The organism is Terrimonas alba, from assembly GCF_042434975.1.
GTDB classification, from domain to species: Bacteria; Bacteroidota; Bacteroidia; order Chitinophagales; family Chitinophagaceae; genus Terrimonas_B; species Terrimonas_B alba.
Map to the genome: position 1 here is coordinate 1 of NZ_JBHMQM010000011.1, position 56,833 is coordinate 56,833.

59 protein-coding genes and 2 tRNA genes (1 of these 61 cut by a window edge) are annotated in these 56,833 nt (G+C 41.3%); 33 read left to right on the plus strand and 28 right to left on the minus strand.

Annotated features, from left to right (window positions below):
* Positions 1-111 precede the first annotated feature (111 nt).
* The 4 genes from ACFEL9_RS25320 (at position 112) to ACFEL9_RS25335 (ending at position 3,270) form a co-directional block, all read left to right on the plus strand.
* On the plus strand, positions 112-570 hold the full coding sequence (locus ACFEL9_RS25320; protein WP_385895980.1) for an SRPBCC domain-containing protein: 459 nt from the start codon (positions 112-114) through the stop codon (positions 568-570).
* A 189-nt stretch (positions 571-759) separates the two neighbouring features.
* A complete protein-coding gene (locus ACFEL9_RS25325; protein ID WP_385895982.1) occupies positions 760-1,512 on the plus strand; it encodes a hypothetical protein in 753 nt (250 codons plus the stop codon).
* A gap of 486 nt (positions 1,513-1,998) precedes the next feature.
* A complete protein-coding gene (locus ACFEL9_RS25330) occupies positions 1,999-2,388 on the plus strand; it encodes a VOC family protein (protein ID WP_385895985.1) in 390 nt (129 codons plus the stop codon).
* Positions 2,389-2,715: 327 nt separating this feature from the next.
* Positions 2,716-3,270 carry a dihydrofolate reductase family protein gene (locus ACFEL9_RS25335; RefSeq protein WP_385895987.1) on the plus strand — a complete coding sequence of 185 codons (555 nt, stop codon included), beginning with the start codon at positions 2,716-2,718 and terminating at the stop codon, positions 3,268-3,270.
* Positions 3,271-3,387: 117 nt separating this feature from the next.
* Here ACFEL9_RS25335 and ACFEL9_RS26195 read toward each other — a convergent pair whose 3' ends face one another.
* Positions 3,388-3,699, minus strand: a complete 312-nt coding sequence (locus ACFEL9_RS26195) for a hypothetical protein (protein WP_446753372.1) — start codon at positions 3,697-3,699, stop codon at positions 3,388-3,390.
* On the opposite strand from ACFEL9_RS26195, the gene ACFEL9_RS25340 reads away from it, so the two are divergent.
* Together ACFEL9_RS25340 and arr are read left to right on the plus strand one after the other, a co-directional pair.
* A complete protein-coding gene (locus ACFEL9_RS25340) occupies positions 3,644-3,784 on the plus strand; it encodes a helix-turn-helix domain-containing protein (protein ID WP_446753371.1) in 141 nt (46 codons plus the stop codon). The genes ACFEL9_RS26195 and ACFEL9_RS25340 overlap by 56 nt on opposite strands.
* 304 nt (positions 3,785-4,088) lie before the next feature.
* Positions 4,089-4,505: an NAD(+)--rifampin ADP-ribosyltransferase gene (gene arr, locus ACFEL9_RS25345; protein WP_385896146.1), complete on the plus strand. Its 417-nt coding sequence runs from the start codon at positions 4,089-4,091 to the stop codon at positions 4,503-4,505.
* 304 nt (positions 4,506-4,809) lie between these two features.
* On the opposite strand, the gene ACFEL9_RS25350 is transcribed toward arr, so the two are convergent.
* The 3 genes from ACFEL9_RS25350 to ACFEL9_RS25360 all read right to left on the minus strand — a co-directional run bounded on the left by ACFEL9_RS25350 (position 4,810) and on the right by ACFEL9_RS25360 (position 7,625).
* A complete protein-coding gene (locus tag ACFEL9_RS25350) occupies positions 4,810-5,625 on the minus strand; it encodes a helix-turn-helix domain-containing protein (RefSeq protein ID WP_385895992.1) in 816 nt (271 codons plus the stop codon).
* A 5-nt stretch (positions 5,626-5,630) separates the two neighbouring features.
* A complete protein-coding gene (locus tag ACFEL9_RS25355; protein ID WP_385895995.1) occupies positions 5,631-6,452 on the minus strand; it encodes an oxidoreductase in 822 nt (273 codons plus the stop codon).
* Between the two features lie 360 nt (positions 6,453-6,812).
* Positions 6,813-7,625 carry a class I SAM-dependent methyltransferase gene (locus ACFEL9_RS25360; protein ID WP_385895997.1) on the minus strand — a complete coding sequence of 271 codons (813 nt, stop codon included), beginning with the start codon at positions 7,623-7,625 and terminating at the stop codon, positions 6,813-6,815.
* A gap of 164 nt (positions 7,626-7,789) precedes the next feature.
* Here ACFEL9_RS25360 and ACFEL9_RS25365 point away from each other — a divergent pair, with 164 nt between their 5' ends.
* Positions 7,790-8,290 (plus strand): DUF1801 domain-containing protein, encoded by a 501-nt coding sequence (locus tag ACFEL9_RS25365; protein WP_385896000.1) that lies wholly within the window; start codon positions 7,790-7,792, stop codon positions 8,288-8,290.
* Between the two features lie 179 nt (positions 8,291-8,469).
* Here ACFEL9_RS25365 and ACFEL9_RS25370 read toward each other — a convergent pair whose 3' ends face one another.
* The gene (locus ACFEL9_RS25370; protein ID WP_385896003.1) at positions 8,470-10,680 is read right to left on the minus strand and encodes an HAD family hydrolase; all 2,211 of its coding nucleotides are present in this window, start codon (positions 10,678-10,680) and stop codon (positions 8,470-8,472) included.
* A 300-nt stretch (positions 10,681-10,980) separates the two neighbouring features.
* On the opposite strand from ACFEL9_RS25370, the gene ACFEL9_RS25375 reads away from it, so the two are divergent.
* On the plus strand, positions 10,981-12,453 hold the full coding sequence (locus ACFEL9_RS25375; protein WP_385896006.1) for a glycoside hydrolase family protein: 1,473 nt from the start codon (positions 10,981-10,983) through the stop codon (positions 12,451-12,453).
* A 6-nt stretch (positions 12,454-12,459) separates the two neighbouring features.
* Here the strand turns inward: ACFEL9_RS25375 and ACFEL9_RS25380 are convergent, their stop codons facing one another.
* The 6 genes from ACFEL9_RS25380 to ACFEL9_RS25405 form a co-directional block, all read right to left on the minus strand.
* Complete coding sequence (locus tag ACFEL9_RS25380) at positions 12,460-13,608, minus strand: methionine aminotransferase (protein WP_385896009.1); 1,149 nt, start codon at positions 13,606-13,608, stop codon at positions 12,460-12,462.
* A gap of 28 nt (positions 13,609-13,636) precedes the next feature.
* Entirely contained in the window at positions 13,637-13,990 is a 354-nt protein-coding gene (locus ACFEL9_RS25385) for an MmcQ/YjbR family DNA-binding protein (RefSeq protein ID WP_385896012.1), read from the minus strand.
* Positions 13,991-14,004: 14 nt separating this feature from the next.
* Entirely contained in the window at positions 14,005-14,388 is a 384-nt protein-coding gene (locus tag ACFEL9_RS25390) for a RidA family protein (protein ID WP_385896015.1), read from the minus strand.
* A gap of 97 nt (positions 14,389-14,485) precedes the next feature.
* Positions 14,486-15,208, minus strand: coding sequence for a ribonuclease H-like domain-containing protein (locus tag ACFEL9_RS25395; protein ID WP_385896018.1), 723 nt, complete (start codon positions 15,206-15,208; stop codon positions 14,486-14,488).
* 68 nt (positions 15,209-15,276) lie between these two features.
* Complete coding sequence (locus tag ACFEL9_RS25400) at positions 15,277-16,359, minus strand: mannose-1-phosphate guanylyltransferase (RefSeq protein ID WP_385896020.1); 1,083 nt, start codon at positions 16,357-16,359, stop codon at positions 15,277-15,279.
* A 38-nt stretch (positions 16,360-16,397) separates the two neighbouring features.
* Positions 16,398-17,360 carry a KpsF/GutQ family sugar-phosphate isomerase gene (locus ACFEL9_RS25405; RefSeq protein ID WP_385896023.1) on the minus strand — a complete coding sequence of 321 codons (963 nt, stop codon included), beginning with the start codon at positions 17,358-17,360 and terminating at the stop codon, positions 16,398-16,400.
* Between the two features lie 304 nt (positions 17,361-17,664).
* On the opposite strand from ACFEL9_RS25405, the gene recQ reads away from it, so the two are divergent.
* The 4 genes from recQ (at position 17,665) to ACFEL9_RS25425 (ending at position 20,452) form a co-directional block, all read left to right on the plus strand.
* Positions 17,665-19,929 (plus strand): DNA helicase RecQ, encoded by a 2,265-nt coding sequence (recQ, locus tag ACFEL9_RS25410; protein WP_385896026.1) that lies wholly within the window; start codon positions 17,665-17,667, stop codon positions 19,927-19,929.
* Between the two features lie 79 nt (positions 19,930-20,008).
* Positions 20,009-20,081, plus strand: a tRNA-Phe gene (locus ACFEL9_RS25415).
* 39 nt (positions 20,082-20,120) lie between these two features.
* Positions 20,121-20,414, plus strand: a complete 294-nt coding sequence (locus tag ACFEL9_RS25420) for a GIY-YIG nuclease family protein (protein ID WP_385896149.1) — start codon at positions 20,121-20,123, stop codon at positions 20,412-20,414.
* Positions 20,381-20,452: transfer RNA gene (locus ACFEL9_RS25425), tRNA-Phe, on the plus strand. The genes ACFEL9_RS25420 and ACFEL9_RS25425 overlap by 34 nt, the downstream gene beginning before the upstream one ends.
* Positions 20,453-20,516: 64 nt before the next feature.
* Here ACFEL9_RS25425 and ACFEL9_RS25430 read toward each other — a convergent pair.
* The 3 genes from ACFEL9_RS25430 to ACFEL9_RS25440 form a co-directional block, all read right to left on the minus strand.
* Complete coding sequence (locus ACFEL9_RS25430) at positions 20,517-20,801, minus strand: DJ-1/PfpI family protein (RefSeq protein WP_385896029.1); 285 nt, start codon at positions 20,799-20,801, stop codon at positions 20,517-20,519.
* Positions 20,767-21,081, minus strand: a complete 315-nt coding sequence (locus ACFEL9_RS25435) for a DJ-1/PfpI family protein (RefSeq protein WP_385896032.1) — start codon at positions 21,079-21,081, stop codon at positions 20,767-20,769. Before ACFEL9_RS25435 ends, ACFEL9_RS25430 begins: the two co-directional genes overlap by 35 nt.
* Positions 21,082-21,162: 81 nt before the next feature.
* Positions 21,163-21,540, minus strand: coding sequence for a hypothetical protein (locus ACFEL9_RS25440; RefSeq protein ID WP_385896035.1), 378 nt, complete (start codon positions 21,538-21,540; stop codon positions 21,163-21,165).
* Positions 21,541-21,746: 206 nt separating this feature from the next.
* Between ACFEL9_RS25440 and ACFEL9_RS25445 the strand changes: the two genes are divergently transcribed.
* From ACFEL9_RS25445 to ACFEL9_RS25470, 6 genes are all read left to right on the plus strand, one after another.
* Positions 21,747-22,094 (plus strand): single-stranded DNA-binding protein, encoded by a 348-nt coding sequence (locus ACFEL9_RS25445; protein WP_385896036.1) that lies wholly within the window; start codon positions 21,747-21,749, stop codon positions 22,092-22,094.
* Between the two features lie 117 nt (positions 22,095-22,211).
* On the plus strand, positions 22,212-22,589 hold the full coding sequence (locus ACFEL9_RS25450) for a GxxExxY protein (RefSeq protein ID WP_385896038.1): 378 nt from the start codon (positions 22,212-22,214) through the stop codon (positions 22,587-22,589).
* A gap of 62 nt (positions 22,590-22,651) precedes the next feature.
* Entirely contained in the window at positions 22,652-25,189 is a 2,538-nt protein-coding gene (locus ACFEL9_RS25455; protein WP_385896041.1) for a helix-turn-helix domain-containing protein, read from the plus strand.
* Positions 25,190-25,362: 173 nt separating this feature from the next.
* Positions 25,363-25,872, plus strand: coding sequence for an SET domain-containing protein (locus tag ACFEL9_RS25460; protein WP_385896044.1), 510 nt, complete (start codon positions 25,363-25,365; stop codon positions 25,870-25,872).
* On the plus strand, positions 25,841-26,992 hold the full coding sequence (locus ACFEL9_RS25465; RefSeq protein WP_385896045.1) for a D-alanine--D-alanine ligase family protein: 1,152 nt from the start codon (positions 25,841-25,843) through the stop codon (positions 26,990-26,992). Before ACFEL9_RS25460 ends, ACFEL9_RS25465 begins: the two co-directional genes overlap by 32 nt.
* Positions 26,993-27,001: 9 nt before the next feature.
* Positions 27,002-28,441 carry an SET domain-containing protein-lysine N-methyltransferase gene (locus tag ACFEL9_RS25470; protein WP_385896048.1) on the plus strand — a complete coding sequence of 480 codons (1,440 nt, stop codon included), beginning with the start codon at positions 27,002-27,004 and terminating at the stop codon, positions 28,439-28,441.
* A gap of 60 nt (positions 28,442-28,501) precedes the next feature.
* Here ACFEL9_RS25470 and ACFEL9_RS25475 read toward each other — a convergent pair whose 3' ends face one another.
* From ACFEL9_RS25475 to ybeY, 4 genes are all read right to left on the minus strand, one after another.
* Positions 28,502-29,323 (minus strand): energy transducer TonB, encoded by an 822-nt coding sequence (locus ACFEL9_RS25475; protein WP_385896049.1) that lies wholly within the window; start codon positions 29,321-29,323, stop codon positions 28,502-28,504.
* A 147-nt stretch (positions 29,324-29,470) separates the two neighbouring features.
* A complete protein-coding gene (mnmG, locus tag ACFEL9_RS25480) occupies positions 29,471-31,333 on the minus strand; it encodes a tRNA uridine-5-carboxymethylaminomethyl(34) synthesis enzyme MnmG (RefSeq protein ID WP_385896052.1) in 1,863 nt (620 codons plus the stop codon).
* A 29-nt stretch (positions 31,334-31,362) separates the two neighbouring features.
* Entirely contained in the window at positions 31,363-31,983 is a 621-nt protein-coding gene (locus ACFEL9_RS25485) for a hypothetical protein (RefSeq protein WP_385896054.1), read from the minus strand.
* Positions 31,984-32,098: 115 nt separating this feature from the next.
* Complete coding sequence (gene ybeY, locus ACFEL9_RS25490; protein ID WP_385896057.1) at positions 32,099-32,539, minus strand: rRNA maturation RNase YbeY; 441 nt, start codon at positions 32,537-32,539, stop codon at positions 32,099-32,101.
* A gap of 63 nt (positions 32,540-32,602) precedes the next feature.
* On the opposite strand from ybeY, the gene ACFEL9_RS25495 reads away from it, so the two are divergent.
* Positions 32,603-32,833 carry a FeoA family protein gene (locus ACFEL9_RS25495; protein WP_385896060.1) on the plus strand — a complete coding sequence of 77 codons (231 nt, stop codon included), beginning with the start codon at positions 32,603-32,605 and terminating at the stop codon, positions 32,831-32,833.
* 15 nt (positions 32,834-32,848) lie between these two features.
* Positions 32,849-33,421, plus strand: a complete 573-nt coding sequence (gene nadD / locus ACFEL9_RS25500) for a nicotinate (nicotinamide) nucleotide adenylyltransferase (RefSeq protein ID WP_385896062.1) — start codon at positions 32,849-32,851, stop codon at positions 33,419-33,421.
* A gap of 17 nt (positions 33,422-33,438) precedes the next feature.
* On the opposite strand, the gene ACFEL9_RS25505 is transcribed toward nadD, so the two are convergent.
* The gene (locus ACFEL9_RS25505) at positions 33,439-34,680 is read right to left on the minus strand and encodes a chromate transporter (protein ID WP_385896064.1); all 1,242 of its coding nucleotides are present in this window, start codon (positions 34,678-34,680) and stop codon (positions 33,439-33,441) included.
* A gap of 115 nt (positions 34,681-34,795) precedes the next feature.
* Here ACFEL9_RS25505 and ACFEL9_RS25510 point away from each other — a divergent pair, with 115 nt between their 5' ends.
* Together ACFEL9_RS25510 and ACFEL9_RS25515 are read left to right on the plus strand one after the other, a co-directional pair.
* Complete coding sequence (locus ACFEL9_RS25510; RefSeq protein ID WP_385896067.1) at positions 34,796-36,088, plus strand: amidohydrolase; 1,293 nt, start codon at positions 34,796-34,798, stop codon at positions 36,086-36,088.
* Between the two features lie 96 nt (positions 36,089-36,184).
* Entirely contained in the window at positions 36,185-37,042 is an 858-nt protein-coding gene (locus ACFEL9_RS25515) for a serine hydrolase (protein ID WP_385896069.1), read from the plus strand.
* 13 nt (positions 37,043-37,055) lie between these two features.
* Here ACFEL9_RS25515 and feoB read toward each other — a convergent pair whose 3' ends face one another.
* Entirely contained in the window at positions 37,056-39,167 is a 2,112-nt protein-coding gene (feoB, locus tag ACFEL9_RS25520; RefSeq protein WP_385896072.1) for a ferrous iron transport protein B, read from the minus strand.
* Positions 39,168-39,337: 170 nt separating this feature from the next.
* Here feoB and ACFEL9_RS25525 point away from each other — a divergent pair, with 170 nt between their 5' ends.
* The 6 genes from ACFEL9_RS25525 (at position 39,338) to ACFEL9_RS25550 (ending at position 43,361) form a co-directional block, all read left to right on the plus strand.
* Positions 39,338-40,990, plus strand: a complete 1,653-nt coding sequence (locus tag ACFEL9_RS25525; RefSeq protein ID WP_385896075.1) for a M20/M25/M40 family metallo-hydrolase — start codon at positions 39,338-39,340, stop codon at positions 40,988-40,990.
* Between the two features lie 16 nt (positions 40,991-41,006).
* Entirely contained in the window at positions 41,007-41,243 is a 237-nt protein-coding gene (locus tag ACFEL9_RS25530) for a hypothetical protein (protein ID WP_385896077.1), read from the plus strand.
* 160 nt (positions 41,244-41,403) lie between these two features.
* Positions 41,404-41,577, plus strand: coding sequence for a type II toxin-antitoxin system RelE/ParE family toxin (locus tag ACFEL9_RS25535; protein WP_385896151.1), 174 nt, complete (start codon positions 41,404-41,406; stop codon positions 41,575-41,577).
* An 18-nt stretch (positions 41,578-41,595) separates the two neighbouring features.
* The gene (locus ACFEL9_RS25540; protein ID WP_385896080.1) at positions 41,596-42,045 is read left to right on the plus strand and encodes an IPExxxVDY family protein; all 450 of its coding nucleotides are present in this window, start codon (positions 41,596-41,598) and stop codon (positions 42,043-42,045) included.
* 37 nt (positions 42,046-42,082) lie between these two features.
* Entirely contained in the window at positions 42,083-42,319 is a 237-nt protein-coding gene (locus ACFEL9_RS25545; RefSeq protein ID WP_385896083.1) for a 4a-hydroxytetrahydrobiopterin dehydratase, read from the plus strand.
* 91 nt (positions 42,320-42,410) lie between these two features.
* Positions 42,411-43,361, plus strand: coding sequence for an NmrA/HSCARG family protein (locus ACFEL9_RS25550; RefSeq protein ID WP_385896085.1), 951 nt, complete (start codon positions 42,411-42,413; stop codon positions 43,359-43,361).
* A 105-nt stretch (positions 43,362-43,466) separates the two neighbouring features.
* Here the strand turns inward: ACFEL9_RS25550 and ACFEL9_RS25555 are convergent, their stop codons facing one another.
* The 5 genes from ACFEL9_RS25555 to rho form a co-directional block, all read right to left on the minus strand.
* On the minus strand, positions 43,467-43,931 hold the full coding sequence (locus ACFEL9_RS25555) for a hypothetical protein (protein WP_385896086.1): 465 nt from the start codon (positions 43,929-43,931) through the stop codon (positions 43,467-43,469).
* Between the two features lie 196 nt (positions 43,932-44,127).
* Positions 44,128-44,934 (minus strand): cyclase family protein, encoded by an 807-nt coding sequence (locus ACFEL9_RS25560; protein WP_385896089.1) that lies wholly within the window; start codon positions 44,932-44,934, stop codon positions 44,128-44,130.
* Between the two features lie 93 nt (positions 44,935-45,027).
* Positions 45,028-46,302, minus strand: coding sequence for a hypothetical protein (locus ACFEL9_RS25565; protein ID WP_385896091.1), 1,275 nt, complete (start codon positions 46,300-46,302; stop codon positions 45,028-45,030).
* 144 nt (positions 46,303-46,446) lie between these two features.
* Positions 46,447-46,704, minus strand: a complete 258-nt coding sequence (locus tag ACFEL9_RS25570; protein ID WP_385896094.1) for a hypothetical protein — start codon at positions 46,702-46,704, stop codon at positions 46,447-46,449.
* 23 nt (positions 46,705-46,727) lie between these two features.
* Positions 46,728-48,374, minus strand: coding sequence for a transcription termination factor Rho (gene rho / locus ACFEL9_RS25575; RefSeq protein WP_385896096.1), 1,647 nt, complete (start codon positions 48,372-48,374; stop codon positions 46,728-46,730).
* A gap of 359 nt (positions 48,375-48,733) precedes the next feature.
* Between rho and asnS the strand changes: the two genes are divergently transcribed.
* A complete protein-coding gene (gene asnS, locus ACFEL9_RS25580) occupies positions 48,734-50,173 on the plus strand; it encodes an asparagine--tRNA ligase (protein WP_385896097.1) in 1,440 nt (479 codons plus the stop codon).
* 124 nt (positions 50,174-50,297) lie between these two features.
* Here asnS and ACFEL9_RS25585 read toward each other — a convergent pair whose 3' ends face one another.
* Entirely contained in the window at positions 50,298-51,125 is an 828-nt protein-coding gene (locus tag ACFEL9_RS25585) for a universal stress protein (RefSeq protein WP_385896100.1), read from the minus strand.
* Positions 51,126-51,286: 161 nt separating this feature from the next.
* Here ACFEL9_RS25585 and ACFEL9_RS25590 point away from each other — a divergent pair, with 161 nt between their 5' ends.
* The 4 genes from ACFEL9_RS25590 (at position 51,287) to ACFEL9_RS25605 (ending at position 55,199) form a co-directional block, all read left to right on the plus strand.
* The gene (locus ACFEL9_RS25590; protein WP_385896103.1) at positions 51,287-51,829 is read left to right on the plus strand and encodes an ExbD/TolR family protein; all 543 of its coding nucleotides are present in this window, start codon (positions 51,287-51,289) and stop codon (positions 51,827-51,829) included.
* Between the two features lie 249 nt (positions 51,830-52,078).
* On the plus strand, positions 52,079-52,561 hold the full coding sequence (locus ACFEL9_RS25595; protein ID WP_385896106.1) for a nuclear transport factor 2 family protein: 483 nt from the start codon (positions 52,079-52,081) through the stop codon (positions 52,559-52,561).
* A 52-nt stretch (positions 52,562-52,613) separates the two neighbouring features.
* Complete coding sequence (locus ACFEL9_RS25600) at positions 52,614-52,940, plus strand: PadR family transcriptional regulator (protein WP_276504169.1); 327 nt, start codon at positions 52,614-52,616, stop codon at positions 52,938-52,940.
* A 45-nt stretch (positions 52,941-52,985) separates the two neighbouring features.
* Positions 52,986-55,199 carry a PspC domain-containing protein gene (locus ACFEL9_RS25605; RefSeq protein ID WP_385896110.1) on the plus strand — a complete coding sequence of 738 codons (2,214 nt, stop codon included), beginning with the start codon at positions 52,986-52,988 and terminating at the stop codon, positions 55,197-55,199.
* A 176-nt stretch (positions 55,200-55,375) separates the two neighbouring features.
* On the opposite strand, the gene ACFEL9_RS25610 is transcribed toward ACFEL9_RS25605, so the two are convergent.
* Both ACFEL9_RS25610 and ACFEL9_RS25615 read right to left on the minus strand, forming a co-directional pair.
* Positions 55,376-56,323, minus strand: a complete 948-nt coding sequence (locus tag ACFEL9_RS25610) for a M48 family metalloprotease (protein ID WP_385896113.1) — start codon at positions 56,321-56,323, stop codon at positions 55,376-55,378.
* Positions 56,324-56,418: 95 nt separating this feature from the next.
* Positions 56,419-56,833 carry the end of a mechanosensitive ion channel family protein gene (locus ACFEL9_RS25615; protein WP_385896116.1) on the minus strand. It continues 671 nt past the right edge of the window, so the window shows 415 of its 1,086 coding nt (coding positions 672-1,086); the start codon falls outside the window, past its right edge — the gene reads right to left on this strand; it ends in the stop codon at positions 56,419-56,421.

Sequence of the window (56,833 nt, forward strand, 5' to 3'; positions counted from 1 at the left end):
CAAATGCCCTGCCGAACGCAAAGCTGTGGCCGTTATAGGCGATGTTAATCGACTGCTAAGTATGACGGAAAATAACAACTCGAAAGATCAATTTAAACAAATATTAATATTATGAAAAGGTTACAATTCAAAGTAAGCATCAATGCACCTGTAACTAAGATATATGATTTTATGCTTGGCATTAACAGTAAATCAACTTATGAACAATGGACTTCTTTGTTTAACCCGACATCTACTTATGAAGGAAGTTGGGACAAGGGAAATAAAATTCTATTTATTGGAGTAGATGAGAAAGGAGAAAAGGGAGGTATGGTTTCCAAGGTAGCTGAAAACATTCCCAACCGATTTGTTTCAATTCAACATTATGGTCTTTTAAAAGCTGACAAGGAAATTACAGAAGGACCAGAAGTGGAAAAATGGGCAAACGGATTTGAAAACTATACCTTCGAAGAAAACAATGGGACTACAACCGTTACTGTTGACTTAGACACCACTGAAGATTTTTTAGGTTATATGAACCAGACCTACCCAAAAGCACTCGACAAGTTGAAAGAACTTTGTGAAAAATAACAATTTCAAGAATATCTTAAAAATACAAAGAAATAAACACAGCCTATAACATCGGTCCTTTGGCAATATGGCGGCTGAAGTGCTTCTATGAAACATTTGGCAAGGTTCAACAGTAGGAATTCTTTTGTGCTAAAAATCCGCCACATCGCCAAGCCGAAAACCGTTAACGGTAATGCAAACCTTGCAGTTATGGTGTACAATATTTTAAACGGCGACTCCCTTGCTTACAGCTTTCCAGACGCAAAAATTGAAGGGGAGATTATTGTTGTTAGAGAAGGTCTTATTGACGGAGAATTATCAGGCGATAACCTGGATGACTTTTGGCAATCAAGAGCCAGATACATGAGAATAACAGAAACCGAATACAATAATTCTGTTGTAAAAGAATTTGAAAAAATAACGAATGCGCCTGATAATTCAGAGTTTAATCTTTGGTTTGAGTATGACTTGTTCTGTCAAGTAAATATGTGGTTCGTTATTTCAATTATCAATAGTTTGCTAATAAAGAAAAAAGTTTTTGCTGTTTATACTTCGTATTTAGACAAAACCAGCAAACAATTTTGGAATGGCTTTGGACCAGCAAATTCAGATGAACTTAAAGTTTGTTATGCAGATAGAATCCCTTTAAGTGAAGCCGACATAAATTTCGGGGAAGAGTTGTGGAAAGCATACAAAAACGGTAACCTTGAGGAGTTGACAAATCTCTCAAAGCATCAATCTTCAGCTTTTCCGTATCTGCAAGAAGTAGTAAAGGCGCATGTCGACCGCTTTCCAAAAGATGGGACGAAAGGAAGACCTGAGAAAGTTATTGAAGAGATCATAAAAAATATTTCTACTGATTTTCATAAAGTGTTCGAAGAATTTTGGAACCGCGAAAGCATTTATGGCTTTGGTGACATTCAATTAAAAAGTCTGTATGATAAAGTAATGCACTACCGCTAACAACTAAGAGTTCGTCGGGCACGAAGTGCCAACGATGAACTCTTAGTTGTACGAAACCTGCTGGTAGGCACTGTCTGTAATTATGGGGATTGGTATGAGGGAAAGATGATGCTGGAGAGAATGGAAATAATTTTATACAGTCTTTTATGCTTAATTCCAGACAGGGCTGTTTTTGTTTCCGGCCGTTACCTTATTTATCAATGTTTTTTTCAACAGTTTTTTTGAGAATGCAAATAGCGCTGCCATACCGCATTTTGCATTAAAAAATCATACAATGCATTCTAATAAATCAGTTGCCAGTTGTTGCCAGTAAACAGGTGGCGGTTTGTTTTTAAACTGCATGATGGTTTGCATGGTATCTTTTTTACTACAATGGCATTGCCTGGGATTAAAGGGCCCAGGTTTGGCCTTGGGTTTTATATAAGCGGGTTCCTACCGCTGCTTGCAATCAGGTGGGACAATTTTCAAAAAGATAAAATTTAAGCAATGACAAATCTCACTTCTATATGGCCTTCTTTTATTATTGAAAACCTGAAAATTTCGGTTTCATTCTATGTAGATAAACTTGGATTTGAAGTCCGGTTTATTGGCCCGGATGACGATCCCTATTGGGCTGTTGTTGGTCGGGACAATGTTTCTATCATGCTTAAGGCCGTCTCTGCTGATGTAAAACCCATCCCTAATTATGGGCGCCATGAGTGGGCACCGTGGGACGCATATATTTCTACTGCGGATCCGGACAAGTTGTTTGATGAATATAATTCTAATGATGTATCATTTAGCAAACCTATACATGACAACAGTGATAATTTAAGGGGTTTTGAAATAAAAGATGCTGACGGATATGTCTTGTTTTTCGGACGCCCCAATTCATAGCAATCAAGTTTCTGTTGTATTTTATTTACATGTTTGACAAAATGCTGTTCATGTCAGACAATGACGTAACGTTGATTATTTGCAAATAACATTAAATAAAAGGCACTGCAACAACATGGGGCTTTTCTGCTATGCTGGCTGACCGAATAAAGCCGGGCAACAGACCATAACATTCAACTGCATTAACTTTACTCAGCTTCGGTCCGGGCTGGCAAACCACGAAATATCAGCACAGCAGAAAGCCCTGGCCGTTACGCATAATGCTTTGGCGACAGTGCAAACGCTGGCCAGCCGGCAGAAGTGGACAATTAATTTAAACAGAATTGCATGAGAAAGCTAATTGCAGCAATCAATATGACACTTGACGGGTTTTGCGACCATACGGCAATGATTGCAGACGATGAATTACATCAACATTACAATGAGCTATTAAGAAATGCAGACACCCTTATATATGGCAGGATAACATATCAACTTATGGAAAGTTATTGGCCAACTGTAGTAAAAAATCCTACCGGTAACAAACCAACGGATGAATTTGCAGTATTAATAGACAACATTTCCAAGATTGTTTTTTCCCGCACACTGAAAAATGTTGATTGGAAAAATGCAAAGTTGGTAACGGGAGGTATTAAAGAAGAAGTTTTAAAACTCAAGCAACAGGAAGGCAAAAACATTTTTGTTGGCAGCCCTGGTTTAATAGTAGCCTCAATGCAACTTGACTTAATTGATGAATATCAACTCTGTGTTCACCCGGTTATAGCAGGAAACGGTTTACCATTATTTAAAAACATAAACGACAGGAAAATACTTAAACTCATAAAGACAAAAACCTTTAGCTCTGGCCAAATAACGCTTTACTATGAGCCGACAAAAAAATGACTGATAATATGACTCATAACTTGCAACGAAGAGTAGCACTTACGCATAACAGGGTATGCCAAAAGCGGGGCTGACAATACTATTGGGCTGACGGAAAGTAATTCAACATCTGTAATTCTATAAACCGGCAATGGCGTGGGCAGATGCTATTCCTCTTGCCATTAAAAACGTTGAGAATGCTCCATTTTTGACAGAAGAAACAAAAACAGGGTATGTTTTATAATAACGCGGCAAAATTCTATAATATAAAATAGCAATTGGATCAGGCGCATTTAGATCTGCTACGCCAACATGGGCTCCTATGCCAATAATAGTAAACTTAGATGTTATGATGGCAAAGCGAAAGATGTCGCTAAATGAGCTTTCCGAAAAAGTGGGTTTAACGCTGTCTAACCTGTCCATTTTAAAAACACGAAAAGCAAGAGCCATCCGTTTTAGTACACTGGAAGCAATATGCGAAGCGTTGAATTGCCAGCCGGGCGACATTTTAGAATATGTAAACGAAAAAAAATGAAACAAAGAATAGAAATATCTGCCGAAAAAAATTGGTTGGAAAACGACTAGCAATGAGGTTTGCAGACAAACCGGGACAATAGCCCGAACCGGTAACAAGCAGTTTGGCATTATAGCGGCCGGACGTTAAAAGCCCATCAGCTATCCTACTTTTAAACTTTATTACTAAATTCAACGACGAATTGCTATTGCCGCCACATACCTAATCGGTTAGTGATTTTTGTAACGGACAACCCAAAAGACACGAAAAGACTTTCACAAATAATATAACGACAGTGAAAACAAACAGAAGTGAAGACAAGTCAATAGCGTCTACCTACACCCTGGGTTCGCAGACGTTCTATCATGGCACAAAGGTCAATCTGAAGCGGGGAGACCTGATTGAACCTGGCTTTAATTCAAACTACGGTAAGAGGAAACAAGCATCTTATGTCTATCTAACCGCCACCCTGGATGCCGCTGTTTGGGGAGCTGAACTTGCCTTGGGCGAAGGACCCGGCAGAATTTACATAGTAGAGCCAACAGGCCCGATTGAAGATGATCCCAATTTGACGGACAAGAAATACCCCGGAAATCCAACAAAGTCATACCGTTCCCGGAATCCGCTTCGGGTTTCTGGTGAGGTCACAGACTGGCAGGGACACTCCCCGGAACAGCTCAAGGCCATGAAGGAGCACCTTGAGCGACTTAAGCAACTCGGTATTGAGGCAATCGGGGATTGAGCAAAAATGTGAGAATGAATTTGATACTTCAAAACTCTTTCGGATTGTTGTTGTAAGTAGCAATCTTTTCCGGTAATGATTTTCTTGTATTGTTATATCCACAACAAATATAAACTGCCGATTAAAACTCCTATAGCAGCTCCTCTTAAAAGAGTTGAAGTGTCGGATATTCCCGAGGCAATTAATGTGGATATAAAAAAAAATGGACCAATAGCTGCACTATTAAATAATCTGTGTTTTGCTTCGGTATGGTAGCACCAACTTATAGTGACTGTAAATTCATTATTCTTCTTTTGTTGTTGGTTTACTGAGAATGCAGGGCTGATGGATTTAAACCGTATGCCTGTTTGAAAGCATTGGAAAAATGAGACAGGTTTTCAAATCCTACATCAAGGTAAGCATTGGACGGTTTTATGCCTTTGTCTTTGATCAGGTGATATGCTTCCTGCAACCGTTTTTGTTTCAACCATTGCCCCGGTGTTGTCCGAAATATTTTCCCGAAGTCCCGTTTGAACCCTGCCCTACTTCTGCCTGTAAGTTTTGCTAACGTGTCTATGGAGACGTTGAACATATAGTTCTGTTGCATAAAGGCTTCCAGATCAATTTTGTGAGGCTCACTAAAATCAAAAAGCACATCCTTTACTTTAGGGCTAACCGTAAGCAGCAATTCTATGGCTTCCTTTGTTTTTAATTCCGTCAGCGAAGGCGTTAATCTATCAGGTGTTTCAAAGTAAGGTTGCAGTGAACCAAAGTATGCTTTTACAAACGGGTCAGGCGGTATTTCAAAAAAACCTGCCTCTATGTGTTTACCTGATGGCTCAATGATGTATTCTGTACTATACCTTCTTAGTATGTCCTGATTAAGGAAAATACTGATAGACCTGAACTCACCGTCTTGTGGCGGTACTTTGGTTGCTTTTACAAGTTGATTTCGTTTTATCAGAGAAAAAGATCCTGCCTTTGCTATTCTTGTCCCTTCGCTGGTGGTAAAATGCAACTCACCTGATAGTACATAGCCTAAGACATGTACGTCTACAAACTGTTCTGTCTGTCGCTGCATTTTACTGCCACAGGAGTAAAGTATATTGTCTATTGGTATACTTTGATAACCTTTTTGCATGACTCTTACTTTATGCTTAGCTGGCTGTGCAGCACTTCATCCAATTCACGGTCTGACATGGTTTTCCGCATAGATAGTATTTCTTCTGCCATAAACCCTGCTGCATACCGGGTTTCCGGCTGTTCCGCTGTGATTGCCTTTTGAATGAGTTCAGCGATCACTTTTGGTTCAATACCCGAAGTCGCATCTACTGACGTAAGCATCTTTGCAAAGTTCTGTGCCATTTCTTTGTAACGGCCATTGCCTGATACCTTCAATAAATTGTTAGCTGCAATACCACCCCATTCTGTTTTGATGCCACCCGGCTCTATCACAATAACATCTACACCAAACTGCCTTACTTCATTACGCAAGCTATCACTTAATGCTTCCAATGCAAATTTGCTGGCATGATACCATGGCCCCAATGCTGAAGCAATTTTACCACCAATGGACGAGATGTTTACGATTTTCCCATAGCCGTGTTCAATCATCGAAGGAAGAACTAATTGCGACACCCTTGCTGCGCCAAACACATTTACTTCCATCTGGTATTTAGCGTCTTTTATTGGCACTTCTTCCAATGCTCCGTAAGAACCAAAGCCGGCATTGTTAACCAGCACATCAATCCTTCCTTCTGCTTTTAGAATACTGTTAACGCCCTCAACCATAGAGCGTTCGTTAGTAACATCCATTGATAAAACCTTGACGCCTAAAGCCTGTATGTCGTCCATTTTATCAACTCTACGGGCTGCACCGTAAACAATATTTCCCGCTTGCAATAACTGCTTTGCTGTCTCTTTACCGATACCAGCAGATGCACCGGTTATTAAAACTACTTTACTCATTTTGTATTGATTTAATAAAGCAAAGATCACCTGTATAAGAACTTGCAGGTTTGTTGCAGGGCTCAATTTTGCTTTGGTGTGGGGCTCAGGAAGTCTAACCAACAAGAAGGCGGTATTCAACTATTTTCAGTATAGCTAATCCTGGCTGAAACTGCAACCAACAATGCATGAGAAAAGCAGGCCAGCTGTTGTTCGCTGCTCCGGCGCAGTTATCGACGGGGCTTTTTCCGTCAGCTTCTGAATTTTTAATGAACAATGTATTTTTAATCAGCATTTGTTTCGCAGATGAAAAACAAATACCCAGCCTCGCCAATGCTTCGACGTTTGCAATAAGGAGAGTTCCGCAGTTTAAATTTATATTCACCTTACAACCATCACCCGCAAAAAGGTAGCCGGGATCGAAGTTGAATTATTGTCACCGCTTTGATTTTGACTGACAAACAAATCTTCTAATTCACGCTGCAGATCCGCAGCCTTTCCATTTTTTTCTGCGGCTTCAAAGGCGTTCATGGTAGGACCGTAATAGTTTTTGAACCGGCTCACCAGTTCTTTCGGTCCAAAAGGAGCAATAAATGTAAATGTGTCCCTGGTAAAAGAGATGTTTTCTTTCGGTACGCCGGCAGCAGTGAAGCGTTCTATTACGTTGCTTTCGACACCCCATAGCATCGGGCTGATAAAACCTTCCGGTGGCGGTGGCGTATAAGCCGAGCTGATCTTTAATATTTGCGCTACGAGAGTGGGGTCTCCCGGTATCCAGTTGCCCATCACTATTCTTCCACCGGGTTTGGTAACCCGTACCATTTCCCGGGCTACATCAAATGGTTTTGGTGCGAACATCGCACCAAAAATGCTAACCACCAGGTCAAAGGACTGATCCTTTAGTTCATGCAAGTTGGTAGCGTCGCCTTCCTGGATAGTACAATTGGTGATGCCTTCCGCTTTTACTCTTTTGTTGCCAGCTTCAACGAGATTAGTGGCAATATCCACACCTAAGACATTCGCTCCCAATTTTGCTTCGGGTATCGCGGTAGTCCCGTCCCCGCAGCCAAGATCAAGAACATTAAGACCTTTGGTAATGCCTAATTTGGCGACCAGCGCTTCACCGCTTTCCCGCATGGTTTCAGCGATTCGGGTGAAATCACCTTTTTCCCATAATGCTTTGTTTGGATTCATGGTGTTTGATTTTAAGATATCCAAATTAGCATTAAAAACTAGTTATTGGTTTACCGGTTTGTGGTAAACCACAACTATTCCCAATTGGGGTTATGACCAGTGGTCATTGCGTAAGTATGGAAAGTTGGGTTAATAATATGGTATTGTTGAATTACTACTGAAAAATGTATTTCCAACTTATTACCTTTAAAGTGACTGAGTTAACGGATGAAAGAAAATTTGCTGCTTTATTTAATCGGAAGCATATGGCGAAAGCAAAATTAAAAACAGTGGAGAACGACGCCAGCGTAACTGAGTTTATAAAAAAGGTAGAAGATCCGCAAAAACAAGAAGATTGTTTTAAACTCGTAAAGATCATGCAGGAATTGGCAGGCTTCGAAGCCAGAATGTGGGGACCCGCCATCATTGGCTTTGGCTCCCAGCATTACCGATATGAAAGCGGCCGGGAAGGTGACATGCCGCTGGTTGCTTTCTCGCCACGCAAAAAACAAATTGTTCTTTATCTAGGTTCAACCTTCGACGACCGGGAAGAGCTGCTAAAGCAATTGGGCAAACATAGCACCGCTAAAGTCTGCATTTATATCAAAAAGCTAAGCAATATTGATGTGGAGGTTTTAAAAAAAATGATCACCAATTCTCTCCAACAAAATGAACCCGGCTGTTAATCAAAAATGTTTATTATGAAAATTTCAGCTATTGTAAAAAGCAGGCGTCGCCGGTGAAACGGGTTTTAATTTTCAGTACAAGGCACGGGTGACGGCGGATGCATCACCACAACAAATCAATGAACTGATCCGGCATACAGATACAGTTGCAGCGTTTCAAAATACGCTACGCAAAGGAGTCAGTATTCAACTGGCCGATGCCGAATAATGACAGGGTCTTTTATGGTCGCCCGGGTATGATGTAAAATTCCTTCCAATACTCCCCTGGCCAGCGGTTCTTTACTAAAATAAATGGACTTATTTTTTCGCAGATCCTCCAGCTCCTTGCTGTAATTGGCCACTACGATAGCTTTTGATTTTCCGGCCAGCATATCACGATCATTGCCACTGTTGCCGGCGGTAATAAAATGTTCCAGCGGTACTTTCCATTTATAACTTAAATAACGTACGGCATGTCCCTTGCTGGCACGGAAAGGAAGCAGGTCGAGATGTTTGTTTTCCGTTAATAGAATTTTTGCCCGCAATTTATGATCATCTAAAAATTTATAGAGGTTGGCCATATCATCTTCATTAAACGTATCGTCCACATAGTAGCTGAGCTTAAAGCGCCATTGTGCTGCCGGCTCCTGCAGGCGGATATTCGGAAACTTTGTCAGCGCCTGCTGCAGTTCATTTCGTTTCCATTGATAATCGATATGACTTTCCCAGCCATTATCGGGAATAAATTTATCGGTATAATAAATTTCCGAACCGGCGGAACAGATAAGAATATCCGGTGCCGGCAGATCATAATTGACAAAGGCCTGAGCAGTTAATTCTTTGTTGCGTCCGCTGGCTACGCCGAATACGATTTCTTCTTTATGCTGATTGACCCATTGCGCAAATTCTTTTAATCCTTCCGTCTCGTTGCCATCTACCAGGGTGCCATCCAGATCGGAGATGAGAAACAGGTTGGCACGGGTAAGTTTTTTTCCGTAAGCTGTCTTGTTGACAAAAGCAGGAGCGTCTTTTCGTTGAAAAAGTTTATCGATAATGTTCATGTATTTGTCGCAATGAGCCGGCCATGAATAGTCGCGGTTGGTAGCGACGATACCATTGGATGAAAAATTTTCCCATAGCGCCTGGTCGGAAATAATTTTTTTCAGCGCATCGGCAATGGCTTCCGGACTTTCCACATCTACCAATAATCCATTTTGACAATGCTCCAGGATTTCTTTGGGGCCACCTGTTGGTGAAGCCACTACCGGCAAGCCGCAAGCGGCCGCTTCCACTATGGTGAGGCCAAAATTTTCACCCGGCGTAGCATTGACAAACACGCCTTTTTTTCGGGCCGCTACCCGGTAAATTTCCGGCACTTCCAATTTGGGATCATTTTTTTTCGGGATGGCCATTTTTCCATACAGGTCATATTTATCCATCACCAGTAAAAGGTTGGTCAAAATATCCTGCTCGTCTGCGGGCATTTGTGTAATATCTCTTCGCACCCCGGCAAAGATGGCGAGGTTGGCCATCGCCTGTAATTCTTTATCCTGGCCATACGACTGAATGATGTTTTCAAAATTTTTTCGTTTATCCGCACGGCCAATAGACAGAATAAGTGGTTTGGCCGGGTTAAACAAAAACCGTTCGATATCGGAGTTAACACGATACAATGCCTGCTCCTGTTCAATCGTCATTTTAAACGACGGCATGTCGAAACGATAGAAGGGGTAAAAGATATCAGTATTGACCCCCGGCGGCAGCACTTCAAAGCGGGCCGCATTTTTATTGGCATACAAACCATATTGTGTGTCTATTTCGTGGCGGGTGCTGACGATGATAACATCCGCTGTTTTGAGTAAACTTTCTTCTTCAGCAATGCGACGATCCATATTGAACTTCTCGTTGATCTTTTCAGCGGATAATCCTTCTTTTAATAAAATGGATTGTTTGTTTCTGCCGAGTGAATGACCCGTAGCAATAAAAGGGATGCCAAACACTTCACTGATCTGTCCGGCTAAATAATTTCCATCGGCATAGTGGCCATGTACGACATCCGGAAAATCATCTTCTTTTTCAATAAAGCGAATGGTTTTGTCAATGAATTCATCGAGGTGATCCCATAATGTTTCTTTGGCACGGTATGCATTGCCGCCACAAACCATACGAACGATCCGGGCTTTATCATTGACCATCTCAATTTCTTTTTCATAGGCGGAGGAAACCCGTTTATCCAAAATTCTGCGGGTGAAGAGATCGACCTTTCTCACCTGGGGGTGTTGAGAAAGATTTTCCAATAGCTCCAGCACATATTTCACCTGTCCGCCGGTGTCCCTGTCCCTGCCAATCTCCGGATCATTAAAACGGATTAATCCATGCGGACTGAATAACTGAATGTAGTATTGCTGCATTGGTACTATTTTTTATTTCTACATTTTTGTTAATGCGTAACGCGAAAACCATTCCGCTCTTTTAAGACAGCCTGAATGGTTGGTGGATTGTATGTGTTAAGTTTAAAGACTGATCTGACAAGCAGACAGATTTTCGGCACACATTTCGTCTAACTATTTTCACCGTGTGAATGAATAGTGAATGGTGGTTGCAGCTCACTTTGTTTTCATCATTCGTATAGCGAAGTGAATGCACAAAATTAGCCAATTAAGCCCAAGTGAGCATTTTGTAATTTTAATCAACTATATAAACAAGTAAGCATGTATTCTGGTTCAGGTTTTAGCGATTGGGAAATAGGCGACATTACCGTCATTATACATAAGGGTGTTTATCATTTGTTTCACCTTATCATTCCTAATCATGATTATATCGCTCATGCTGTGTCGAGAGATGGCATGTCATGGCGACGAGTGAATAATGCATTATTTGTGGGTCATCCCGGAGAATGGGACGATGATATGTTGTGGACGATGCATGTGTGCGAAGTGAATGGCAAGTTTGAAATGTATTATACCGGCCTGCAACGAAAAGACCGTGGTGTTGTATCAAGAATAGGTTTTGCAGAATCGGAAAACCTGCTGGATTGGAAGAAGAACACAAAAAATATTTTTCCCATAGAGCCGAAAGGCATTTATTATGAAACAGCCAGCAGCAATCCCCGAACATGGTTAAGCTTCCGTGATCCTTTCAGGTTTGAACATAAAGGTGAAGTGTACCTGCTGATGGATGCGAGAAATATCCAGGGTCCGGTGTCAAGAAGAGGTTGTGTGGGATTGGTAAAGATCAGTAATGATATTGTGGAATTAATGCCTCCGCTGTTGTCACCATTTGTGTATGATGATATTGAATGTCCCTGTGTGTTTGAGTTGAATGGTAAATTTTATTTATTGGGATCGATCCGGGAAGATATAAAGGTGAGGTATTGGTTTGCACCTGATTTTTTTGGCGAATACCATTCATTTCATGCTGATGTATTGTTGCCTCAGGGAAATTATGCAGCCCGCACCGTGCAGGATGGTGATTTTATACTGGTATTTAATTTTTTCTATGCAGGTAAAATAGATGCGCTGCGGGTGTTGCCGCCGCCCAAGCAATTGGATACCGATGAAAAAGGAAGACTGTTGTTGAAAAGTTATTATCGCTGGGAGCAGATGGTTTTTAAAACCATACAGCAGGATGATTTGGTGAAGCCTGTTCAGTTATTTTCAAATGCTACGGCATTCTCTTATATCGAATCGGGCAAATGGACATGCGGGGCGAAAAGTGGGTATGAAATTTTTTGTGTTGAAAAGCCGTCGGCCAGTTTTATCTGGGAAGGATTACTGGCGGTGGAAGGAATGGGCAAGCTGGGCCTGGTGAGTGATATGGACAAAGACGGTAATGGTTATTTTATTTCTTTTAATGTCTACAATGGACAGGTACAGATAAGGGCCTGGGGTTTTAATCCATTGAACACACGGCAAAATTTTATTTTCAATGATATTCAATCCGGGTTTTTTACGACGAATGAAAAAAATACCATTCGTTTCCGGCTAATCCGGTATGGCAGCTATATCGAACTCTGCATTGATGATATTGTGAAACTGACATTGATGGATTATACCTATTCAGGAAATTACATCGGCCTTTATTCTGCCTCTTCCGTCATCTCCTTACAACAGTCAAAGATTAAACTATTACCCAATCCCGAAGAGGAATATGCGAGCCAGGAAGAAGCGCAAAAAATTGAATAAAAGAGATTACAGTTTTGCCAGCTTTGTTACGGCATTTTCAAGCGTTTCTTCTTTTTTGGCAAAACAAAAGCGGATGACCTTATTATCGGTTGCGGCCCGGTAGAAGGCGGAAACAGGAATGGTTGCCACTCCCAATTCTTTTGTCATACGAATAGCGAAATCGCTGTCTTTTTCATCGCTGATGCGATCATATTTGGCGCAGATAAAATAGCTGCCTTTGCTATCGAGCAATTCAAATTTTGTATCCTGCATCAGCCGGATAAAGTAATCCCGTTTCGATTGCATGAAAGCGGACAAGGACAGATACGATTCTTTGTTTTTTAAATAAGTGGCCAACGCCACTTGTGAAGGTGAGTGGCAGGAAAAACAATTAAACTGGTGCACTTTGCGGAACTCTTTCATCAACTCTGCCGAGGTAACGCAATAACCCAGTTTCCACCCGGTGCAATGATAAACTTTGCCGAATGAAAAGCACACAAAGCTTCTTTCCAAAAGGTCAGGATAGCGAAGAATGCTTTGATGCGGTATATCATCAAATATTAAATGCTCATACACTTCATCACTGAGAATAATGATATCGGTATTTGCAACTACTGATCGTAGCTGCAAAATGTCTTCATAGCTTAACACAGCGCCGGTGGGATTGTGGGGGCTGTTGAGCATGATCATTCTTGTTTTGGGTGAAATTTTTTTTCTTACTTCCTGCCAATCGATCTTGTATTCCGGAAATTTCAGATTGATCAATACCGGCACAGCACCATTAATCTCTACATTCGGAATATAGCTGTCATAGGCCGGTTCGAAAATGATCACTTCATCACCAGGTTGTAACACCGTTGTCAGGGCTGTGTAAATGGCATAGGTGCCACCCGGTGTGATGGTGATCTGTGTTGAAGGGTTGATGTTATTGTGATATAAATGATAAATTTTTTCAGCGATTGTTTCCCGCAGCGGCGTATAGCCCTGCATGGGTACATACTGGTTGAAGCCATTGTACATGGCCTGGTTCACCAGTGACATCAGCTCTTCATTCATCGGGTAGTCTGGAAATCCCTGGCCAAGGTTCACGGCATTATATTCCGACGCAAGCCCACTCATCACGGTGAAGATGGTGGTACCTACTGCGGGCAGTTTGCTTTTAATTTTTACACTCATAATTAAGACAGGAGGTAAAATTAACTGTTTACAAGTTCAATTCTTCCCTTGTCTTTTTTGGCAGACTATTGATGACCAGGTCATAGGAGTGATCGATCCATTCTTTTAATTGTTTTGTTGAAACTGAGCCGTCAACGACGATTGTATTCCAGTGTTTTTTATTCATGTGATAACCCGGCAATACACAAGGAAACTCTTCTCTCAATTCTATTGCCTTATCGGGGTCGCATTTTACATTGAAGCTTAGTTGTTCTGCGTTCAGGCCTGTTAACAGAAAAACTTTGTCCCCTACTTTATACACCAGTGTATCCGGGCCAAAGGGTAAGGTTTCTTCCGCTGCTTTTTTTGAAAGACAATAGTCTCTTAGCTGTTCAATATCCATAACCAGGTATTCTCTTATGAAATAATCGCTGTGGCTTCAATTTCTATCAGATAATCTGGTTCGATGAGTGCACTTACCTCTACCATTGTATTGCATGGTTTGATTTGCTTAAAAAATTCGCTGTGGGCCCTTCCGTATTCCTGCCATTTGGAGATATCGGTTACAAACATTCTCACTCTTACCACATCTTTCATAGATGCCCCGGCTTGCTGTAATACTTTTTCAATTCGCTGGTAGATAAATTTTGTTTGTGTATAGGGATCGTTTTTTCCAACTACGCCTCCATCTTCGCCTGACGCCACTGTTCCTGTGACTTCAACGATATTGCCAACTTTTACTGCCCGGCTGTAGCCAACGATGTCTTCCCATTTGGAACCGGAGGAATAATTTATTCTCATAGAACCATGATTTGAAGGATCAGAAAGAATTTTTAGGAAACATAAAATTGCTTGGTAAAGATTGGTCTGTGACCAATGATGTTTTTCGCATACAGCGTTAATTTTTTATTTCAACATTTTCCTGCTTTATCAATGATTCACCCATCATTCGCAAAAGTATTTGAGCTACGGTGACCACATCTTTCTGACAATAGGTGACAATGCGGGACAGGTTTTTTTCTTTCCAATACACTTCCCAAACCATGCTACCATCGATATCATCTTTTGGGGTGGGAACGTTGAGTGTATGTGCCAGCAAATTCAGCGAGGTGTAGTTTTTAAAATCGCCAAATTTCCAAAGGTCCATGGTATCAAGATGATTGACTTCCCAGGGTTTTTTGCCCGACACATTCAGGATAGGGGGAATCGGAATGTTGTTAATGATCATTCTCCTGCAGAGGTAGGGAAAGTCAAATTCTTTGCTGTTGTGGCCACAGAGATAACGTTGTTCCGTTGCAGACCATTTCTTCAACATCTCTGCAAACTCATGTAGTACGAGTTGCTCATTATCTCCGGAAAATGATTTTAAAACGATTTTTTTCTGCTCACCTGTTCCCTGTATAAAACCGCAGCTGACACAAATGATTTTTCCAAACTCAGCATAGATTCCGGCCCGCGGATATACTGACTCAAACGATTCATCCTCTTTATTGCGGATAAGATAACCTGCTTTTATATCCCAAAGCAATTTCCAACTTTCCGGCAACTCATGATAAGAGGAGAATTGCGGAACCGTTTCAATGTCCAGGAAAAGGATGTTATGAAGGGGATAAGGCTGCATAGAAATGTTTGTACATAAAAATAAAAAACCCCGACGAATCGGGGTGAATAATTAAAGCTTATTTGTATTTAAAGGAATTTCTCTCCCTTGTTCCTTTTGACTTCGGCTACGTATTCCTTGATTTCCTGTTCTTTTTCTTTTTTGCAAATGAGCAGGACATCCTTTGTATCTACCACAATGTAGTTTTCCAAACCCTGGAGTAACACCAGTTTGTTATTGGGTGCATTTACCACGCAATTTTTAGCGTCAATAACCATGACGTTTGAGCCGGTCACTGCATTATTGAAATAATCTTTTTCTGAATTTTCCCAGGCGCTGTTCCAGGTACCCAGGTCACTCCAGGAAAAAGATGCCGGAATTACGAACACGTTGTCCGCTTTTTCCATGATGCCAAAATCAATTGATATATTGGTACACTGCGGATAGATAGCTTCGATAACCTTTGCTTCTTCATCAGTATTCAGCTTGCTTTTTTCGGCAGCAAATACCTCGTACATCTCGGGAAGAAACTTTTCGAATGCTGCAATGATGTTTTTTACTTTCCAGGTAAAAATGCCGGCATTCCACAAAAAGTCTCCGCTGGCGAGAAATGTTTTGGCCAGCTCCAGGTTGGGTTTTTCGGTAAATGTTTTTACCTCGTACACACCGGGCGCTACTTCGGGTATTTCATGTTGAATATAACCGTAACCTGTATTGGGCGAGGAGGGTTTGATACCGATCGTCACCAATGCGTTAATGCTATCAACAAAATTGAAGGCCTTGTTGGCGGTTTCGGCAAAGGCTTCAGTGTCGAGAATAAGATTATCCGCAGGTGCTGCCATCATTAATGCGTCAGGGTCTTTTTCCGATAGTTTGAAAGCAATATAGGCAATGCAGGGAGCTGTATTTTTCCGGGAAGGCTCTGCTAATATATTTTCTACCGGTAAAGTTGGCAACTGTTCCTTCACTGTATCTACATATTCACGGGACGTAACGATGTAGATATTTTCTTCAGGGACAACTTTTTTATAGCGATCAAAGGTTTGTTGGATCAATGTTTTTCCGACACCTAAGATATCGAGGAACTGTTTGGGATGCGAGGTGCGGCTCTTGGGCCAGAAACGACTTCCGATACCACCGGCCATTATGGCAACATAATGATGTTTATTCATTGGTTACGAGGCGGAGTGTTTTAATGGTTTTGATTAAATTATATGAATCCTTCCTTTATTAAATCATGCAAATGTATAACTCCAAGATATAATCCATTGTTGGTAACCACAAGCTGCGTTATTTCATGTTTGCGCAAAATGTTCAGGGCTTCAATCGCCAGTTCATCAGCGCCAATTGTCTTGGGATTTACCGTCATTATATCCGATGCTTTTATCGAATCTATCTGGACATTATTTTTTAGCATTCTTCTGAGATCGCCATCAGTAATAATGCCCAGCAAGTGATTTTGTTCATCCACCACCGCTGTTACCCCTAATCTTTTTTGCGTCATTTCAACAATTACCTCTTTCAGCGACTGTCCGGGATATACTTTTGGTTTTTCATTCGAGGCAGAAAGGTCTGAAACCCGCAGGTACAGTTTTTTACCCAACATACCACCGGGATGAAACTTGGCGAAGTCTTCACTTTTGAAACCCTTCATCTCCATCAGGCAAACGGCCAGCGCATCACCCATGACCAATTGTGCGGTCGTACTGGTGGTCGGTGCCAGGTTATTGGGACAAGCCTCCTGGTCAACAGTGGTATTTAAGATGATGTTGCATTGTTTAGCAAGAAATGAATCCACATTGCCGACCATGCCAATAAGAATATTGTTGAAATTTTTAATCAGGGGCACCAGTACTTTTATTTCGGGGCTTTCGCCGCTTTTGCTGATGATGATCACCACATCGTCCTGTTGCACAATGCCCAGGTCGCCATGGATGGCATCGGCCGCATGCATAAAAATGGCGGGAGTTCCAGTAGAGTTAAGTGTAGCTACTATCTTTTGAGCTATCACAGCACTTTTTCCAATACCACTGATGACAATCCGGCCATTGCACCGGGCAATGGCGTCAATTGCTTTTTCAAAGTCGTTATTAATAAACCGGGCTAACCCTGCAATTGATTTGGCCTCCAAATCAATGGTATTAAGTGCAATCTTTTTTATGGAAACTGGCATAGTTGAAGCGACAAAATTATAGGTTTTAAAAGAACATACGTTTGTGTAAATGCGCCGCATCAACTTTAACGCTTTGCCACGCGGTATCTAGTGTAGATTTAGTAAATTCGCCATCCTTAAAAAGGCTCTTTGGGTATTATTTTTTGTAATGAAGTATTTCTCCCCAGATAGAGTAAACACTTATTGGTTTGGAGACGAAGCTGCCATGTGTATAAAATACCGACTCAGAGTGGGAAGGTGGAACAAAAAGTAAGTATCTTAATAATATCTGCATTTTGAAAAGTGCGATGGAAATATCAGAGTAATGGCAACATCAGCAAAAAAAGCCGCAACCAAAAGAACGGCTAAAACTAAAGTAGAAAATCCTGCGAAAAAACGATTTGACCTTCACAAGGCTTTACAGGAGCATTTCGGGTTTGATAAATTCAAGGGAACCCAGGAAAAAGTAATTGAATCAGTATTGGCCGGGCACGACACATTTGTGATAATGCCCACCGGCGGAGGCAAAAGTCTTTGCTACCAACTGCCGGCAATGGTAAGTGAAGGAGTGGCGATTATTGTTTCCCCGCTGATCGCTTTGATGAAAAACCAGGTAGATCTTGTTCGTGGCTATAGCAGCAATGATGAAGTAGCACACTTTCTTAATTCTACGCTGACAAAGAAAGAAATCAAGGAAGTACATGATGACCTGCTGACTGGAAAAACAAAGATGCTGTACGTGGCTCCCGAGACATTGACCAAGCAGGAAAATCTTGAGTTTTTTTCTGATCTTAAAATATCTTTTTTTGCTGTTGACGAGGCTCACTGTATTTCCGAATGGGGTCATGATTTTCGCCCGGAATACCGCCGGCTGAGGGAAATGATGATACAGATAAACCCCGATATTCCCGTCATTGCATTGACGGCCACGGCCACTCCTAAAGTGCAAAGCGATATCGTTAAAAACCTGGACCTGCATAATCCTAATATTTTTATTTCTTCGTTCAACCGCTCTAATCTTTATTACGAAATTCTTCCCAAGATCAGGAAGAATCAAACGGATGAAAGCATCGTTCGCTTTATCAAGGGAATGAAAACAAAGAGCGGGATTATCTATACACTGAACCGCAAGACCACAGAAGAACTGGCCGACTTGTTGATGGCAAACGGCATCAAGGCCGTTGCTTATCATGCAGGGTTGGACAGTAAATTAAGAGCTGAAAGACAAGATCAATTTTTAAGTGAAGATGTACAGGTGATCTGTGCTACCATCGCCTTTGGCATGGGTATCGACAAGCCAGATATCCGCTTTGTCATACATTACAATATTCCAAAGTCCATCGAAAACTATTACCAGGAAACAGGTAGAGCCGGACGTGATGGACTCGAGGGAAAATGTGTTCTTTACTACTCACATAAAGATGTGAGCAAGCTGGAACATTTGATGCGTGACAAGCCATTGAGTGAACGGGAAGTTGGTGCGCAACTGATCAATGAAACGGTAGCGTATGCAGAAAGTGGTGTTTGTCGTCGCAAAGTGTTGATGAGCTATTTTGGTGAAGTGTATGAGCAGGAGAATTGCGGCCAGTGCGATAACTGCAAGCAGCCAAAAGAAAAAGTTGAAGCAAAAGATGAAGCCGTCATTGCGTTGAAAGCTATCAAAGCGTTGGATGAGAGATTCGCTACAGAATATATCGTGCAGATATTAACGGGTAAGCTCACGCCGCAGATCAAGATGTTCCGGCATGATGGCCTCGACATTTTCGCCAGCGGAAATGAAAAGGATGCCTTATTCTGGAATTCATTGATCCGCCAGTTGATCCTGGAAGGATTGCTGACCAAAGACATTGAAGAGTATGGCGTGTTGAAGTTTACCAGGAAGACAGAAGCATTTCTCAAAAAGCCAAAATCATTCAAGGTAATCCTGAACCATTTGTATGACGATGCGAATGCTGATGACGAGGAAGCAGCAGCTGAAGCATCCACAGGGTCAGCCACTGATGAAAAATTATTTGAAATGCTGAAAGAGCTTCGCCAAAAGGAAGCGAAGAAAAAGAACCTGCCGCCATTTGTTATTTTCCTGGAGACATCACTGCAGGATATGGCAACCATGTATCCTACTTCTATCACCGATTTGGAGAAATGCCAGGGTGTTAGCAAGGGGAAAGCCATTCGTTATGGTAAACCATTTGTGGAACTGATTGCGAAATACGTAGAGGATAATAATATTGAAAAGCCGGATGATTTCGTGATGAAGAGTGTGGTGAATAAGAGCGGTAATAAAGTGTATATCATTCAAAACACCGATAAGAAAGTATCATTAGAAACTATCGCCAAAAACAAAGGATGGCGGATTGATGAAATGCTGGAAGAGATGGAAACCATTGCGGCAAGCGGTACCAAGTTAAACCTGGATTATGCCATTGATGAAATGCTGGATGAAGATGACCAGGATGAAATCATTGAATATTTCAAAGGCTGCGACACTTCTTCTTTACAGGTAGCACAGGAGGAGTTGGCCGAATATAATTTTAACTGGGAGCAATTAAAGATCATGCGCATCAAATTCCTGAGTGAATACGGGATGTAAATTCCGGTAAAAAGTTTAGGGAACTAAAATGGGGATTTTATGTGAATTCCCTCTATATTTGCAACCCCGATAGGGAAAAGGTGCGGTAGCTCAGTCGGTAGAGCAAAGGACTGAAAATCCTTGTGTCGGCGGTTCGATCCCGCCCCACACCACGAAAGGCCTCTGACAAAGTCAGAGGCTTTTTTGTGGATATGTATTATGTGTATATCCTGTATTCTCCTTCTTCTGGTAAAACCTATACTGGATTTAGCAATGATATTCGAAGACGGGTAACTGAACATAATGCAACAGAGGCAAAGGGCTTCACGTTACGATATCGCCCCTGGGAGTTAATTTTTACTGAGTGTTTTGAAACCAAACAGGAGGCAATGAGTCGTGAAAATTTTTTCAAGAGCGGCCAAGGCAGAGAAAAGATAAAGTCAATAATTAAGGACTATTTAAATGAGCGGCAGGTGCGGTATCCGCCGGAGGCGGAAAAGGACTGAAAATCCTTGTGTCGGCGGTTCGATCCCGCCCCACACCACAAAACCCCCAGCAATTATTTGTTGGGGGTTTTGTTTTAGAAATTAGACTTCAAAACCTGATTGTCAATGACTCGGAATAGGAGCATGGATACCTTCGCCAATTTCTTCTATCATTTTCGTATTAAACACCTCAAGGTCTTCCGGACTTCTGCTGGTCACCAATCCGTTGTCAACGATGACTTCCCTGTCGTGCCAGGTGGCGCCGGCATTTTCCAGGTCGGTTTTGATTGAGGCATAGGAAGTCATGTCTCTTCCCTCTAATTGGCCGGTTTCTATCAAGAGTTGAGGGCCATGGCAGATGGCTGCCAAGGGCTTACCGGCTTCTAAAAACTGTTGCGCAAAGGCCACACTTTCCTTTGTTTCGTCTTAGTTTATCAGGATTTATAACCCCTCCCGGTAAAACCAACGCATCATAGTCTGCAAACTTTGCTTTGGAAATGTGAACATCCACCGGCAGTTCAATGCTCCAGTGATCATGATCCCATCCCCTGACCTTATCTTGTTGAGGCGAAACAATATGCACTTTGGCTCCGGCATCTTCCAGTGCTTTTTTGGGACTTGTTAATTCAACTTCTTCAAACCCGTTTTCAGTAAGAATGGCCACCGTTTTTCCACTCAGCTTTCCCATAAAAAATTATTAAGGTGACTAAATTTTGTTGACTCTTTCAAAGTCACAAAAATCAGACCCTGTTAAATGGGGAAAAAGCTTTTACTCTTCTTTTCTTCTTACAATTAAATACCAATCGTTTTCCAGCGGCAGGTAGCCATAATCATAGCAATAGTAATAAGTCTTGCCCGATTTGGTTGTATATAAATGAGTGACGTATTTGAATAAAAACCCTCGTTGCAAAAGTTTTTCCTTGGTGGTTTTGGCCATCTCTTCTCCCGAAGGCAGGAGTTCCTCCATTATGCGGCGGTTTTTACCCAAAGCATTATTAATATTCCGTACCTGGTTATTGGTAATCGATTTTAGCTGGTTATTGTAATTGTTCCGGCAATAGTCATCGCAAAATTTTTTATCCGAACGGCCTTTCAGCGGCTTGTCGCAGGCAAGGCAGGTTTTGGGCTCTACTTTTTCTTGTTGCATCGTGCTGTCATGGGTTTGAGAGTTTAAGGTAAGTAAATATTTTATAAGTACAACCGTTTACAAACGGCTACATCCGCAAGTAAAGGGTTAAAAACCGGCTACCACTTTTTCACGACCCCATCTTTGTTTTGTCAATCCGATGCAGGGTTGATTGAGATAACAAATTTTAACACCGTTCCGGTAGACGGGACACAAAACTTAAAGTTATGTACGCATTAAAAAACAAAGTGCAATTGATCGGAAACCTGGGCAATGCTCCCGAAGTAAAAACAATGGAAAGCGGTAAAAAGCTGGCCACGTTTAATGTGGCAACCAGCGAAAGCTATCGGAATGCAAAAGGAGAGAAAGTAACAGAGACTCAATGGCACCGGGTGGTGGCATGGGGTAAGGTAGCTGAAATAGCGGAAAAATATTTGGACAAAGGGAAGGAAATAGCGCTGGAAGGAAAGCTGGTAAACCGCAGTTATAATGATAAAGACGGCAACAAAAAATATATTACCGAAATACAGGTAAGTGAATTGCTGCTGCTGGGAGCCAGGACTTCAGAGGAATGATTTTGTGGCCACGAATTACACGAATAAGCACGAATAAAGAGGTTATTGAAATTGAATAAACCCTCGTTGCAATCAGTGTAATTCGTGGCTAAATTCGCCAATTTTAAAAAGCTTTTTATGAACAATATGCTTTACAAGAGCGAAGTCTATGAAATTGTCGGAGCCTGTATGGAAGTTCATAGAACACTTGGTTTTGGTTTCCTGGAAGTAGTATATAAAGACGCGATGGAACTTGAATTTGTGGAAAGAGATATTAATTTTTTGAGAGAAGATGAGCACTCTGTTAATTATAAAGGAAAGACTCTGAAACATAAATTCTTTGCCGACTTTACTTTATTTGATAATATTATTGTTGAAGTAAAAGCAAATAAAGATGGGATACCGGTTGATGCGATAGCACAAACATTGAATTATCTGAAAGTCTCCCGCTTTCGGTTAGGCTTACTTATTAACTTTGGAAAAACCAGCCTTGAATATAAGCGGCTGATTTTTTAGCTTTCATTTTTCAATATTTGATTCGTGATAATTCGAGTAATTCGTGGCTAAATAAATAATCTGTGGCAGACATCACGCCCGATACATCAAATACAATGTTTAGCCTTGCGGCTGAGCTCGTGAATAAAAGTTCCCGCAACATTTTTCTGACTGGCAAAGCCGGTACCGGGAAAACTACTTTTTTAAAATATATCCGAAACAAATCGCCCAAGCAAATGGCTATAGTAGCGCCAACCGGCGTGGCAGCGATCAATGCCGGTGGCGTAACCATTCATTCTTTTTTTCAACTACCTATATCTCCTTTTATACCTGCTTCGACGGGGTATGGTCATAATGATGCCATTGCTGACCGGCATAGCTTGCTAAGTCGTCTTCGGCTTAATGCTGAAAAAAGAAAACTGTTGCAGGAATTAGAACTGTTGGTGATTGATGAAATCAGTATGGTTCGTTGCGACACCCTCGATGCCATCGATACGATATTGCGGCATATAAGGCAGCGGAACTTCGAGCGGTTTGGCGGCGTGCAGGTGTTGTTTATTGGTGATATGTACCAGCTGCCGCCGGTCGTGCCTGTCCAGGAGTGGCAAATTCTATCGCAGTATTACAAGAGCCCTTATTTTTTTGACAGTAAAGTAATAGAGGAAGAGCCTCCTGTTTATATAGAATTCAATAAAATTTACAGGCAAAATGATGAACAGTTTATTCAGCTTCTCAACCAAATTCGCAACAATGAAATAGATGGCGAGGGCCTGCAGATTTTGGAGAGCCGGCTGATACCGGACTTTCGCCGTAGTAAAAATGATGGTTATATTATTCTTACCACCCACAATCGAAAAGCGGATCTTATCAATGGGGAGGAGTTGGAAAAGATAACGGAAAAGTCAATGGTTTATCGGGCTGAGATCACCGGAGAGTTTCCGGAAAAAGCTTACCCGGCAGAGGAAGCGCTGGTCCTGAAGCCCGGCGCACAGGTCATGTTTATTAAAAATGACGCTGCTGACAAGGGTAAGCGATACTTTAATGGGAAAATCGGAACGATAAAAAAACTGGAAGGGGACAAAATAACTGTTCAATGCAGGGGCGAGGAGCATGAGATTGAAGTAAGCCGTGAAACCTGGAGCAATATCAGGTACTCTCTCAACAATGTAACGAGAAAGCTGGAAGAAGATGTATTAGGATCCTTTGTGCAATATCCTTTGCGATTGGCCTGGTCGATTACTATCCACAAGAGCCAGGGACTAACATTTGAAAAAGCTATTATAGACGCTGAAGAAGCTTTTGCGGCAGGCCAGGTTTATGTGGCACTGAGCCGTTGTACTAATTTGCCGGGATTGATTTTACAAACAAGGGTTCGGCCATCAAGCCTGCATAGTGATAGCAGGATTGTTGCTTTTTCAGAGAATCAATCTAACTTGAAAGGATTGGAAAGCGAATTAGAGCGGGCCAAGCTAAATTATGAGCTAACTATTTTGTTATCCACTTTTGATTTTGCGGTCGCCCTTGAAAACTGCCGGATATTATTAGATTATATAATAGAGCATAAGACGTCTTTTAGCAATGATTCGATGGGTTGGCTAACGTCGTTGAAAGAGAAAGTAGGTGGTATTAACGAGGTGGCTAAGAAGTTCCAGGCACAGTTAGGAAACCTGTTTCAACAAGAGGCCGTGGATCATGATAAAATAGATGAAAGGCTGAAAGCTGCTGGAACCTTTTTTAAGGAAAAAGTAAATGAAGCAATTAACTATTTGCAAAGCTCTCCGGTTAGCACGGATAGCCGTCAGCATGCAAGGGAGTATAATGATAGCCTGAAGGAGGTTTTTGCGCTTCTTTCGTTAAAACAGTATTTGATCCGCGGTTTTGAAAATGGATTTTCGATAGACCTTTACCAGCAACTTAAAAAGGCGTTTACTGTTCCTATATTTTCCATCAATGCCTATGCAACGGCGAGCACAGATAGATCCGATCTTCCTCACCCTTCTCTATATATGCAGTTAAAGATCCTTCGGGATTCTATTTGTTCTAAAGCAAACCTTCCTATTTATATTGTTGCCGGTAGCAACACCCTTGCGGAGATGAGCCGGTATTTGCCCCAAACGCTAGCCGAGTTAAGAAAAATCAGCGGTTTTGGAGAGGCGAAGATTGAAAAGTATGGCCAGTCGTTCCTGGATATTATTGTCCGATACAGTAAAACAAAGGGACTGGAATCATTGATTCATGAGAAGACACCGAAACGGGAAAAAAAAGATCCGGGTGCTGTTAAGAAGCCGAAGGTTGATACAAAAGCGGAGTCTTTTAAACTTTTTAAGGAGGGACGGGCTGTTAAAGAGATTGCAGCATTGAGAAATCTTACTGACCAAACAATCGAAGGCCACCTGGCTTATTATGTTCAACAAGGGACTATTCATATTGAAGAGCTGGTAAGCAGGGAAAAGTTGGTGATCATTGAGCCGGCTTTGCAAGCAATGAAGGGTTCTCCTTTAAACATCATCAAAGAAAAGCTTGGTAGTTCCATTGGCTTTGGCGAAATCAAGTTAGCAATTGCATGGAAAGAATTTCAACAGAACCAAGAGAATGGGTCGGGCAACGACGAAAGTCTTTGATCAGTCAGCTTGTTTCTGCTATTGGTATAACAAGTCCTTTCGTATAATAGGGTCATTGAAGTAATCAGTAAACGTGTCAATGTTATTCAACTATTGTTATTAATTATTCACATTTATGAATAGAAGATTTGTTACATAAAAGTTTATCAATATCTTTTCATATCAATTGAAATATGATAACCCATTCAAGTTCCGACTATCGCATTATCAGCGATCATACATTCGCCGTTGTCAGGCAAAATCTCAGTAACAATCAAAAAGGTTTTTTTGCGCAGCGGGCCTATCAGCCGGGCGATGTTGTTATTGAATTTTCTTCGAGGGAAATAGTTGCTGAGCCCAATTACCTCACCGTGCAGGTTGGTATTGATAAACACATTTTATTACACCCGGAGCATCTGCAATACATCAACCATAGTTGCGATCCCAATGTTTTTTTCGACACACATGCTATGCACATTGTGGCCTTGCGACCAATAGCAGAAGGCGATGAGATGACTTTTTTCTATCCCTCTACTGAATGGGATATGGCTCAACCGTTCACTTGTTTTTGTGGAAGCATAAAGTGTCTTGGTGAAATAAAGGGAGCCGCACACATACACCTGGACATACTGAAAAACTATACATTGACCCGATTCATCGAACAACAACTGCATGATCGTTCAAACAGGGAAAAAAGAGCTTAAGCGAAAGGTTTCGAAGCAGAAGCCGGCGGCAATTGATCCGATACAAAGATTAAAGATCTGGATACTTTTTCCTTACCTGGAAACAGACGACCCCAATCTTCAATATTATTACGACTTTTCTCAAAGCCTTGAAGAATACAGGCGGGTTTTTGATGAAATAGGTGCGGACTGGACATGGCAACCGGTCACGATGCAAAACTTCCAGGAAATTATTGCCACGATTAAAAAGAAGTCAGGTAGAAAAATACCGCTGGTCTTAAACCTTTGCGATGGTGATGAGGTAAACGGTACGCCGGGTGTGTCGGTTATTCATGAGTTGGAAAACAATAAATTGATCTTTACCGGCTCTGATGCTCATTTTTACAATATCACTACCTCCAAAATACCCATGAAAAAGGCGTTTGATGACGCCGGTGTTGCTACAGCAAAATGGGAAATTATCGACGGGAGTCAAGAATCGATCAAAGGAATCTGTAAAAGATTAGGAGCACCACTGATTATTAAACCTGCAGTATCCGGTGGAAGCATGGGTGTATCAGTAAAGAATGTGGTTTACACTGACGATGAACTAAGCGATCGCATTAATGAAATAAAAAAGGGTTACCGGGGTTGGAATTTATTGGCCGATGGGTTGTTTGTAGAACAATTTATTACAGGCCCGGAATACACTTCTTTTATAGTGGGATCTTCAACCCGTCCCAAATCTTGTTTTGTTTTTCCACCTGTTGAGCGGGTCTTTCATGAGTCGTTGCCGGATGAAGAAAAGTTTCTTTCATTTGATAGACTTTGGGAAATCTATGAGGATGAAAAGCCCATGCCCGCCGATGAGAATTTTTATGATTATCACCAACCAGATCAATCATTAGTAAAAGCTATCGAACAGTTAAGCCTGGAGGCATACTTGTCCGTGGGAGGGATGGGATATGGACGACTGGATATTCGAATGGATAAGAACACCGGCAAGTTATATATGCTTGAAGTGAATGCTCAGTGCGGATTAAGTGAAGACGAGGACTATACATCTATTGGCGCTATTCTCCGCTATTCTAACAACTCGTTTGCTGACCTTGTAAGGCGGATTATTCACGATGCTTTCGCCAGAAGAAATTTAAAGCTTTAAATAAATACCATGAAGGTTTGTGTGCTACAACCCGATTATTCTACCACAGGGGTGGATTACAAATACTATGATCCGCCGAGGAATTTGTCAGCCTTGTTGCCGAACGATGAAGTGGATCATGTTTTTCTCAATAAGCTGACAACCTATCGCCAGCTGAAGGAGTTGAAGAAGAAGAACTATGATGTGTTTGTAAACCTGTGTGAAGGATACCTGGAATGGGAAGTCCCGTCTATTGACGTGATTCATTCTTTTGAATTGCTCGACCTGCCTCATACAGGTCCTACAGCCAAACTATATGATCCTACCAAGGAGTTAATGAAATATGTTGCGCATTGCGAGGGGGTAAAAACGCCTGGCTATTTTATCATTGAACAACCTGAGGATATCGACAAAGTGGAGAAATATTTGTCTTATCCAATGTTTATTAAGCCGGCAAAGGCCGGGGACAGTTTGGGTATAGATGAAAATTCGGTTTTGTATAATAAGCAGGACTTACTGAAAAAAGTCGTGGAAATATTTAATGAATATGGACCATTGTTGGTGGAGGAATATATTGACGGTAGGGAGTTCACCGTGTTGGTTGCAGCGAATAAGGATGGAAAAAGTTGCCGGGTTTTTAAGCCGGTAGAGTATGTCTTTCCCGAGGGAAAGTATTTTAAAACCTATTCATTAAAAACATCCGAGTTGCACCCGGACTGTAATTTTCCCTGTACCGATCCGGTGCTGGATAAAAAGTTAAGAGCAGCGACAGAAAAAATATTCCAGGGCTTTAATGGCGTGGGATATGCCAGGCTCGACTTTAGGATTGATGACAATAACGAAATTTATTTTCTCGAGATCAACTTTACCTGTTCTGTTTTTTATACAGACGGCTATGAAGGTTCGGCTGATTTCATTTTAAAGTTTGACGAAGCTGGTCAAAAAGGATTTCTTGAGCACATCATCGAAGAGGGAATCGCCAGGCACCGAAGGAAGAAAAAGCCATATGCGATGAAAGGCAACTCCATTGCAGGATTTGGAATTTATGCTACCCGTAATATCCGGAAAGGTGATGTCATATTTACGGGAGAGGAAAAGGCTCAGCGCATCGTGACCCGTAGGTTTGTCGAGAAAAACTGGGATAAGGAGCAGCAACTTCATTTTCGCAGATATGCGTATGCTTTAAGTGAGGAAGTGTTTGTGTTGTGGGATGAAGATCCTTCGGAGTGGGCGCCACAAAATCATAGCTGTGATGCGAACACAAGGCTCGATGGGTTAAATGTGATTGCGCTTAGAAATATTTCGCGAAATGAAGAGCTGACATTGGATTATTCTCAATTTTTGAATGAGACGATGGAACCCTTTGAATGTAGATGTGGATCTGTTAACTGTAGGGGAGAAATTAAAGGGGTAGTAAATAATTCGGTAACAAGCCGGGAGCAACAGACCTTAATTACAAAAGAGAAATAGTTAAGCAAAGAATCTAAAAACAAACAGACCCGCTTTCATGCGGGTCTGTTTTGTTTAAACCTATTCTTCTGATGCCACCTGGAATGTAATCGGTTGTCTACGATACGCCTTTACGCTGTGTCCATTTTGGATAGCGGGGTCCCATCTCTTTGCTTTTTTTAAAACCCTTATAGCTTCCTGTTCCAAGCCGTAGCCGATGTTAGTTAATGGTTTGATATCACTGACTGAACCATCAACATCAACCACAAACTGCATAATAACAGTATATCGACCAGCGGGAGCATTATTATCAACGGCAACCTGGCCATTCAAATTTCGTTCTAAAAATTTTATCCAGTCGCCATCAAACTTTGCCGGTATCTCCACTATTTCAAGGGGGCCTTCCGGTTCCTTTGTTACTTTGTTTTCAATAATTCCCTTTCCGTCATCAAGAATTTGAGGTTCTACTATACCGTTAAAGTCAATTCCATCTTGGGTCTTTACATCAATCTTTGCCATCGATAAATCATCCTGACTTGGTGGTGGTTCTTGCACTTTATCATCAGGTGCTACTACAATGTTTGTTAATTGCTCTGTTCTTATTTGTTGAGGCTCGGCTTGTCGGGGTGGCGGTTCAGGTAATGGATCTGGTTGCTTTAAATCCGGTTCAATCGTTGATATCGTTACTTCCGGTTTGATGATAAATCTTTCTTCTGTTTTTCTTTCTTTGTTTGCCAATACAACCCCGGCGAAGATTAACGAAGTAAAGACACCGGTAAAGATCAGCGACCTTGTAATTCGTGTGTGATAGGTTTTGCGTAGCTCATACGCACCATAGTCTTTGTTTCTGTTATCAAAAACAAGATCGAGTAGATCGGCAGAAAGAATTTTGTTGGTATCCATGGTTTAAGTTTTTTATTAACCATGAGATATTTCAACAACAGCAATTCCACAATATTTGGAAAAAATAAAGTTGTGTGGAATTATCTATGTAGCGCATCACTCTTTAACAAATGAAACTAAAAGAAAAAGATGAAGCAACTGAAATGGTTATCTTCCCATGTATACCATCAATATTTGCACATCACTGGGATTAATACCGGAGATTCGGCTCGCCTGTCCGAGTGTTCTTGGTTGAATGCGGCTTAACTTTTCTCTTGCTTCATTACCAAGTGAAAGAATTTTTTTATAATCAAACATAGATGGTATTTCAAGATCTTCTAATTGACTCATTCTTGTTACCAGTTCTTTTTCTTTCTCTATGTAAACATCATACTTCACTTGTATGGAAGCCTGTTCGATATTCTCTGTGGAGTAAATTGAAAGTTTTGTTTGTAAGGTTGGTAATGCATGCGCCAGTTGAGTTAATTCAATACCGGGCCGTAGCAAAATTTTTTCCGCTTTTTGTTTTTCTGTGATCAATGAAGAATTGATTGACTCAAAGAAAGGATTGACTTCTTCAGCTTCGATGCTTGTTTCTTTTAAAACAGTTTTAATCTCATCAACATCCTTTCGTTTTTTTACCACTTTATCCATTCTTTCTTGCGATGCCAGGCCAAGGCGATAACTTAGTTCTGTAAGTCGTAGGTCGGCATTGTCCTGGCGAAGCAATGTTCTGAATTCAGCCCTCGAAGTAAACATCCTGTAGGGTTCTTCGGTTCCTTTGCTAATCAGGTCGTCAATCAGTACACCGATATAAGCTTCGCTTCTTTTAAGAATAACCGGCTCTAATTCTCTTATAGCCTGGTGTGCATTGATACCAGCCATCAATCCCTGGCAGGCGGCCTCTTCATAGCCCGTTGTTCCATTGATCTGGCCAGCGAAGAAAAGATTTCGTATCTGTTTTGTTTCTAATGTGTGTTTTAGCTGGGTCGGAGGGAAATAATCATATTCAATGGCATAGCCCGGTCGGAAAATCCTGACATTCTCAAAACCAGGAACAGTACGAAGCGCTTCGTACTGAACTTCTTCAGGTAATGATGTTGAAAAGCCATTGACATATATTTCAACGGTGTTCCAACCTTCCGGCTCAATAAAAAGCTGATGCCTTTCTCTTTCCGCGAAGCGGTTAATCTTGTCTTCAATGCTGGGACAGTATCGGGGTCCCACCCCATCTATTCGTCCGGCAAACATTGGGCTGCGGTCGAAACCGGTTTTAAGAATATCGTGTACGGTTTGATTGGTATAGGTTACCCAACAGCTTCGTTGCTGTTTTGGCTTCGGGGTGTCCGTATAAGAAAACCCTGTGATCTCCTCATCGCCGGGTTGTTCCTCCATTTTGGAATAATCAAGGCTTCGGCCATCCACTCTTGGTGGTGTACCTGTTTTCAGCCGGTCACTTTCAAAGCCCAAAGAAACCAACTGCTCAGTGATACCGGTCGCTGCTTTTTCTGCAGCCCTGCCACCGCCAAAGTTTTTCTCACCAATATGAATGATGCCATTTAAGAATGTTCCGTTAGTGAGGACAACGGCCTTTGCTTTTATTTCATGTCCCAGGCCGGTGATTACGCCGCAGGCTTTACCATCTTTTATTACCAAACCTCTGACCATGTCCTGGTAAAAGTCAACATTGGGGGTTTTTTCCAGCATTTCCCGCCAGGTTCCGGCAAAAAGCATGCGGTCGCTCTGTGCCCGGGGACTCCACATCGCAGGTCCTTTGGAGCGGTTTAACATCCGGAATTGTATCATAGAGATATCCGTGACAATACCGGAATAGCCGCCTAAAGCGTCTATTTCCCGCACTATTTGGCCTTTTGCAATACCTCCCATGGCAGGATTACAGCTCATTTGAGCTATTGTCTGCATGTTCATGGTTACCAAAAGAACCTTTGAGCCAAGATTAGCCGCTGAGGCCGCTGCCTCACAGCCTGCGTGGCCCGCACCGACTACTATTACATCATATTCTGGAAACATAGGCTGCAAAGGTACTTTGTTGAAGGCCTTCAGATTTGAATATTTTTTTGAAGGAAGGCAATCTCCTTTTTAACCTCTTCTGGTGATCGTCCATGATTTAGAAGCTCAAACTCAAACATGGAATAGTTTTCAATTTGTGCCAGGTATTCCTTGTGTTCGGCAAGGAATTTTTGTTGTGGCTCTGAACTGGTTAATTCTGATAGTTCGATCCGGGCAATTTTATCTCTTAGCGCCTTTGTAATGGGATAACCTGTTTGTAAGTATAGTTCGTCAAAATATGATTTAGCTCCTAATACGTCTATCCTGTTTCCACGATTTTTATTGAGTTGAAACGGCTCGACCCTGAGATTTGTGAAGTTCCAGCAAAGCCTGAGCTCCTCGTCCACGGAATGATCAAAGTAGGTGACAGGAATAATGTGATCAAATTGCCAGTTTTTGGCAAAACTCTCCCAGCTGAGCTCACTGTTGAATTGATATTCAAACCACTTCCTGATATTTTCGATATCCAAACCAAAGTACGGAGCATAGGCGGGACAGGGGCTTTTTTCTATCACGTAACGGCGCAGAGTGATTTGCCACTTTCTTTTTTCACGAAAATTGAGTAAGGAAGGGGTGATTTCTGTTTTGGCTTGCCATCTCTTTCTCGCCATAGTTGAAGTTTTCCCAAAGATAAGGTTTCACGGGACACTGTTTCACTTTGAAACAGTGTCCCGTGAAACGAATAAATTATGATGAGGCTATTAGATACATTTCCTGACTTGATTTTCAGGCTTTCGAGTATAAGGCAATATAAAAATCCTCCTTCTCTCTCATCTTTCGGATTTGCTCTTTTGTTTTATCCTTGTAACCACATAGATGTAATGCGCCGTGAAAGATGACCCGAAGAAGTTCTCTTTGCAAGGTTTCTCCGATTGTTAAAGCATTGTCTTTTACCCTTTCAATGCTTATATAGATTTCCCCTTCTACAGGAGCACCCTTCGAGGATAATTCAAAGCTGATAATATCGGTATAGAAGTCATGGTTTAGATATTGGCGGTTTATCTCCAAAAGTTGTCTATCGGAACAAAAAATATAGTTGAGGCTCTGCAGACTTTTTTCCTCTCTTTTAAACAAAGATTCCAGGAATTTCTTTAGCCTCGTTCGCTGCTGCAGGTTTACTTGTGTTTGAAAAAAGAAATAAATCTTTGATTCTGTTGAGGATCGCATAATTTCAAAATTCGTAAACAAAGAACAGAATACAATGTTAGTTTTGTCGTAATTGGATTAAACATGAGTAAAAAATTGTCAGAGTTGAAGTTGGGCCAAAAGGCAATCATAAAGAGCTTTGGAAGCCAGGATATTTATTTAAAGCTCATGGAAATGGGTTGCTTGCCTGGTGAAGAGATCTCAGTAGATCAGGTGGCGCCATTGGGCGATCCGGTTTCTGTCTCCATCTCCGGTTACAAACTCAGTCTCAGGCTGGACGAGGCGGAACATATTATTGTTGAATCAATAAGCTGATAATCAATGTTTTAGATGAAAATTGGTCTTTATTTTGGGTCCTTTAATCCTGTACACCAGGGCCATCTTATCATTGCAAATTATATTTTGAACGAAACTCCTTTAAACAAGGTCTGGTTTGTCGTTTCGCCTCAAAATCCATTTAAACCAAGTTCGGCGCTCTTAAATGAATATGACCGGCTTCACCTTTTGCGGCTGGCAACAGAAGATGATCTCCGCATTAAAGTATCCGATATAGAATTTAGTCTTCCAAAACCCTCCTATACCAGCGTCACACTGGCGCACTTAAGTGAGAAACATCCCGATTATCAATTTTCTTTGATCATGGGGGGCGATAGTTTTCAAAATCTTCATAAGTGGAAAAACTATGAATATATTATAAAAAATTATCCTATTTATGTTTATAAAAGAGAAGGCTTCGAAATCCATAATACTATTCATGCTAACCTGACTATCATAGATGCACCACTCCTGCAGATTTCAGCCACACATATTAGGCAATTGGTCAAACAAGGCAAGTCGGTTCGATATATGGTGCCTGAAAAAGTGTACGAAGAAATTTTGAAGAGTAACTATTACAAAACGTAGGAACCTGTTTATATCTGCTAGAAAAAATAGCCCAATAAAAGGCAGGCAGCGACGATAACCGGCGCTGGAATTTTTGTGTAGCACAATAATAAAAATGTACTCAGTATGACGAGTATGTTCAATGCACTTATTGTTTTTACTTCGATCAACGAAATATCTTTCATGATATAAAAGGTGGAACCAATCATGATACCGACAACTGCAGCATTGATTCCTTCTAATGAGCGATAGACAGCTGCATATTTTTTTAAATTATTCCATATCGGGAAAAAAAACAGAACGAGCAATGCACTGGGTAAGAAGATTGCAACGGTCCCGATAAGACAGCCAATAACCTGGGCTTTGGTACCCATGTCTTTTAGGGCCATACCACCTGTGAAAGATGCAATAGAAAAAACAGGGCCCGGCACTGCCCGAACAATTCCCATTCCGGTATACATATCTTCCTTATCAATCCGTACTACGTCAGGATTTTTTTCACGAATCGCATCCGGTCTTACACTAAATTGCTCATACATGATGGGCATTAAAACCTGGCCACCGCCGAATACAAGGCTGCCCATCCGGTAAGTGTTTTCAAAAAGATTTATCGGTTTTCTATTTGGCCAATTATCTTTTCTTGCTGTTTCGCTTATAATACCAGCTGCAATGAATAAAATTCCAAAAAGCCAAAAGTTCCACCATTTTACCTTACTCGGTTTTTGTTCTACCTGTGGAATTCTTTTTTTACTAAGATTGGTTGCTACTCCACCCAATATGATCATCAATGGAAAAATAGCCGGGAGCTTGAACAAAAAATAAGTAGCAATGCTACTGACGATCATGATAAACCACGTAATGGTGTTTCGTATAGCATGCGGGAATGTGCTGACGCAGGCAAACACAAGGAAGCCGGCAGCCATCGGGGCAATGAATTTAAAAATATCTGTATCCAATGCCTTTTTATCAATATAGTGTAATAAAAAAGAAAGACCACCCATGAAAATGCAAGCCGGGAGAATCCAAATGATCAATGTAAGAACCGCAAGACCAACACCACCTCTTTTATAACCAATCAATGTAAGTGTTTGCGTAGAAGAAGCACCGGGTAAAAGCTGGCAAAAGGCATTATATTCCATCAGCTCTTTTTCAGTGAGATAAGGCGTTTGCCTGACGAAAGTTTTTATCATCATGGCAATATGTGCCTGTGGCCCACCAAAAGCAGTAACACTGTGTAATAACACAGCCTTTAAAAATGGTAAATGGCGGAGCGGCGGCATCAGAGCTTTCTCGTAAACATTCTGGAATAAAGTGATTGTTTGTAAGGACTCGTTCCTGGCATTTGAAGGTAGTTGATTAAAAACATTTTATGGTAAATTCATAAAAATTTTTATAATGAAGTTATGTACACCGATCTCTCTTCTTTTCCTATTTTCTGTTTCTTCAGTACAGGCACAACTTAAGCAAAAAATTTCGCAGGCGATTACCAAAATAGAACCACAATGTATCGAATGGCGCAGGCATTTGCATCAATATCCTGAATTAGGAAACAGGGAGTTTAAGACCGCAAAGATGGTGGCTGACCATTTAAAAAAATTGGGTGTTGAAGTAAAAGAGGGTGTTGGCAAAACAGGTGTAGTTGGTTTGCTGCGTGGCGCCAAACCAGGACCGTGTATCGCATTAAGAGCCGATATGGATGCACTTCCCATTGAAGAAAGAGTAAACATCCCCTATGCTTCCAAAGAAAAAACAATTTACAATAACCAGGAAGTAGGAGTAATGCATGCCTGTGGTCATGATGCACACGTTGCCATATTGATGAGCGTAGCCGAAGTGCTTGCAGGAATAAAATCAGAAATAAAAGGCACCGTCAAATTTATTTTTCAACCGGCTGAGGAAGGCGCTCCGGATGGTGAAGAAGGTGGCGCCTCGCTGCTGGTGAAGGAGGGTGTAATGGACAATCCAAGAGTTGACGCAATTTTTGGCCTGCATATCCAATCAAGAATTGAATCAGGCACCATTCAATACAGACCGGGAGCTTTTATGGCCGCTGCGGATTTTTTTAGTATAAGGGTAAAAGGCAAGGCCAGCCACGGATCGCAGCCATGGTTGGGTATAGATCCGATCGCTGCGTCAGCACAAATAATCCAGGGATTACAAAATATTGTAAGTCGTGCATCAGAGTTGACAAAAGCTCCTGTTGTGATAACAGTTGGAAAAATTCAAAGTGGTGTTCGTAACAATATCATACCGGAAGAATGCATTATGCTTGGCACCATCCGCACTCTCGATAGTGCTATGCAAAAAGATGTGCATGCAAAATTTAGAAATACAATCACAAAAATAGCAGAGGCGTCGGGGGCAGAAGCTGAAGTGGTTATTGATACAAAAACACTGGTTACTTATAATGATCCGGCTCTTGTAAAAAAAATGCTTCCCTCCCTCCAAAATGCTATTGGTGCTGGCAATGTATCGGAACGTGAGTGGGTGACAGGCGCAGAAGACTTCTCCTACTATGGAACAAAAGCTCCGGCATTTTTCTTTTATCTCGGTGGAATGCCAAAGGGCATGGATAAAGAAAAAGCAGCACCACATCATACACCGGATTTTTATGTAGAAGATAGTGCTATGAAGACCGGTGTTACGGCTTTTTGCCAATTGGTGACGGATTATTTGGGCATGAAGTAATGGTTGAAGCTGCTCTCACTTTTTGATCATCTTTAAAACCAACAGAACATAATAACGATGATAAAACTGGCCCTGCTACTTTGCTGCAATCTTTTTATGACGATAGTTTTCGCTCAAAAAACAGATAAAAAATTGCAATCACAATTAATTGAAGCAATACAAGGCTTTCGGGGCGATGCAGGCATTTATATCAAAGAATTAAAATCAGGAAAAGTTGTTGCTATCAATGCCGATACCGTTTTTCCAACGGCCAGTATTGTAAAAGTGCCCATATTGGTTGGCGTAATGGATAAAATAGTAAAGGGAGAGTTGCATTATGATTCTGCTCATGTTTATAAAGATTCATTATTGTACGAAGGCGAAGACATTCTTGGCTCATTTAAGGACGGAGAAAAAATTGCATTGAAAAAAGTAATTATGCTGATGCTGACAACCAGCGACAATACCGCGAGCCTTTGGCTGCAAAAATTGGCAGGCATGGGTACAAGGATCAATGCCATTTTAGATAGTATGGGCTTTCAATACACAAGAGTAAACTCCAGAACTCCGGGACGTGAAAATAACAGGAGTCTGTATGGTTGGGGACAAACAACACCCAAAGAAATAGGAACATTATTCGAAATGATTTATCGGAATAAAATCTTTTCACCTGCTGCTTGTGACAGAATGATGCGATGCCTGGGAAGGAATTATTGGGATGAAAATGAAGCCATTTCCCAGATACCTCCTTACATTGAAGTGTTTAGTAAAAATGGTTGTGTGAATGCGGTACGCAGTGAGGTGTTATTGGTTAATGCTCCCAACAATCCTTATATCTTTTGCATTTTTACAAAGAACAACAAGGACACGAGTTGGAAACATGATAATGAAGCCTGGCAGTTGGCACGTAAAACATCAAAACTGGTGTGGGAATATTTTGAGCCGAAGGATAAATGGGAAAGCCCTAATCCCTGATTTGCGGAAACGATTATTTCAACAACTGGTAGGCCATAAAGCTAATGATGTAGGCAAGTCCTGTCATATATAACAGTTGTATGATGGGCCATTTCCAACTGCGGGTTTCTCGTTTTACAATCGCCAGGGTACTCATACATTGCATGGCAAAAACATAAAACAACATCAGGGAGACACCGGTCGCTAATGAATAAACCGGTTTACCATCGGGACGAACGGCTGCTTTCATCTTTTCCTTCAACGGTCCTTCATTATTTTCATTGCCGACACTATAAAGTGTAGCCATTGTTCCAACAAAAACCTCCCTTGCTGCAAAGGATGTAATCAGTGCAATGCCAATCTTCCAGTCATAGCCCAATGGATCAATAACGGGTTCAATAGCCCTGCCCATCAAACCTACATAGGAGTTTTCTAACTTTTTATTGCCATACTCATTTTGAATAGACGTGGTATCGGCATTTGGCTGCGCCAACGCCTGTTGATATTGAACGGTAGCTTCATGCATTTTTTCTTTAGGACCAAATGAACTTAGCGCCCAAAGAATAAGACTGATGACCATAATAATTTTGCCGGCATCAATGACAAATATTTTTGCTTTGCTCCACATGGTGTGCCAGACATTTTTCCATCTTGGCGAACGATATACCGGCAACTCTAAAATGAAAAAACTTCTTTCTTTTATTTTAATAAACCATTTGGCCACATAAGCAACAAGCAGCGCCATTACAAAACCAAGCAGGTAAAGACCAAGCATTACCAATCCCTGCAAACCAATAAAACCAAAAAAATATTTGTTGGGAATAACCAGGCCGATCAAAATGGTATAAACGGGCAATCTTGCCGAACAACTCATGAGCGGAGTGATCAAAATGGTAAGCAGTCTTTCTTTCCTGTTCTCAATATTCCGTGTACTCATGACAGCCGGTATAGCACAGGCAAAACCACTGATCATGGGCATCACACTTTTGCCATTAAGCCCAACTGTCCGCATCATTCGGTCAGTGAGAAAACTGATGCGGGCCATATAACCGGTATCTTCCAAAATGGTGATCAAACCAAAAAGAATAGCTATTTGCGGTACAAACATCACGATGCCGCTAAGTCCGGCTACTATTCCGTTGATGAAAAGATCGGTCACATTATTTTCAGGCAGCACCGACGAAAGCCAGCCACTGAGGGAGCCAAATCCCTGGTCGATCCAATCCATGGGATAGCTGGCAAGAAAAAAAACACTTTGGAATAATAAAAACAAAACTGCCAGTAGTATCAGGTAGCCCCATCGCCGGTGAAGCAAAATGTCATCAAGCCTTTCAGTAAACAACGTTTTTTGCAAAGGATCAGGCTCTGAGACTGTCAGCTGCATGATGTGCTTGATACGACTGTATCTATGCAGAATTTCTTCTGCCTGGGTTTTAGTTGGATTGAACTTGTTTTTCTGTTCGATGGATTCAATCACATCCTGTGTCTTTGCATCCAGCGCAAATGATTCATGATTGATGAGATAATGAATAGCCGTATAGTCGCTTAAATGAGGAATTTGATGGCGGAGCTCATCGATAGCTGTAGCGGCCAGGTCTTTATTATCTATAAAATCGTTAATCGGTGGTTTGTAGAGATTGAGTGCGGTTTGCTCAATTGCTTTTTTTAATTGGGGAACCCCTTTATGTTTTCTCGGATTAACAGCAATCACCGGCACTCCCAATTCCCTTTCCAGTTCAGTAATATCAATTTTTATTCCTTTTTTGTTAGCGATATCCATCATCGTCAATACGATGACCACCGGAATTTTCAGGTCGATCAACTGGGTGCAAAAAAGAAGATTGCGTTTTAGATTGCTGGCGTCGGCTACGGCAACCACCACATCTGCCTTTAATTCGTCCTGGTTCAGTAACACTTTATAGCTCACCCATTCATCAAGTCGCCTGGGGTATAAGCTGTAGGAACCAGGCAAGTCGATGATCTCAGCTTCTCCGATTGACAGCAGTGTTGTCCCTGTTTTTTTATCAACGGTGACCCCCGGGAAATTGCCCACTTTTTGCTTCAACCCTGTGAGACAATTGAATAAAGAACTCTTTCCGCTATTAGGATTTCCGACAAGGGCAATATGTAATTTTCGTTTATCCAATTTAAAAGGGGTGCAAAAATAGAAAGCAACGGGTATAATCTGTTACGAAATCCGATTTTATGACAATCTGGTTCGTTAAAAGGTTTATAATATTAAAATTGAGAATAAACAATGAGGTAATATTAAAAGAAATGCCTCGCCTGTTAACTTTGTGTTTCAATTGTTACCTTATGGTTATCCTACGAATAAAGCTGTTGTTTGCTGTTACCCTGGTTGTAACCAGCTCTTTTGCCCAAAAAATAAAGAAAGAAGACAAGATTACATTAGCCAACCTGAAAACCCATATTTCATTTTTGGCCGATGACAAACTGGAAGGAAGAAGAGCCGGAAGCAACGGTGAAAAATTGGCCATGGAGTATATCAGCGAAAAGTTCAGGGCCAATGGAATCCAGCCCAAAGGAACAGAGGGTTATTTTCAATCCTTTGATATCAACGAAGGAAAGCGTATTGGTGAAAAGACTTCCTTTAGTATTAACGATACATCCTTAAAGGCCGGAGAAGATTTCTTCCCCTTTTTATTCAGTGCCGAAAAATCCCTGGAAGCTTCGCCTGCAATTGCCATACAGGAAGCAGATATGCCCTGGTTTATTGATCTGAAGGAAATAATAGAAGACAATAAACCCAACCCGCATTTTGACCTGGCTGACTATATTAAAACCAATTCAAAAAAAGCGCATAACCGCGGTGCTACAGCTGTCATTATTTATAACACTTCTGCCGACGATGATAAACTTGCTTTCAATCCAAAAGAAAAAACGGACCAGTTGTCAATCCCGGTCATATACGTAAAAAAAGAAGCGGCTAAAAAATATTTCAATGATCCTACTGCCACTTTGAATATAAAGCTTAATGTAGAAATTAGCGAAAAGAAACGTACCGGGCATAATGTAATTGGATATATCGACAATGGTGCAGCTACCACGGTGATACTGGGCGCCCATTTTGATCACCTGGGATACGGAGAAGATGGGAACTCGATGTTACGTACGGGTGAAAAATTGATACACAACGGAGCAGATGATAATGCCAGTGGCACGGCCGCCCTGATTGAACTGGCCAGAATTTTAAAAACAACCAAAGTCAAAAATAATAATTATCTCTTCATAGCTTTTTCTGGAGAAGAACTGGGTTTGTTTGGTTCAAAGTATTTCACGGAAAATCCCACCATTGATTTGAAGACCACCAACTACATGGTCAATATGGATATGGTGGGCAGACTTAATGATAGTACAAAGACATTAGCTGTCGGCGGCTTTGGTACTTCGCCAACCTGGTCTTTGGTTATAAATGCCAATGATAAAAAACTTCCATTTGCAATAAAGATCGACTCCAGTGGTGCCGGTCCCAGCGATCATACTTCCTTTTATAGAAAGGATATTCCTGTTTTATTTTTCTTTACCGGGCAGCATAAGGACTATCACCGCCCCAGTGATGATGCGAACAAGATCAATTATGAAGGAGAATTGGCGGTCATCAATTACATCAATAGTCTTATCACCAATTTGAATAAACAAACACAGCGTTTGGTGTTTACAAAAACAAGAGAACAACAGGTTTCTATGTCATCGTTTAAAGTGACATTGGGTATTATGCCAGATTATACATTTTCGGGAGTTGGTGTGAGAGCCGATGGTGTAACGGATGGCCGGCCGGCTTCTAAGGCCGGACTAAAGGCCGGCGATATAATTATTCAACTGGGAGAAAATGCTATCACCTCCGTTGAAAATTATATGAAGGCATTAAACAAGTTTAATAAAGGAGATAAGACGAAAGTAAAATATAAAAGAGGGAGTGAAACGATAGAATCGGAAGTTCAGTTTTAATGAGTAATTTTAAGAAATGCAAAAAATAATCGTACATATCAAGGATCAGAAAAAACTGGCATTTACTAAAGAATTACTGAAGTCGTTTAGTTTTTTGGAAGTGGAAGAAATAAATGTCAAAGCCGGTAGCAAAAAGAAAGCTCCAAAAACCCGTCAACAGGAATTGGTCAATGCTTTTAAAGAAGTAAAAAGTTCCCTGGAAGGAAAAAGAAAATTGAAGTCTTTTGAAAAATTACTCAAAGAACTTAGCTAATGGCGAAGCTAAAAATTGAGTTAACCCATCTTTTTGAGAAGGAGTTAAAGGCACTATACAAAAAATATCCTTCCATTATAGAAGACCTCCGAATCCTTAATCTTTCCCTATTGGAGAATCTAACGCAGGGGGAACCGTTAGGGAAAGATTGCTATAAGAGATAAGGGTTAAAGTTGCTTCAAAAAATAAAGGCAAAAGCAGCGGCGCCCGGATTATCACCTGTGTAAAACTGGTTAAGGATACAATTTTTCTTATTTCAATTTACGATAAGTCAGAGAGGCAAAATATTACCCGTAATGAGCTGGCCATAATTTTGAAACAAGCCGGTTTATAATTATAAAAAAAGAGTATCGTGTCTGAACGCAGCCTGAAATTATCGATCAATAATCATGACCTGGCCGAAGCTTTTTTTGAAGATACCCGGCTGCTGGGAATCATGGCACCGGTAAAAGACTACCAGTTTTGCTGGCAGCTCAATAGCCTGCTGGGAATGGACTTCCGGATTAATCACGAATTGGAAATTGGTCTTAAGAAAAAAAAACGGGACTATTTTTTTTCAATCTTTGAGTATCATGAACCGACAGGTTCATTGTCACATTACTTATACAACAATCAGTTTGAAGGGGAGTATCTATTGCCCGAGTTTAAACATCTTGATTTTCTGTGGCTGATGAAAGACGACCTCGTCACTGATGAAGACCTTCATAAAATCATCAATCCTGTTCGATCTATAACAGGGGTCCAACTAGTGATCGAATTAACTAATGAAAAAATAAAGAATAAGGAACACCTGGTTTTTTAGTAAAAGGTTTTTTCTAACCCATCTAAATTGAAATTGTATGTGGAAGGAAACTGAAAACAAATTGTACCGGAAATTCCAGTTTAAAAATTTTAGTGAAGCCTTTGCCTTTATGACAAGAGTAGCGTTGGCTGCTGAAAAAATGGATCACCACCCCGAATGGAAAAATGTTTGGAACACGGTGGAGGTTTGGCTTTGCACACATGATGCAGGGGATATTGTGACAGACAGAGACCGGAAACTTGCCGGTAAGATCGACGCCTTGATTAGCGAATAAAATCCGTACAACTATTTTGGTAAAAAAATTAGAAGGGGATAAACCAAAATCTTATCTCCTTGTTTTGTAACTTCTGCTAAAATTTATTCTTATGCCATCCAGGAAAATCATCGCCATCTTTGGCGCTACGGGTGCACAGGGAGGTGGATTGGCCCGTGCTATTCTTCATGACAGTAATAGTGAGTTTGCTGTTCGTGCCATCACAAGAGATCCGGCTTCTGATAAAGCCAAAGAGCTTTCGAAGATGGGAGCCGAAGTCGTTGCTGCTGATGTTGATGATCTTGAAAGTATGACCAAAGCTTTGGAAGGTACATACGGCGCCTACCTCGTCACCTTTTACTGGGCACATTTTTCGCCGGAGAAGGAGATTGCTGAAGCAAAGATGATGGCGGACGCTGCAAAAAAAGCCGGTCTTAAACATGTGATATGGTCCACCCTGGAAGACACCCGAAACTGGATACCGCTTTCCGATGATCGAATGCCAACCCTGATGGGAAAATATAAAGTCCCTCATTTTGATGGAAAGGGAGAATCCGATCATTTCTTTACCGATGCAGGAGTGCCGACCACCTTCTTTTTGCCTTCTTTCTATTGGGAAAACCTGATTTATTTCGGCTCCGGTCCTAAACGTGGTGCCGATGGTAAACTGGCTATTACTTTCCCTATGGGGGATAAAAAGCTTTCCGGTATCGCCTCTGAAGATATAGGTAAATGTGCCTATGGAATCTTCAAAAGGGGTTTATCCATGGTTGGCAAAAGAATTGGTGTTGCCGGCGGAGAACCAACCTGCCGGCAAATGGCTGAATCGTTGACAAAAGCCCTTGGTGAAGAAGTCGTTTATAATGAAGTAACACCGGAAACGTACCGGAGTTTTGGTTTTCCCGGAGCTGATGACCTGGGTAATATGTTCCAGTTTTATCGTGACTTCGAAGAAGTATGCACATCTACAAGGGATGTCAAATTTTCCAAACAACTTAATCCATCCATTCAGTCGTTTGATCAGTGGCTGACGGAAAATGCGGCGAAGATCCCGATTGATTGAATTATTAGCTTGGAATAGGCGAACTCTTCATCCTTGCAACTAAATGGGTAATGCAGGGGATAGTTTACATGCCTTAGCCGAATTCAAGTTATTTGCGGATAAAGGCTACTGTTTAGTTTTTTGCCGCCGTGATTTTTCTAACGCCTGAATATAGGCCTTCATCCACTTTGAAAACGCACCGGTACCATGCTTGGTTTTGTAAACAGTGCCTGTTCGCCGATCTTGTACCTGAAACCTTGCATAGGTATGCAGTCCGTAGTCAACGCTTTGACCGTTGTCCTTAAACTGTCTTCCTCTGTTTGCACTACGCTGTGCGCTGTTTGCAGATATGTATTCTTGATTAAACTCTTCATCAAATACGTATCTGTATACCTCTATACTTTTATACTTGCTGCTTTCTAATTCACTTTTGTCAATAATAATGTACTTGCCAAAATAATTTTTTTCAAAATTCTCCTCCAGATACTTGTCATAACTCCTCTTTCCTTTCCTTATAACCAGTAATGTTTCGTTAGTATTTCCAAAATCTGGCGGTACTTGCTCTCCGTCATCTTTGATGCTGCTTTTCATTGTGCTGACACAGGACGAAAAACTAAGGAAACATGCGACAAGTAGTAGTAGTCTGAATGGAAAAATCATTTTAAAGAAATTGATGGCTTGTAATACTATTTCGGAAAGTAAAACCTTCTTCTTGTATTACCAAACACAATCAAATATTTTTCCACGCTTAATCTGTAACTATAATTACGACAACAAGAGGCTCTATCTATTTCCTCATCCAGGCAATTATTCGCAAGGGTCCACCGCTTCCATTTTTTATTTTCATTGGAAGGGCTACGACATAGGATCCCATTGGGGGTAATTGATCCATGTTAGCTACGTTTTCAAATGCCGGGATGTCGGCGCCCATTAGTACCTGGTGGGTTTTAAAATCTTTTGATTGTCCGTAGTCGATGCTGGGAGTGTCAATACCAACTGCTTTTACTTTGTGCTGTACTAACCATTCCGCCGCTTTCGGATCAATGCCGGGAAAATGTAGTTTGGCTATTCCGGCTTCACCTTTTTCAGCCGTGCCAAAATATTTTTCTGCATCGGGATAAAATTTTCCATAACTAGTCCTGAATAATACGATCGCATTTTCTTTGATTGCACCGTTCGTTTTTTCCCACTGGTTTATATCATCAACAGTAATAAGATAGTCGCGGTTGTTTACTGTTTTGGCAGATACATCAATAACCACGGCATCTCCGGTAAGTTGATCCAATTGTAGTTTATCTGTACTCAATCCCTTTGCTGAAAAATGAACCGGGGCGTCAAGGTGAGTACCTCCATGTTCCGGCGCTGTAAACGCAAAGGAAGAATAATAGAATCCGCTTTCCGTATTTCCTTCTGCAAGGGTATCCAGCCTGAATCCAGAAGGATTATTTGGCCAATACAGCGTCTGATCGGAGAAGTCATAACTCAGATCAATCCATTTACCGCTATTAAGAAGGTCGCCAGCATTAGGTTGAGATTGGGTGCAGGAGAATAGCACCGGAAGAGTGAGTGTAAATACAGCCTTGATCAGTTTCATATAAGTTTAGTTTGACCGGTTAACTAATCAATAATGTCAAACTAAATTTAATTATAAAATCAAGGCCGGATGAAACCTAAAGATCTTATGGATTTACTTTTTTCTCCGGAATACAACGGCAGCATTTTGCCGCAGGTCGGCACTAAAGCGAACCTGGTAAATGTCCTCTCCGTCATATACTACCAATAGTCCGGTGTTTGGCGGATATTTTCCGAGGTTCTCAGCATACAAAACAAGGTTTACTTCGTTGTTGCCCGGTGCAATGTGAATAGTCTTTTTTATTGCAGTAGCTTTTAGTCCTTGTTTGGCGAGAATAATCTCACCATTCAATAAAATGCTAACAGTGTCTCCATCTATTTCGCCGTTATCATAAAGTCTTAACTCAAGACTGTCAGATTTGAATTCAACTACTTGTGGCGCAACCGTCTTTCTTTCTGCTACAAAAGCAGCCGCTGTAGGTATTTTTATTTCGGGCTTTTGAATATCAGTACTAATGATTTTCCTGTCTGATTCAGACCTTGTAATCGCTGTAGCATTTCTTTCTTTTGGTTCTTCAACTGTTGTTTGCGGCAATGCTTTTATTTCTTCCTTTTTGATCGCCAGTTCCCGCTTGCTTACCGAAGGTTGTTGCAGGGTGTTGTCAAAATTCTTTCTTTCTTCGGTTTGTACCTTATTGGCAGGCAAATCGGTTTTTCTCAATTCAGCAGATGCCACTACTTCTTCTTCCTGCTTTGCAGGTTCTTCAATCTTCTTTTCAGGTTTAAGTGTTTCGGCCTTTGCTACAGTTACTTCTTTTTTTACTGGCTGAGAGATAGTTGAAGGTGTTGATGTTGGTTGAGTCGATTTTTTTGAGGACGTGTAAAACGGTACTTCGTCGGCTACCTTTAATTCCTCGAGGTGCGGGAAGATTTTTGATTTTTCATAATTGGGTTCCTCTTTCAGCTCAACCCTGCCGGTGATAGAGTAAAACTTTTTGGTTTGATTTGTTTTCCAGTCGCCCTGCAGGTGCCAGGTGCTATCCTGTTTATTCATTCGGAAAATACTGGTCATTTTTACTCCTTTGTCAAGCTTGCCTCGAAAATTATAGGAAATGATTTCATCGTCTTTTACTTCGCACACATCACCATTGATAGTTCCTTTTACTCTTTTTAAAACATAGTAAAGCGTATCATTTACGATAAAACTACTGCGGGAATATCCGTATACTTTTTGCCTGTACTCGGTGAGTGCGATTTCGAACGATTGATCCTTGCGAACAGTGACACTGTCATTGCTTAATGAACCTACCCATAGGCCCGTCAGGCTTTTTTGTGCATGAAATACCAGCGGTAAAAGCAGGAAGAGCGGCAGCAGTTTTAGTGTTTTCATCAGAATCGGTGTGCCAAACAGGCTTAGTTAAGGGATATTGTTTTTCAGCATAACTATAACGAAAACAAGTTGGTCAGATTGTGTAGCACCGGGCATAAAAAAAGCCTCTCTGGAAGAAGCTTTTTAAGAAAATATGATTATTCATCAATCCTTTTTCACATCCACTTTTACATCTTTGCTCTTTACCGATGTGCCCGAGTCTCCGACTTTGATCTCAGTGCCACTTTTCGTTTTCACTTCGGCGCCACCAGGTCCTATCGATACTTCTGTTTTCTTTGGCTCTTCTTTCTTTACCTCGGTCTTTTCTTCAGTAGTGTTTGTCTTTTCCTTTTTTTCATCATTACAGGAAAACAGGATTAGCAAAGAAGCAGCAATAAAAAAATTTACAAAACTTGTTTTCATATCAAGACGTATTAGATGAAAAATTAGCGATTCATTGATGCAAGGAACTCTTCGTTGTTCTTGGTTCCCTTCATCCTGTTTTGTAACTCACGCATCGCTTCTTCCACGTTCATATCCGCTAAGAAAACACGAAGCAAATTCATACGCTGTAATACATCTCTTTCTAATAACAGATCGTCCCGGCGTGTAGAAGATGCCGTCAGGTCAATAGCAGGATAGATACGTTTGTTGGATAATCGACGCTCCAATTGCAGTTCCATATTGCCGGTACCTTTAAACTCTTCAAAGATCACCTCGTCCATTTTGCTACCAGTATCAACAAGAGCGGTTGCAATGATAGTTAAGGAGCCACCATTCTCTATTTTACGGGCCGCTCCAAAAAATTGTTTTGGTTTTTGCATAGCGTTAGCTTCCACACCACCGGATAATACTTTACCACTTGACGGTGCAACGGTATTGTGTGCACGGGCAAGACGGGTAATAGAATCAAGCAGGATCACTACATCATGGCCGCACTCTACCAGGCGTTTTGCTTTTTGCAAAGCGATGGTTGAAACTTTAACGTGTTTCTCTGCAGGTTCATCAAATGTTGAGGCAATTACTTCTGCCTTTACACTCCGCTCCATATCGGTTACCTCCTCAGGCCGCTCATCTACCAGCACTACCATCAGGTAACATTCCGGATGGTTTTCTGCAATAGCATTCGCAACAGCTTTCAACAGCATTGTTTTACCCGTTTTTGGCTGTGCTACGATCAATCCACGCTGGCCTTTACCAATTGGAGTGAAGAGATCCATGATGCGTGTAGAATAATCGGAAGGAGAAGTAAACAAATTCAATTTCTCAAACGGAAATAGCGGTGTCAGGTAATCGAAGGGTACACGGTCACGAACCTCATCAGGACCCTTGCCATTAATGGTGTCAACTTTTAATAACGCAAAATATTTTTCACCTTCTTTGGGTGGACGAACAGCGCCATGCACGGTATCACCCGTCTTTAATCCAAAAAGTTTTATTTGCGAAGGAGAAACATATACATCATCAGGTGAAGAAAGATAATTGTAGTCTGATGAGCGAAGGAAGCCATAGCCGTCCGGCATCATCTCCAGCACGCCTTCGGAAAGAATAACGCCATCAAATTCGATATTGAAATTTTGTTCTCTTCTATGATGCTGATGGTGTTTGTTAGGGATTGATGGAACTTCAGGTTGAGCGACGGGAGCTGCATTGGCAGCTGCCAGTGCTTCATCTGCCTGTTGAAAAGCGGCTTCTTCAACAGAAGTTTCCCGGACTTCTTCGGGGAACAGTGTTTCCTCCTCTTTTTCTTCTGTTTTCTTACGTCCTTTCTTCGCAACAGCCTTTTCATCTTTACGGGCGGGATGAGAAGACTTTTTTATAATTTTTTTCTCGCTGGTAATAGGAGGTGCTGAGGCGTCTTCTATTACCGCTTCCTCTGTTGTATTTGCTGTCGAAGCCTTTATTATCCGTTTCCTTTTACCTTTTTCTTCTGTTACGCCTCCTGTTTTAGAGCCGGCAATAGCCTGGTTATCGAGGATTTTATAAATGAGTCCTTGTTTATCTAATTTTTTTGCATTGGGGATGTTGAGCTGCTCAGCAATATCCAGCAGTTCAGGAACGAGCATATCGTTCAATTGCAGAATGTCATACATACAAAAATCTTGAAGTTTAATAGAGTGATTAAATCACTAAGTCTGAAAAATTTGAAAAAGTTGAGTTTTACTTGAACGGATAGGTAGGTTTCTGATGAGCCAATAAACAGGAGAACAAATTACTTATCAGCCTCTTTCCACTGCAATAATACAGTTGTTTTTCGTAAAAACAAAAATTTTGGCCTGGCGATTCCAGGGCGTAACTAATTTTTTTACACTTGATTTAGATGAATATTTTGAAGGAATGACCTGCTTTTTAAGTGATTACAGAAAAAGAGGTTGAGTAATGGCTAAACTACAGAACCCGTCTGAATACTGCCTTTCATGTTTTACCTTTGCCAACTCTAAAAAAAGATGCTATGTTCAATCAAAGGGTTAAAATCAAGGAACTGCTGTTGCAGGAGCCAACAGGACAAGAAGTAACGGTAATGGGATGGGTTCGTACGTTTCGTAATAACCAATTCATAGCATTGAATGACGGCTCAACAAATACAAACCTCCAGGTGGTAGTTGAGCTGGGTAAGTTTGATGATGAAACATTGAAGCGAATAACTACATCGGCGGCTATAAAGGTAACCGGAAGTGTTGCACCTTCATTGGGCAAGGGTCAAAAGCTGGAGTTGAAGGCCAGCGCAATGACAATACTTGGCGATAGTGATGCTGAAAAATATCCTTTGCAACCCAAAAAGCATTCATTGGAGTTTTTACGTGAAATAGCCCATCTGCGTTTTCGTACCAATACATTTGGATCTGTATTTCGCGTCCGGCATTCTTTGGCCTTTGCTGTTCATAAGTTTTTTAACGACAAGGGTTTTGTGTATATGCATACGCCTATCATTACCGCCAGTGATGCTGAAGGTGCTGGTGAAATGTTTCGGGTAACGACACTACCTCCCGATAATGCCCCCCGTGATGAAAAAGGAAATATTGATTATAAAGAAGATTTTTTTGGCCGGTCAACTAACCTAACGGTAAGCGGACAGCTGGAAGGTGAATTAGGGGCAACGGCTTTTGGTGATATTTATACATTCGGTCCTACTTTTAGAGCAGAGAATTCAAACACTGCACGTCACCTGGCTGAGTTCTGGATGATAGAGCCTGAAATGGCTTTTTGTGATTTGGAAGATAACGCCAACCTTGCTGAGGAGTTTATCAAATATTTGATTCAGTATGCAATGGACAACAACCGGGAAGACCTCGATTTCCTGGCGCAGCGACTGGCTGATGAAGAAAAGCAATTGCCACAGGATAAGAGAAGTGAAATGGGCCTGATTGAGAAGCTGGAGTTTGTTCTTAAAAATGATTTTGAAAGACTGACATATACTGAAGCGATTGAAATTTTAAGAGAAAGTAATTATAACAAGAAAAAGAAATTTCAATATCCCATTACAGACTGGGGCATGGATCTGCAAAGCGAACATGAAAGATACCTGGTAGAAAAACATTTCAAAAGGCCAGTTATTCTTACCAACTATCCCGCAGCTATCAAATCATTTTACATGCGGCAAAATGATGATGGTAAAACCGTGGCAGCAATGGATATCCTGGCACCAGGCATTGGAGAAATTGTAGGTGGCTCACAAAGAGAAGAGCGACTGGATAAATTGGAGGCGAGAATGAGAGAATTGAATATTCCTATCGACGAATTGTGGTGGTACTTAGATACCCGTCGTTTCGGAACCGTGCCACATGCCGGTTTTGGATTGGGCTTTGAAAGGATGGTGCAGTTTGTCACCGGTATGAGCAATATCCGCGACGTAATTGCATTTCCACGAACACCGAAGAGCGCAGAATTCTAAGTTAAGAGTTCAAAGAGAAAAAGGGAAGTTCTGGACACTGCAGCCAATTAACTTATTTATTTGAAAAGGAGATAAGGTGTGATAATTTCACTCTTTATCTCCTTTTCACTTTTTAATTTCTTACTTACTCATGGATGCACATCACTGGTATATGCGACTGAAACACCAGTTGCCGGGAAGAACTTTTCTTAAATAGCCCCTCCATCAGTTTATGCTTCTTGGGAATGGTAATGACCAGGTCAAGATTATTGGTTTCGGCAAATTCATTGATTCCATCTTCAATGTCTTTATGTTCCAGGTAATGGTATTGAGGTTTTAGATCCTGTAATGCTGTTTTAAGAAGAATCAGTTCGTGAGGCGTATCAGGACCGAAATGGCGGTTTTCGTAATCAACATTGAGTACATGCAGTTCAGCCTTGAATTCGTTTACAAAAGTTTTTATAACAGATGTAGGGGTTGTTTCTTTTACTTCACGAAAATCACAGGCCATACCTATTTTTTTTATACCTGTTCCGTACTCTTTGCCAGTAGGAATACAGATTACCGGCCAGGTAAGATGTTTGATAACTGATAAAGTATTGCTGCCAAATATAACCCGTTCAACAGCTGAATGACCCTGCGTGCCCATGATCACGCAAAAAGGTTGATTCTTATTGCAGCAATCTTCCAGTTCATCGGATAAATTTCCTAGTCTTGATTCTGTATCTATTTGAAGCTTACCCGAAGTAATATGTTCAAAATCCTTTTTTACCTGCGTCAGTTTAGCTTCTGCAGCATCTTTCATTTCATCCACTGACAATAGCATTAACGGAGTTTCACCAATCGCCAGGGGCAACTGGTAAGCATGGAATAAAAGAATATTTGCATCAATCGCCAGCGCCATATCCATCGCATAGTGAGTTGCATTGGTCGCCGTCGGCGAAAAATCCGTTGGAACTATTATTGTTTTCATTTGCCTGGTTTTTATAAACAATTTTAAAGAAAGTCCACAAAATTCATTTTATAAACACTCTTTTATAAAGATAACAATAACAATGCCCCACTAAGTACACAATCCTGTAAGGATATGGGTATGGAATTTTTTTCTATCAGGATCTCAATGAAAACTAACTTATGGCAGAAATAAATAGCACAACAAATGACAGGCGCAGGCCCGGCTTCCGCGCCAGGAAGCACACTCCAAAAACAGATATGACACCCATGGTAGACCTGGGTTTTTTATTGATCAGTTTTTTTGTAATCACTACAGAGTTAAGCAAACCGATGGTAACAAACCTTGCCATGCCGAAAGAAGGACCACCTGTTGATTTGGGAGAATCTGATGCACTGACTGTTTTGGTAAGTAAGAGCAACACTCTCTTCTATTATCACGGTGACTGGAACAAAGCTGCAGAAGCAAAAGCAATTCTGAAGACTGGGTTTTCACCAAATGCGGGAATCGGTGATGTGATTCGGCAAAAACAAAAATGGCTTGATGTGCATAATAAGCGGGATGGAAGAAAAGGCCTGATGCTGTTAATAAAGCCGGGGCCGGACGCCGATTACGGAAATGTTGTAGATATGATAGACCAGGCCCTGATTAATAATGTTGAAAAGTATGCTGTATTAAAATCACAGCCGGAAGAATCCCAATACTTGGCTAAAGAAGAATTTTGATCGGTTTTGGTCCCTCCTCTGATATCATCTTAAATAAGTTTAAGCGGACTTCTGTCCGCTTTTTTTACCGCTTATAAATCTCCCATTTAGTAGCCTTAAGGAAAGAGAAGGAAAATTGTCTTCAAAATCAATAGGTTATCCCGCGATAACGGCTCTGTTTATAAACCATTACCTGAAAATATTTGGTACTTTGTGTTGCATAGTACCAAATATCACCTTATCTTTGGTTTATCAAATTGAAAATTGATTATGAAACCTAAATCATTTACCCTTGTCCTTTTTCTTTTAGCTGCGATGGTGGTGGCTGGTCTTCGGACAAATGCCCAATCAGGCCAGCACACCGCCGGCAACCAGGAGCTCTATGAGGAAATTTCGGAGCAGGATAGCCTGTTGTTTAATGCCTTTAATAAAAGAGATATCGATCTGTTCAAGACAATGTTCACGGAGGATTTGGAATTTTATCATGATAAAGGCGGTCTTACCGGCTATGAACACACCATTAATTTTTTAAAAACAACTGCACAGTGCAATAACCAACTAAAAAGAGAATTGGTAAAAGGAAGTCTGGAGGTTTACCCAATTCCGGGTTATGGAGCAATGGAAATTGGCATGCACAGGTTTTGCCACCTGGAAAATGGAAAGCAGGATTGCGGGACTTTTAAGTTCGTTCATATTTGGCAAAAAAAAGATAACCAATGGAAGATAACCAGGGTTATCAGTTATGATCATTGAGAAAACTGACATTAAGTAAAACCGGAGAAGATCATTCTGAAAAAAGAAAGTTATGAATATCGAAAATACACAGAGCCAGATGCGGAAAGGGATTTTGGAGTTTTGTATTCTTTCCGTTATCCGCCGGGGCGAAGTTTACCCCAGTGATATCGTTGAAGAGATGAGGGGAGCCAATCTGCAAATACTGGAAGGGACCCTGTATCCTTTATTGACGAGATTGAAAAATGCTGAGATGCTTACCTACCGCTGGGTAGAAAGTAACTCCGGCCCTCCCCGCAAATATTTTTCGCTGACAGAAAAAGGAGAATCCTTTTACAAAGAACTGGAGCAAACCTGGATGGAACTATCGAATGGAGTAAATGCTTTGGCAAAAAAATAATACACATAGAAAACCACAACAACTTCAACCATAAATTTTTTGAAAATGAAAAAGATCATCAACATAAACCTGAGTGGCCGGGTGATACCTATTGAGGATTCGGCTTATGAAAAACTGCAGGCTTACATTGAAAGTCTTCGCCGGTATTTTTCTCATGAAGATGGTCGCGATGAGATCATCAATGATATCGAAAGCAGGATTGCTGAACTGATGAATGATAAAGTTCGTAAGGGCGCCGCCTGTGTTACCGATACAGATATCAATGAAATTATTGCTTCCATGGGGAGGCCGGAAGATTTTGATGCTGATACAACCGATACAGGTGAGGCTGCACAACAAGCACAGCAACAACAATACAGTTATTCCGAAACAAGAGCAAAAAAGAGATTGTACCGTGACAGCAGCGACAAATTCATCGGTGGTGTATGTAGTGGCCTGGCTGCCTACCTGAATGTCGATCCGGCTATCGTACGGATTTTGTTTGCCATCATTACCTTCGGTGGTTTTGGCTTAGGGTTTCTTGCCTACATCTTATTATGGATCGTATTGCCGGCAAAGGATATAGAGCATTTTGGTGGTAAAAGATTATACCGCAATCCCGATGATAAAATGATTGGTGGTGTTGCCGGTGGTTTGGCTGCTTACTTCAACATTAAATCATCAACCATACGTCTCATTTTCCTTGCGCCTCTTGCCTTGAGTATTTTCATCAGCATATTGGACGGCCTTTCCTGGCACAATGGATTTGATTTTTTTCCCAATATCATCTTTGGATCATTGAGTAGTACGTTGTTTCTTATTTATATAATACTGTGGATCGTCTTGCCAGAAGCAAACAGCCCATATGAAAAAATGGAAATGCGTGGTGAAAAAGTAGATGTAAATACCATTCGTCAAAATGTAAAAGAAGGAATGGGCAGCATGAAGGATAGAGTGAAAGGTTGGGGCGAAGAGGTAAAGGAATCAGCGCAAAACCTTGGCACAAGAGCAAAAGAGTTTGCTAACACAAGAGGGAGGGCATTTGCAGCTGAAGTAAACGAAACTGCCCGCCGGAGTGGAAGCGGATTGGGACATGCAATAGGTGTGTTGTTTAAGGTATTCTTTTTGTTCATCGCCGGAACCATTGCCTTTGGATTATTTGTTGCTCTAATGGCCTTGCTGTTTGGCGGTATTGCCTGGTGGCCTATCAACAATTTTTTGTGGACCAGTAGTTCGCAGCAATTATATGCCTGGGGCACATTGATTTTCTTCTTAGGTGTTCCGCTCATTGGTTTTATTACCTGGGTTATCCGCAGAATATTGAGAGTTCGTTCACGTAACAGTTATCTTGGCTGGACTTTCGCCGGATTGTGGGTCCTGGGTTGGATCTGTGTGATGTTGCTGGCTTCAAGTCTGACAAAAGATGTACGGGAATATGAACATGTAGATAATGCATTAAGTATTACACAGCCGCCGTCGGGCAGAATGGTTGTAACGGTTTCAGAACCTGAATTAGAGTATACAGGAAATTTTGGCTGGATCAATGACGAGGGTGAAGGTTGGGATCTTTCTTCCGATACGCTGAAATTGTCGTTTGTAAAGTTTGATATCGTCAAAAGTTATGACTCGCTTTACTATGTAACGGTAAAAAAATACAGCTCAGGCAGAACAGAAGGCGAAGCGAGAAACCGTGCCGAAAAAATTCAATACAACATTGTCTATCGTGACAGCGTATTAGATCTTGGTAATGGTTTTGCCATTGATAAAGCCAACAAGTACCGCGGGCAAAATGTAGAGATCGAAATAAAAATACCTGTAGGCAAAAAGATCATCTTTGATGAATCAATCGAACATAAACTAAACGAAGTTTCATTTAAGCGTAACAGGCGCAGGTGGCCACGCAATGGTTGGGATTATGAGTATGACAATATCAGGAGATGGAGAACAGGAGTTGAATTTACCATGGGAGCGGATGGCATTCTTACCAGCGACGCAAGCTCAATTAGATCGGACTCTTCAACACCTCCGGCAAAAGATGAGTATCGATATAAATATGACGATGGAAACAAAACGCAACCCGCCGATGATATCCAAAAGCAAATAGACGAAGAAAAACGTAGACAACAGGAGTCGGAAAAACGTATAAAAGATTTGGAAAAGCAGAAAACCGAAGGGCAAAAATCGAACACCGGTAATCCTGAAAGTATGGATGACCAGGATGCATATACATCTATATCATCCCCTTCACCTGTCTTTTCGCTGGTAAAAAGTTTTTTCTAAACTAGGTTGAAGTTGGCTCCGCGAAAGCGGAGAGACAAAGGGTTCCGGGAACGGGGCCCTTGTTTGTAACCTGAAGAAAGGCATAGCCGTCAAATAAGTTGATGTTGAATTCTGTCTTTACAGAATACACGAAGGACCTGTTCCCAGGTCCCTCTTTTTTTTTAAATATGGCTGATTTATTCGGGAACTTCAGCGACCGTCCAATTTCCCGTTCGCCGGTTCCATAAAATGCTGTAGTCCTTTCCATGCATGAGTTTGAAGGTGCGATAACCGTTGTAATATTTCAGGCGAAGCCAGCCATAATTATGAATTTCAAATTTGAAAACAAAGGCCTGCCCGGCGGGGATCTCTGCCTGTTGAAAATTTTTCCCATCATCGCTCAATAAAACCGTTTCTGCTTTATTGCTTTGAATGGTCAGGCTAATCCAGCTGGGATCATTTTCAGGAGTGGAAGTGCTACCAGGTGTTTCAGATCCGGGATTGGGATAAGTAGGTTGTGTCGGCGTAGGAGGTGCGGGTGTTGGATTTGCCGGAGGGCTAGTTGGCGCGGCGTTTCCTATGCCATTATTCCAACCTTTTGCAATAGCACTTACCCGGTCTTTCTTGGCGGGGTGTGAGACACTGGCCCTGTCTGAAGCTATAGCCTGCATGGCTGCTACGGACTGTTCTAACGTAGCGCCTAATTTTGCCAACACATAACCTGAAAAAGCATCCGCTTCAATCTCCCTGGGTGGCGTGCTGCCCTGGCTACTGACAACGTGATTATAATAATGATGTCCCATCTCGTGCGCCAAAACGCTGATGGAGGCCCACTTGGTAGAAGTGTAAGCATCAAGATCCTCTAAAAAGTCATTATCGTAGATGATCCACCTGGCCTGGTTAATGATCGTCGCGTAAGCATTCCTGATTCCGTTTTGCTCCCTGATGCTGAAGTTTTCCTGCCAGCTGATGGTTTGAAGCATGTTTTTAAGAATATCCCTTGCTTCATACACAGAAGAAAACCGGGAGGTAAGTAAGGATCGGGGAGGCACCTTAAAGCCGCAGCCGGTAACTTTTCGTTGAGCAATGGCAGTAAGCGACCCAACTGCAAGTGACAGGCATAGAAGTAAAAGTTTCACTTTCATAATGACAATGTTGGTTAATGGCAATGTCTTTTGTAGGGCAAACTTCATTCCATTTACCACAATGCCCGGGCAACGCCGGTTTTAATCGTAACACATCACTGCACAACGGAAGCCCAGTTTGATAAGGCCTTCTCTTCAGAATTTAGATAAAGCGTCTGGGTGGGATAGGCGAATTCAATTTTTTCTTGTTCAAAAACTTCAAATATTCTTAAACAGATAGCATGATGTGTGTCCATGTATAACAGGTAGTCCGCTGATTCTACAAAATATACTATTTCAAAATTGAGACTTGAATCGCCAAACGACTTAAAATGTGCCCGGTCGAAACTTGTATGTTCTTGCCCCGAAATTATCTCACGAATTAGTGTTGGAATATTTCTTAGTTGTGTAGCGGGCGTTGAGTAAACGACGCCAACAGAAAACACAACTCTTCTTCGCTGTAATCTTTTGTAATTATGAATTACTGATTTCACCATTTCAGCATTCGGCATCACCAGCTGCTGCCCATCA

What these genes read in the sequence shown, in the direction of transcription:
- ACFEL9_RS25320 (WP_385895980.1), top strand. Translation starts at nt 112, where the DNA reads ATGAAAAGGTTACAATTCAAAGTAAGCATCAATGCACCTGTAACTAAG.
- ACFEL9_RS25325 (WP_385895982.1), top strand. Translation starts at nt 760, where the DNA reads ATGGTGTACAATATTTTAAACGGCGACTCCCTTGCTTACAGCTTTCCA.
- ACFEL9_RS25330 (WP_385895985.1), top strand. Translation starts at nt 1,999, where the DNA reads ATGACAAATCTCACTTCTATATGGCCTTCTTTTATTATTGAAAACCTG.
- ACFEL9_RS25335 (WP_385895987.1), top strand. Translation starts at nt 2,716, where the DNA reads ATGAGAAAGCTAATTGCAGCAATCAATATGACACTTGACGGGTTTTGC.
- ACFEL9_RS26195 (WP_446753372.1), bottom strand. Translation starts at nt 3,699, where the DNA reads ATGGCTCTTGCTTTTCGTGTTTTTAAAATGGACAGGTTAGACAGCGTT.
- ACFEL9_RS25350 (WP_385895992.1), bottom strand. Translation starts at nt 5,625, where the DNA reads ATGCAAAAAGGTTATCAAAGTATACCAATAGACAATATACTTTACTCC.
- ACFEL9_RS25355 (WP_385895995.1), bottom strand. Translation starts at nt 6,452, where the DNA reads ATGAGTAAAGTAGTTTTAATAACCGGTGCATCTGCTGGTATCGGTAAA.
- ACFEL9_RS25360 (WP_385895997.1), bottom strand. Translation starts at nt 7,625, where the DNA reads ATGAATCCAAACAAAGCATTATGGGAAAAAGGTGATTTCACCCGAATC.
- ACFEL9_RS25365 (WP_385896000.1), top strand. Translation starts at nt 7,790, where the DNA reads ATGTATTTCCAACTTATTACCTTTAAAGTGACTGAGTTAACGGATGAA.
- ACFEL9_RS25370 (WP_385896003.1), bottom strand. Translation starts at nt 10,680, where the DNA reads ATGCAGCAATACTACATTCAGTTATTCAGTCCGCATGGATTAATCCGT.
- ACFEL9_RS25375 (WP_385896006.1), top strand. Translation starts at nt 10,981, where the DNA reads ATGTATTCTGGTTCAGGTTTTAGCGATTGGGAAATAGGCGACATTACC.
- ACFEL9_RS25380 (WP_385896009.1), bottom strand. Translation starts at nt 13,608, where the DNA reads ATGAGTGTAAAAATTAAAAGCAAACTGCCCGCAGTAGGTACCACCATC.
- ACFEL9_RS25385 (WP_385896012.1), bottom strand. Translation starts at nt 13,990, where the DNA reads ATGGATATTGAACAGCTAAGAGACTATTGTCTTTCAAAAAAAGCAGCG.
- ACFEL9_RS25390 (WP_385896015.1), bottom strand. Translation starts at nt 14,388, where the DNA reads ATGAGAATAAATTATTCCTCCGGTTCCAAATGGGAAGACATCGTTGGC.
- ACFEL9_RS25395 (WP_385896018.1), bottom strand. Translation starts at nt 15,208, where the DNA reads ATGCAGCCTTATCCCCTTCATAACATCCTTTTCCTGGACATTGAAACG.
- ACFEL9_RS25400 (WP_385896020.1), bottom strand. Translation starts at nt 16,359, where the DNA reads ATGAATAAACATCATTATGTTGCCATAATGGCCGGTGGTATCGGAAGT.
- ACFEL9_RS25405 (WP_385896023.1), bottom strand. Translation starts at nt 17,360, where the DNA reads ATGCCAGTTTCCATAAAAAAGATTGCACTTAATACCATTGATTTGGAG.
- recQ (WP_385896026.1), top strand. Translation starts at nt 17,665, where the DNA reads ATGGCAACATCAGCAAAAAAAGCCGCAACCAAAAGAACGGCTAAAACT.
- ACFEL9_RS25420 (WP_385896149.1), top strand. Translation starts at nt 20,121, where the DNA reads ATGTATTATGTGTATATCCTGTATTCTCCTTCTTCTGGTAAAACCTAT.
- ACFEL9_RS25435 (WP_385896032.1), bottom strand. Translation starts at nt 21,081, where the DNA reads ATGGGAAAGCTGAGTGGAAAAACGGTGGCCATTCTTACTGAAAACGGG.
- ACFEL9_RS25440 (WP_385896035.1), bottom strand. Translation starts at nt 21,540, where the DNA reads ATGCAACAAGAAAAAGTAGAGCCCAAAACCTGCCTTGCCTGCGACAAG.
- ACFEL9_RS25445 (WP_385896036.1), top strand. Translation starts at nt 21,747, where the DNA reads ATGTACGCATTAAAAAACAAAGTGCAATTGATCGGAAACCTGGGCAAT.
- ACFEL9_RS25450 (WP_385896038.1), top strand. Translation starts at nt 22,212, where the DNA reads ATGAACAATATGCTTTACAAGAGCGAAGTCTATGAAATTGTCGGAGCC.
- ACFEL9_RS25460 (WP_385896044.1), top strand. Translation starts at nt 25,363, where the DNA reads ATGATAACCCATTCAAGTTCCGACTATCGCATTATCAGCGATCATACA.
- ACFEL9_RS25465 (WP_385896045.1), top strand. Translation starts at nt 25,841, where the DNA reads ATGATCGTTCAAACAGGGAAAAAAGAGCTTAAGCGAAAGGTTTCGAAG.
- ACFEL9_RS25470 (WP_385896048.1), top strand. Translation starts at nt 27,002, where the DNA reads ATGAAGGTTTGTGTGCTACAACCCGATTATTCTACCACAGGGGTGGAT.
- ACFEL9_RS25475 (WP_385896049.1), bottom strand. Translation starts at nt 29,323, where the DNA reads ATGGATACCAACAAAATTCTTTCTGCCGATCTACTCGATCTTGTTTTT.
- mnmG (WP_385896052.1), bottom strand. Translation starts at nt 31,333, where the DNA reads ATGTTTCCAGAATATGATGTAATAGTAGTCGGTGCGGGCCACGCAGGC.
- ACFEL9_RS25485 (WP_385896054.1), bottom strand. Translation starts at nt 31,983, where the DNA reads ATGGCGAGAAAGAGATGGCAAGCCAAAACAGAAATCACCCCTTCCTTA.
- ybeY (WP_385896057.1), bottom strand. Translation starts at nt 32,539, where the DNA reads ATGCGATCCTCAACAGAATCAAAGATTTATTTCTTTTTTCAAACACAA.
- ACFEL9_RS25495 (WP_385896060.1), top strand. Translation starts at nt 32,603, where the DNA reads ATGAGTAAAAAATTGTCAGAGTTGAAGTTGGGCCAAAAGGCAATCATA.
- nadD (WP_385896062.1), top strand. Translation starts at nt 32,849, where the DNA reads ATGAAAATTGGTCTTTATTTTGGGTCCTTTAATCCTGTACACCAGGGC.
- ACFEL9_RS25505 (WP_385896064.1), bottom strand. Translation starts at nt 34,680, where the DNA reads ATGCCGCCGCTCCGCCATTTACCATTTTTAAAGGCTGTGTTATTACAC.
- ACFEL9_RS25510 (WP_385896067.1), top strand. Translation starts at nt 34,796, where the DNA reads ATGAAGTTATGTACACCGATCTCTCTTCTTTTCCTATTTTCTGTTTCT.
- ACFEL9_RS25515 (WP_385896069.1), top strand. Translation starts at nt 36,185, where the DNA reads ATGACGATAGTTTTCGCTCAAAAAACAGATAAAAAATTGCAATCACAA.
- ACFEL9_RS25525 (WP_385896075.1), top strand. Translation starts at nt 39,338, where the DNA reads ATGGTTATCCTACGAATAAAGCTGTTGTTTGCTGTTACCCTGGTTGTA.
- ACFEL9_RS25530 (WP_385896077.1), top strand. Translation starts at nt 41,007, where the DNA reads ATGCAAAAAATAATCGTACATATCAAGGATCAGAAAAAACTGGCATTT.
- ACFEL9_RS25545 (WP_385896083.1), top strand. Translation starts at nt 42,083, where the DNA reads ATGTGGAAGGAAACTGAAAACAAATTGTACCGGAAATTCCAGTTTAAA.
- ACFEL9_RS25550 (WP_385896085.1), top strand. Translation starts at nt 42,411, where the DNA reads ATGCCATCCAGGAAAATCATCGCCATCTTTGGCGCTACGGGTGCACAG.
- ACFEL9_RS25555 (WP_385896086.1), bottom strand. Translation starts at nt 43,931, where the DNA reads ATGAAAAGCAGCATCAAAGATGACGGAGAGCAAGTACCGCCAGATTTT.
- ACFEL9_RS25560 (WP_385896089.1), bottom strand. Translation starts at nt 44,934, where the DNA reads ATGAAACTGATCAAGGCTGTATTTACACTCACTCTTCCGGTGCTATTC.
- ACFEL9_RS25565 (WP_385896091.1), bottom strand. Translation starts at nt 46,302, where the DNA reads ATGAAAACACTAAAACTGCTGCCGCTCTTCCTGCTTTTACCGCTGGTA.
- ACFEL9_RS25570 (WP_385896094.1), bottom strand. Translation starts at nt 46,704, where the DNA reads ATGAAAACAAGTTTTGTAAATTTTTTTATTGCTGCTTCTTTGCTAATC.
- rho (WP_385896096.1), bottom strand. Translation starts at nt 48,374, where the DNA reads ATGTATGACATTCTGCAATTGAACGATATGCTCGTTCCTGAACTGCTG.
- asnS (WP_385896097.1), top strand. Translation starts at nt 48,734, where the DNA reads ATGTTCAATCAAAGGGTTAAAATCAAGGAACTGCTGTTGCAGGAGCCA.
- ACFEL9_RS25585 (WP_385896100.1), bottom strand. Translation starts at nt 51,125, where the DNA reads ATGAAAACAATAATAGTTCCAACGGATTTTTCGCCGACGGCGACCAAT.
- ACFEL9_RS25590 (WP_385896103.1), top strand. Translation starts at nt 51,287, where the DNA reads ATGGCAGAAATAAATAGCACAACAAATGACAGGCGCAGGCCCGGCTTC.
- ACFEL9_RS25595 (WP_385896106.1), top strand. Translation starts at nt 52,079, where the DNA reads ATGAAACCTAAATCATTTACCCTTGTCCTTTTTCTTTTAGCTGCGATG.
- ACFEL9_RS25600 (WP_276504169.1), top strand. Translation starts at nt 52,614, where the DNA reads ATGAATATCGAAAATACACAGAGCCAGATGCGGAAAGGGATTTTGGAG.
- ACFEL9_RS25605 (WP_385896110.1), top strand. Translation starts at nt 52,986, where the DNA reads ATGAAAAAGATCATCAACATAAACCTGAGTGGCCGGGTGATACCTATT.
- ACFEL9_RS25610 (WP_385896113.1), bottom strand. Translation starts at nt 56,323, where the DNA reads ATGAAAGTGAAACTTTTACTTCTATGCCTGTCACTTGCAGTTGGGTCG.